The organism is Chryseobacterium gregarium DSM 19109 (genome assembly GCF_000430845.1).
In the GTDB taxonomy this organism is placed as follows: domain Bacteria; phylum Bacteroidota; class Bacteroidia; order Flavobacteriales; family Weeksellaceae; genus Chryseobacterium; species Chryseobacterium gregarium.
In genome coordinates this window covers 115,344-173,014 of sequence record NZ_AUMU01000008.1, presented here as the reverse complement: position 1 = coordinate 173,014, position 57,671 = coordinate 115,344, and the positions used below count along the sequence as shown (strand labels likewise).

Genomic DNA, 57,671 nt, shown 5'->3' with positions numbered 1-57,671 from the left:
AATAGTGTTTCTGAAGATAATCAATGTGAAGCGCATTGAAAAAACTGTCAACCCGCCAATCTTCCAGACCAAGCAAAACCCCCAAACCAATCTTATGAATCTCTGCCTTTCCAACTCTGTCAGGCGTTTCCAGACGAAAATTAAAATTTGACTTCTTTCCCTTTGGATGATATTCTTTATACACTTCCTGATGATACGTTTCCTGATACACCAAAACGGTATTCACACCTGCATTATGAAGCTGCCGATATTCTTCTTCCGACAAAGGCTGAACTTCAATGGAAATGTTGGCGAAATGCGGCTTCAATAAACGGACGACATTCAGAAAATAATCAATTCCAACCGTTTTATTCGCTTCCCCGCTTACCAGCAAAACATGATTCACTCCCATTGATTTTAAAACGGTGGCTTCGATCATCAATTCTGTATCGGAAAGCGTCTTTCTTTTAATGGAATTATCCAAACTGAAACCGCAGTAGGTACAGATATTCTGGCATTCGTTACTCAGATACAGCGGTGCATACAGCTGTATTGTTTTCCCGAAACGTTTTTGAGTGGCCTGCTGTGCCATTTTCGCCATGACTTCCAATTTCTGGGCAGCAACTGGTGAGATAAAATTCAGAAAATCTTCTATCGTCTTATTTTTTTTCTGAAGGCTGTTTTCTACATCAGATAATGTTACTTTTTCAAGTTTATATTGTATTTCATCCCATTGGTATTTTTCAAAAAAATCTTTAAAATCCTTCATACCGTTAAGTTTAATCAAACAGAAAAGAAGTCAGCGGACTTGATGCTTCTGCATGCTGTGCAATGGCTCCCAAACCGGATTCAAAGGCTCTCCTTCCGGCAATAACCCCTTCTTTAAAAGCCAGCGCCATCAATACAGGATTTCTTGCCACCGCGATTGCCGTATTTACCAAAACCGCGTCAGCACCCATCTCCATGGCTTTTGAAGCGTCAGAAGGTGCCCCGATACCCGCATCCACTACCACGGGAACATTACTCTGGCTGATAATGATTTCTAAAAAGTCCAAAGTTCTCAAGCCTTTATTGGTTCCAATCGGTGCGCCCAGCGGCATAACAACTGCCGTTCCGGCATCTTCCAGACGTTTACACAGTACCGGATCGGCATGAATATACGGCATCACAATAAATCCCAGTTTGGCCAGTTCTTCCGTCGCATATAATGTTTCAATAGGATCGGGTAATAAATATTTGGGGTCCGGATGGATTTCCAGCTTTACCCAGTTGGTTTCCAAAGCTTCTCTTGCCAACTGTGCTGCCAAAACTGCCTCCTTCGCTGTTCTTGCTCCTGAAGTATTGGGTAAAAGATAAGTTTTTGCCGGTTTTAAGGCACTCAGCAAATCATCATCCGAAGATCGGGAATCAATGCGTTTTAATGCCATGGTCACCATTTCGCTTCCTGAAGCGATGATGGAATCGGTCATTTCCGAAAGGTTCCCGAATTTCCCTGTTCCTAAGAACAATCTCGATTCAAATATTCTGTCTGCGATGGTTAATGTCTGATTATTCATTGTACTGCTGTTTTAAATTTTTTAATGACAGAAGGCTGCCTGGTAATCTGCCCCGAAACGGCAACGCCGTATATCCCGATCTGCTGCAGGAGTTCCACGTCCTCCAGGACTATCCCGCCGATGGCAAATATTTTAGGGATTTCCAATGATCCCGACTGTAATTCTTCAATAATTTTCTGATAGCCTTTAAATCCTAAAACCGGACTCAGCTGTTCTTTGGTTGAAGTAAACCTCAACGGCCCCAAACCGATATAATCACACGGTTCATTCATTCTCTGACAAACATCAGACATGGTATTTGCCGTTCCTCCAATGATTTTATTTTCGCCTAAAATATGTCTTGCAATCTCTGTGGAAGTATCTTTTAATCCTAAATGAACACCGTCTGCATCAACATCTTTTGTTGCCTGAACATGATCGTTGATTATACAAACCGCTTCATACGCCGAACAAAGCTTTTTTGAAACTTCACAGAGCCGGATGAATTCACTTTCAGGCGCATTTTTCCAGCGTACCTGTACCCATTGTATACCGTGATCAAGAGCTTTCTGAATGTTGAGCTCCTGTTCTTCCCTTGTCAGGCCTTGTGATATATACTGTATTTTTTCCATGATTGATTTTGAATGAACTCCTGTAAAGTAGAGCTGATGACTAAAATTCTGATTTATATCTTATCCCTTGCGGAAGGAAGTTGATAAGTTTTCCTTTTGCCGGACCGCCTGCCTGCATTGCCTGAAACCATTTAAAGGATTATCAATTTCCCAGATGGCTCCCAGCAAAGCCACTCCGTCTGCTCCACTTTCAAAAACTTCATGAATATGATATTCATTAATTCCTCCCAAAGCAACCAGTTTCACGTCAGCATTACTGCGTTTTCGGATATCATTTAAAATCGTTGCGTTTTTGCCATATCCCTTTTTAGAAATACTTGGAAAAACAGGACTGACCAATGAATATTCCCAATTTTTATCCAGTTCATTAAAACTTTCAATATCGTGGACAGACGTTGACATGATTTTATCTGGAAAAGAAGTATGCAAATGATGATTTCTGTCCGTTTCACTAAAATGAAGCCTTGAAATCTCAAATTGTTCCACCAGTTCATAATGGCTGCACAAAGCCAACTGATGGTGGAATTCTGAATTTATATTCCAGATAAAATCCTTCATTTCATCCAGGGACATGAAAGGTTTTCTAATATGAAGTAATTCGAGCCCTTCCTGAAACAATTCATTAATGATTGCCGTTTCCTTCTTTACATTCTTTTCAGGAGTGATAATGATGATCATATATAAATTTCCTTGCCTTTTTCAATGAATTCCTGCGATTTGTCGAACATTCCTTTTTCTGCGGATTCCCTGATTTCCTGTGTGATCTTCATAGAGCAGAATTTAGGTCCGCACATTGAGCAGAAATGCGCAATCTTCGCTCCGTCTGCCGGAAGTGTTTCATCATGGTAAGACCTTGCGGTTTCTGGATCCAGAGAAAGATTGAATTGGTCTTCCCATCTGAATTCAAATCTGGCTTTACTTAAAGCATTGTCCCTGTATTGAGCACCGGGGTGGCCTTTCGCCAAATCTGCCGCATGGGCAGCCAATTTATAGGTAATAACCCCAACTTTCACATCCTCTTTATTTGGAAGCCCCAAATGTTCTTTCGGGGTTACGTAACAAAGCATCGCGCAACCGAACCAGCCGATCATCGCGGCACCAATTCCTGATGTGATATGATCGTAACCCGGCGCAATATCCGTTGTCAATGGACCCAATGTATAAAAAGGTGCTTCGGCACATACTTCCAGCTGCCTGTCCATATTTTCTTTAATCATATGCATCGGAACGTGCCCCGGACCTTCAATCATTACCTGAACATTATGCTTCCATGCAATTTTTGTAAGTTCCCCCAATGTTTCCAATTCTGCAAACTGCGCTTCATCATTGGCATCGGCAATTGAGCCCGGGCGAAGACCGTCTCCCAAAGAAAAAGCAACATCATATTTTTTCATGATTTCACAGATTTCTTCGAAATGGGTGTACAGAAAGTTTTCTTTATGATGAAACAGACACCATTTTGCCATGATAGAACCGCCTCTCGAAACAATTCCGGTCACCCGCTTTGCCGTCAGATGAATGTATCTCAGTAAAACTCCGGCATGAATGGTGAAATAAGAAACTCCCTGTTCGGCCTGTTCGATCAACGTATCTCTAAAAATTTCCCAGGTCAGATCTTCTGCAACACCTTTTACTTTTTCCAGTGCCTGGTAGATCGGAACGGTGCCGATAGGAACCGGACTGTTTCTGATGATCCATTCTCTGGTCTCGTGGATATTTTTTCCGGTTGACAGATCCATGATCGTATCAGCTCCCCATCTGCAGGCCCAGACGGCTTTTTCAACCTCTTCCTCAATACTTGATGAAACGGCACTGTTCCCGATATTGGCATTAATTTTAACTAAAAAATTTCGCCCGATAATCATCGGTTCACTTTCCGGGTGATTGATGTTGTTAGGAATAATTGCTCTTCCGGCGGCAATTTCGTCTCTTACAAACTCAGGCGTAATTTTATTTTTCGGCGTTCTTGCTCCAAAACTGTTTCCCGGATGCTGGAAAGCCATGTCTTTTGAAACAGAATCCAGTTGCTCAATCCGCTGGTTTTCCCTAATGGCAATGTATTCCATTTCAGGAGTGATGATGCCCTGTTTTGCATAATACAGCTGGGTCACTTCTTTTCCGTCTTTGGCAACTTTTGGTTTGTGGTTGTAAGAGAAACGCAGATCATCCAGTCTGGAATCAGCAAGACGTGCTTTTCCGTATTCTGAAGTGATTCCGTCTAGAACTTCCACATCCTGCCTGTCCAGAATCCATGGTTCCCTGATTCTCGGGAGGCCATTTTCAATATTGATTTCTGAACTTTCATCGGTGTAAGGTCCGGATGTGTCATAAATGGTGACCGGCGCATTTTCTTCAGTTTTTCCGTTGGTCAGTTTTGTCGGACTTAAATGTATTTCGCGCATTGCTACCTGAATGGGATGAATTTTCCCTTCAACATAGATTTTCTTTGAGTTCGGAAACGGCGAACGTGTGATGTTATGAGACATAAAGTGATGTATTTTTATAAGAATTAGCCTCCTTGGGTGGCCGTGATAATTAGAATTGAATCTTTATCGTTGAGAATGGTTTCCGCCCAGAACGGCTGCGGAATGATACGGTTGTTGAGTGCTATGGCAATACCCTTTTTCTTTCCGGGTAATTCCATAGCAATAAGTGCTTCCAGATTTTCGGGAAGTGTATCAAAAGTTTTTTGAGTGTGGTTGATCGTGAGCTCCATTCCTAAATTTTTCCAATACTTTAGGAATGCCCGCCATTGTACAATAGAATGTACAGCAAAAGTCATTTCACTTTTCCCTACGCTGGTATAATCCAGATCAGGTTCAAAGGGTAAAATCTCAGTCTGCTCATCACAGACACCCCTAAAGTCCGGACGAAGTTAGTTATTTTTTTGGAACAGGCAAAATTTTTCAGACAGAACCGGAAGCCGGGTAAATGAGGCTGGAAGTTTTGAACCGTGAATGAACACTGCCTGAGATTAATAAATGAGCTGCATAAAAAAATGGAAGCCGAATATCATTCCGGCTTTCATTTTATAACTTATTTCTGTAAATTATTCTTCACAGGCTCTCCAGATCACATCATTCTGCGGAACGGGAGCTTTAATTTCTATATTTTCCTTGGTAACAGGATGGATAAACTCCAGTTTCCTGGCGTGAAGATTAATTCCGCCGTCCGGATTGGAACGGGGTGCACCGTATTTTAGATCTCCTTTAATCGGAATTCCTGTTTTTGACAACTGGGCTCTGATCTGATGATGCCTGCCGGTTTCCAGATCGATTTCCAGCAATAGATAATTGTCCAAGCTTTTAATGACATGATACGTAAGAACAGCCTCTTTTGCGCCATCCGTTACTTTTGTAAAAATAATAGCCTTATTGTTTTTTTCATTTTTCTGCAGATAATGAACCAGCCTTTGGCTTTGGGGAATCATTTCCTTAGCCACGACTGCCCAATAAGTTTTTTTGATCTCCCGGTTTTTCACCATCTGCGTCAGACGCGACAGTGCTTTGGATGTCTTGGCATAAATCACTAAACCGGAAGTCGGCCTGTCAATACGGTGAACCAGGCCCAGAAATACATTTCCGGGCTTCTCATCTCTTTTTTTTATAAAATTCTTAATGGTATCCAGTAAAGATTCATCGCCGGTTTTGTCGCCCTGCACAAGCTGCCCGACTCTTTTATTGATCACCAGAAGGTGATTATCTTCATATACAATCTGTTCCTCCATACACTACTGACGATAACCGGGCCTGTTGGTGAATGATATAATAATCCCTGCGAGAAGACCCACTGTTTTTATTCCTGAAATTTTCCATTCTGCAGGAAAAAATGCGCCAATGATGCATAATCCCGCCGCACCGTACATGGCATACATCAAGTTTTTATTGGTCAGGAAAGGAGCCTGTAAAAGAAAGCTGATTCCAATTAAGACATAGAATACTTTCCGGGAAAGCAGATTATTGATTTCCGGGGAAAAAAGGTTAAACCATCCTGCCGCAAGACAAAGTAAGGCAACAACGGATAAAATCCCCTGGATAGACTGTTGGTTTTTCATAGATTAATAACTTTCTTTTTCATTCGGGAAACTCACATCCTTCACATCTTTCACATATTGAGCAACCGCCCCTGTGATTTCCGTATAAAGATCAAGATACCTTCTGAGGAATTTCGGACTGAAGCCCTGATTCATGCCTACCATGTCATGATATACCAGAACCTGGCCGTCACAATCAGCACCTGCTCCGATTCCGATGGTAGGTATGGTAATAGTTTCGGTTACTTTCTTTGCTAAATCAGCCGGGATTTTTTCTAGAACTACGGCAAAGCATCCCAGTTCTTCCAGAAGCTGTGCATCAGCAATCAGCTTTTCAGCTTCCGCTTCTTCTTTAGCCCTTACTTTATAGGTCCCGAATTTATAGATCGATTGAGGGGTTAATCCTAAATGTCCCATCACCGGAATTCCGGCATTGATGATTTTTTTAATGGATTTCGAAATCTCTTTTCCTCCTTCGATTTTTACCGCATGTGCTCCTCCTTCTTTCATCATCCGTACTGCAGATTCCAATGCTTTTTCAGGATTGCTCTGGTAGGTCCCGAAAGGCAGATCCGCTACGATTAGTGCCCGTTCTGTTCCGCGGACAACACTTTGTGCGTGGTAGATCATCTGATCCAGGGTGATAGGCAGTGTAGTTTCAAAACCTGCCATGACATTAGCCGCGGAATCACCGATTAGAACAGCATCTATTCCTCCTGCATCCACCATTTTGGCCGTGGTATAATCATAAGCCGTAAGCATGGTTATTTTATCCTTGTCGAATTTCATTTTACGCAAGGTTTCAGTGGTAACTTTTTTAATTTCAGAATGAACAGACATAAGTATCTATTTTAAAAGTTAAAAAGTCGGCGCTGAGCCGACTTAAAGTTTGTGTATGATTTTTATAAAACTACGTGACCCAGTTTCATTAATTTGTCGTGGTTGAGAATTTTAATATTTCTTCCGTCTACTTCAATAAGCTGGTCTCCTTTAAATTCGGAAATCAGGCGAATGGCACTTTCTGTAGCCGTTCCGATAATATTGGCAATTTCTTCCCTTGTTAAAGAAATTTTAATAAACCCTTCAGGATCAACACCTAATTTCTGCTCTAACAGCAATAAAATTTCCGCTAACCTTTCTCTTACCGTTTTCTGCGCAAGAAAAGTAATGGTGTTGGATGATTCTCCTAATTCGTAAGATATTTTCTGAAGCATTACAAAAGAAAGCTGCGGATCTACTTCCAGCAGGTACATAAACACGTCAGCAGGTAAAAATGTAGCTTCAATATCCGTCATGGCTTCTGCTTTTGCCTGAAAGTTTTCCCCGCAAAGCAAAGAACGGTAGCCAATGATATCGCCTTCCTTGATAAATCTTAAAATCTGATCTTTACCAAAAGCTCCTGACTTTGATAATTTAGCCGCTCCCTTTTCTAAAAAGTATACGCCTTTCGGGATTTCCCCGTCTTCAAAAATGGTATCGTGTTTCTGAAAACTCAGTCTTTTTTTAGCATTTATATATCTCTCAAAATCAGCATTGGAAAGTCTTTCCTTAAATGATTTATCATTAAAAACTCTGGCGAACCTATCTTCGATGGCAATCTGTTGTCCCTGCGACATTTTACATGATATTTATCACAAAAATAGAACTTTTTAACTCGATAAACAAAAAAAATTGTTATAATTTTGTGGTTCAATAATTTATGAATGTGAGCGAAAACTGTTTTCATTGTGGTCAAGATATCGAAAAGGAAAGGATTTTATTTGATGAAAAAATTTTTTGCTGCAACGGTTGCAAATCGGTCTATGAGATCCTGAATACCAATAATTTAGCTAACTTTTACGAACTCAACAAAAGGGCAGGAATTCGTCCCGGCGATGCCAACTCTACCCAGTATGATTTTCTGGATACGCCGGAAATTTTTGAAAAGGTCACGGATTTCTCAGAAGGCACTACCAGTTTAGTTACATTCAGGATCCCTGTAATCCACTGTTCTTCATGCATCTGGCTACTGGAAAGCCTTCATACCATCAACAAAAACATCAAATATTCTCAGGTTAATTTCACCAGAAAAACCTTACAGATTTCATTCAACCATAATGATTTAAAATTAAGCGAATTAGCTAATTTTTTAACCAATTTGGGATACAAGCCTGTCATCAGCCTTGAAACAGCCGATAAAAATGTAGAGCATCTTGACAAATCCCTGCTTATAAAGTTTGTTATTGCGGCTTTTGCTTTCGGCAACGGAATGTTCCTTGCTTTCCCTGAATATATCGGCGGCGAGGATTACTGGATGGATCACTACAAAGGGCTTTTCAGGGCTTTGATGTGCATGCTGGCCATTCCTGTTGTGGTGTACTCCGCTTCAGATTATTATAAATCTGCATGGTACGGCTTGAAAAACAAAATCGTCAACATTGACGTCCCTATCGTACTGGGAATTATTGTTCTTTTCGGGCGGAGCCTGTATGAAGTAGCTACTGATTACGGCCCGGGCTATTTTGATACTTTATGCGGGTTACTGTTTTTTATGCTGTTAGGGAAAATTTTTCAGAAGAGAACATACAACGCCCTATCATACGACAGGGATTATAAATCCTTCTACCCGATTGCAGTAACCAAGGTTGATTTTAACGGAAAGCAGGACAACATCCTGTTGTCGGAAATTAAAATCGGAGACCGGATCCTGGTCAGAAATCAGGAAATCATTCCCGTTGATGCTATTTTAATCAACGGCGAGGGGAATATTGACAACGGCTTCATTACAGGTGAAAGTGCCACCATCGGCAAACAGCCTGGAGATAAAATTTTCGCCGGAGGTAAGCAAATCGGTTCTTCGCTGGAGCTGGAAGTGATTAAAAACGTAGACCAAAGTTACCTGACCCAGCTTTGGAACAAAGAAGCTTTTAAAAAGCATGAAACCGGACTGGATACACTGACGAATAATGTAAGTAAATATTTCACATTTATTATTTTAGGAATTGCTTTAATCTCAGGAATCTACTGGTATTTTATTGATCTGAATAAGATGTTCCAGGTGGTATCCGCCATCCTGATCATCGCCTGCCCGTGTGCACTTGCGCTATCAGCCCCGTTCACTTTCGGACATATCATGAGGATTCTGGGACGGAATAAATTCTACGTGAAAGACACAATTACCATTGAAAAAATTGCTAAACTTGACACGATTGTCTTTGATAAGACGGGTACTATTACCCACAGAAAAAAATCGAATATAAAATATGACGGTTCTGGGATCAAAGAATTTGATTTACTGAACATCAAGACTTTATTAAAAAATTCAAACCATCCGCTTTCCAAATCGCTGTATGAATTTCTTGACGTGACGGATGAATATTTTCCTGTTGGAAATTTTAAGGAGATTTCAGGAAAAGGCTATGAAGCAGAAATAAGAGGAAACACCTATAAAATCGGTTCTGCGGCTTACAACAACCAAAAATCAAAGAATCTTGAAACGGCAGTCTACATCAGCAGAAACGATGAGTTCTTAGGCAAATTTATTTTCAAGAACGAATACCGTGAAAACCTCAAAAATTTATTTAAGAAGCTGGGAAGCTATCAGGTTTTCATCCTGAGCGGAGACAATTCGTCCGAAGAAAACCAATTAAAGCAGCTGATTCCGAATTATAAAGCAATGGCTTTCAACCAAAGCCCTGAAGACAAACTGAATTATATCCAGAACCTCCAGAGCCAGAATATGAAAGTTGCCATGATCGGAGACGGACTCAATGATGCCGGAGCTTTAAAACAAAGCAATGTAGGGATTGCTGTTGCAGACGATACCAATAGTTTTACCCCTTCCTCTGATGTCATCATGAACGGCGAAAAAGTGGTAACCCTGGACCGCTACCTGAATGTATGCAAGGGCTCAATCAAAATTGTGAAAATGACATTTATAATCAGTTTTCTTTACAATATTGTCGGTTTGAGCTATGCAGTAACAGGCCATATGCATCCGCTTTTCGCAGCATTGATTATGCCGGCAAGTTCCATTACCGTTGTTTCTTTTACTACTTTCTCCACCTGGATCCTAGGAAGAAAATATTTTAAAAACCAGGCCTAAAACCCGCTTATTTAGACTGATTTTAAATTAGCTGAAAACCGTATTTCGTGATGAAAGTCATTATTTTTCCTTAAATTTGAGACCCGAAAATAGGTTAATTTTGTTGTCTAATGGATATTCTTTATTTAATGATCCTTTGCAGTGTTTCTTTAGCTGCAGTGTTCTTGGTGGTATTTATCATATACGCCAGGAAAGGACAGTTTGAAGATGATGAATCTCCTGCTGTAAGAATCCTCTTTGACTCCGGTGAAATCAAGGAAAAAGACGAAACTGATAACAACAAAACCAAGGATGAAATAGGAGAAAATAATAAAATTGAAGAAAAAAGTGAATAGTTGATATGGAAACACAGAAGTTTAGTTATGACAACAGTATTGTCCGGGCATTCCTTTATGCGACCGTAGTTTTCGGGATCATAGGGTTTTTGTTTGGGCTTACAGCTGCATTAATGCTTTTCTACCCTGAACTCCCGGAATTTTTGTTCGGAACGGATGACACCACCATTAACAGTATGGGTGGCAGTATTCAGGGATTAATAAACACACATGGTGCATTTGGATTCGGAAGAATCAGAATGCTGCATACGACCACTGTTATTTTTGCATTCGTAATGAACGTTGTATATGTCGGAGTATATTACTCTTTACAGCGGTTATTAAAAACGAGAATGTACAGTGATACCTTGTCATGGATCCATTTCTGGACCTGGCAGATCATGATCATCGTGACGTACATTACGTTCTTTATGGGAATCAATACTTCCAAAGAATATGCAGAGCACGAATGGCCGATTGATATTTTAATTACATTCTCATGGGTAATTTTCGGAGCGAATATGTTCCTGACGATTGCAAAGAGAAGAGTAAGACACTTATACGTAGCGATATGGTTCTACATCGGAACCTGGATTGCAGTAGCGATGCTTCACATCTTTAACAATCTCGAAGTTCCTTTATCTTTCACAGGCTGGAAATCTTATTCAGCATATGCAGGGGTAAAAGATGCGATTGTACAGTGGTGGTACGGTCACAATGCAGTAGCATTTGTACTGACGACTCCGGTTTTAGGTTTGATGTATTACTTCCTGCCGAAAGCGGCAGACCGTCCGGTATTCTCCTATAAGCTGTCTATTATTCACTTCTGGTCATTAATTTTCGTATACATCTGGGCGGGTCCTCACCACCTTCAGTATACGGCTTTACCGGCCTGGGCTCAGGCGGTAGGGACAGGGTTCTCCATCATGCTTATCGCTCCGTCATGGGGAGGTATGCTGAACGGTCTTCTTACTTTAAGAGGAGCATGGGACAAGGTAAGGGAAAACCCGATCCTGAAGTTCTTTGTAGTCGCTGTTACCTGCTATGGAATGGCGACATTTGAAGGTCCTCTATTGGCCACTAAAAATATTAATAAAATCGGTCACTTTACAGACTGGGTAATCGGACACGTACATTTAGGTGCACTGGGGTGGAATGGTTTCATGGCATTCGGTGTTATTTACTATCTGATCCCGATCTTATGGAGAACAAAATTATATTCGGTAAAACTGGCTAACTGGCATTTCTGGCTGGGAACGTTAGGAATTATCTTCTATGCAGTTCCGATGTATATCTCAGGATTTACGCAGGGATTAATGTGGAAGCAGTTCAACCCGGACGGAACATTGGTTTGGAAAAACTGGCTTGATACGGTTACGGCAATTATCCCTTATTTTAAAATGAGATTCTTCGGAGGTTTTCTATATCTTTCAGGAGGGATTTTAATGGTGGTTAACCTGATTGCTACGGTAAGAAAAGGATCATTCCAGAAAGATGTACCTGCGGAAGCGCCTGCATTGGCAAACATCAGCGGGAAGCGTAAAGAAGGAGAAGGTACCCACCTTTGGCTGGAAAGAACTCCAGTACTGTTAGGCATTCTTTCTTTATTTGCAATTTCAATCGGTAGTATGGTAGAAATTATCCCTACTCTATCCCTTAAGAAAAGTGTACCGACAATTTCTGCAGTAAAACCCTATTCTCCACTTGAACTGGAAGGCAGAGACCTTTATATTAGAGAAGGATGTAATGCCTGCCACTCACAGATGGTAAGACCGTTCAGAGATGAGATCGTAAGGTTTAACGGTAAGAACGGACAATACTCTAAAGCCGGGGAATTTATATATGACAGACCGTTCCTTTGGGGATCTAAAAGAACAGGACCTGATTTACACAGAGAGGGAGGTAAAAACCCAAGCTCTTGGCATTATAAGCATATGTACAACCCAAGATCTACTTCTGCAGGTTCTATCATGCCTCGTTACCCTTGGCTGATTGCCACCAACTTAGACCGGTCTAAAATGGTAGATAAAATGAAGCTGATGAAGAGTGCATTTGATGTGCCTTATACAAAAGCTGAAATCGATTCCGCTAATTCATGGGCAGATAACCAGGCAACGAAAATCGTAAGAGATATCTTCTCTGAAGCGGCAGACCTGAAAGATGCTTATGCAAAAAGGCCGAAAGGAGAACTGGAGAAGAAAGAAATCATAGCCCTGATTTCTTATCTGCAAAGATTAGGAACAGATATTAAGACAACTGAAATAAAAACAGCAAGTAATAACTAATATTAAAAGGATCACATCATGATACCGCAGAACTTTAAAGACATATTATCCAATACAGATAACGCTGGTTTTTACCAGACCTTGGCTCTGATTTTCTTTATGCTTTTCTTTGTCGCTTTGGTGATATATGTTTTCAGCAAGCCTAAAAAATACTACAAAGAAGAAGAAGAGGCACCTCTGCAGGACGATGAAGGTGATGATTTTAATCTAAAAAATTAACTTTTTATTATGAAACAAAGAACACCGGTTGTTGTCAACATTTTAATAATAATTGGACTTTTAATAGTTTTTTATTATCTGTTTGTACAAAGTTATGAGTTCCTGCGCTCACCTTATTTCTGGGGGACTGTAGTGATTGCTGGTATTTTAGCCTATATCCACAGTGCCATCGGAGACCTTATTGAAAATAATAAATTCAAAAGATTATCTCCTGAAGAAAAGGCATCGTATTTAGCAGAGAAAAAAGTGCCTTATCTGGTAAGGTTATACAGTGCAGCATTTAAAAAGCAGTCAGCAGACGAAGAAAAAGATATTCTTATTGATCATGGTTTCGACGGAATTATGGAACTGGACAACCAGTTGCCGAAATGGTGGTTAGGGTTGTTTTATTTTGGGACTGTTTTTTGTATAGTATATGTTGCCGCTTATTCCTTTACAGATTTTGCCCACCCGTTAAACGAATATGAGCAGGAATATAAGGAGCAGATTGCAGCGATTGATTTATATAATAAGACGCAGCCGCCTGTAACGATTGAGACCGCTAAATATTCTGCTGACAATATTGCAGAAGGTAAAGAATTATTTAAAACAAACTGTTCATCTTGTCACAAAGAAGACGGTAGTGGCGGTATAGGACCCAACCTTACGGATAACTACTGGATCAATCAGCCTGAGAAGACTTTATTTAAAACAGTTTTCCATATGGACTGGAATGGTTCTCCTACGAATCCTGCCATGAGAGCGTTTGGTAAAAACGGAGAAGTTTCAGGAGCTGAAATTGAAAAGATTGCAGCCTATGTGTACCATATCAACCAGGAATTACCTCCTGTAGGAAAGGATAAAGGTGGTGCCGCTCCTCAGGGAACCGAGGCGCATTGGGAAAAAGAATAATTTTAATTAAAATTAAACATATGAAAAAACATAATTTGTTATTAGATTAAAAATAGTAACGAATTATGTTTTTTCTTTTTTAAATACTTACAAACATGTCAGACCTAGAAGAAATAGAAGTACGCGGCGGACAGGGACAGGTTTTGGACCCTGAGACTTACAGAGATTCTATAGGAACTATGGATCAGTCCGGTAAAAGAAAATGGGTATATCCCAGAAAACCGAGAGGCCGATACACCAACTACAGATACCTGGTAAGCTGGATATTATTAATCATCTATTTTACGTTGCCTTTTATCAAGATTAATGGTAACCCACTCATTTTATTTAATGTAATTGATAGAGAGTTTTTCATTTTCGGACAACCTTTCTATCCTCAGGATTTTTTCATTCTTACACTGGGAGCCATCGCTTCTTTAATTTTCATTATTGTATTTACTATAGCTTTCGGCAGAATTTTCTGCGGGTGGATTTGCCCTCAGACAATTTTCCTTGAAATGATTTTCCGTAAAATAGAATATGCGATTGAAGGAGACAGGAATACGCAGATGAAGCTTGACAGACAGGAATGGAACAGCGAAAAAATCTGGAAACGAGGCTTGAAATGGACAATATACGTAATCATTTCATTAATTATTACCCACTTTATGCTGATGTATATCGTCGGTTATAAAGAGATCTTGAAAATTATATCGGAAGGGCCTTTTGCACACCCGACTAATTTTATCGTAATGGTTCTGTTTACCTCGGCCTTTTATTTTGTATTTGCATGGTTCAGAGAGCAGGTATGTACGCTAGTATGCCCTTACGGAAGATTACAGGGGGTCTTAATAGATAAGGATACAATCAATGTATTCTATGATTTTAACAGAGGAGAAAATAGGGCCAAATGGAGAAAAGGAGAAGACCGGAAAGCAGCCGGAAAAGGAGATTGTATAGACTGCCATCAGTGTGTGGTTGTCTGTCCTACAGGAATTGACATTAGAGACGGCCAGCAGCTGGAATGTGTCAACTGTACGGCATGTATCGATGCCTGTGATGAAGTTATGGAAAAAGTCGGCCTTCCGAAAGGACTGATCCGGTATGCCTCCGAAAATGAAATCGAAAAACAGACCGAGTTCAAGTTTACCGGAAGAATGAAAGGCTTTGCAGTAATTCTTGCGCTGCTGGTAGGATTTTTAGGCTATCTTCTTTATAACCGTGGTGAAATGGAAGCTAAGTTCATTAAACCTGCAGGAAGCACATTCTTTGTCAGAGACGGAAATATTACCAATACTTATAATTATACGTTCCTGAACAAAACCAATGATAAAAAGATCGTTACCGTTAAAGTCATAGAACCTAAACACGGAGAGGTCATTTACAGCGGATCAAGCAAAATTACGGTAGACAGGGATAAAATAACCAAAGGCACCATCAATATCAGCTTCCCGGAAAGCGAGATGAATCTTTCCAAGCAGAACATCACCATCGGTGTGTATGATATGAAAGGAAAATTGGTAGATTCTTACCAGACCTATTTTGAGGGGCCATTTAAATTACAATTTTAATTTTTAAAGATGAAGAACTTTAATTGGGGACACGGTATGGTAATCGCATTACTGGCGTTCATCATTTTTATACTGTCCATGCTGTTTCTTTTTCCTAACGGGCAGAAGAATTCGGAAATGGTAACAGACAATTACTATGAAGAAGAACTGAAATACCAAGATGTCATTGATGCTAAGGAAAGAGGAGATCAGTTACAGGAAAAACCGGTATACAGTCAGGATAAAAACGGGATCAGGATCACATTCCCGAAAGATTATAATAACTCGAATGCAACAGTAAAATTTGTATTGAACAGAACCGACGACCAGAATCTTGATATCTATAAATCTGTACAGCTTGATGCAAATAAATCATTTTTAATTCCGGCACAGGTCCTGACAGTAGGAAATTACACTTTAAGATTAAGCTGGGCAAAAGATAAAAAAGACTACCGACTGGATTATGATGTCATATGGAAATAGCACTTGTCATATCGGCCATTGCATTGGGCTTTGCTTCCGGATTTCACTGTATCGGCATGTGCGGACCGATTGCCTTATCAATGGGGCTGACTAAAAAGCAGGCTACGAACTTTTATCTCCAAAATCTTACTTACCAGTTCGGAAGAATATTTACATATTCTCTTTTGGGAGCTGTGCTGGGAATTATAGGCGAAGGTTTTGAAATGGCCGGCTTTCAGAAATACCTTACCATTGCTGTTGGTATTTTATTGATAGTGATGGCCGTATTTTCTTTCGGAGGTAAAGATTTTGCTTCAAAAATTCCCTTCTTTTCTAAATTTTTATTTAAAGTGAAATCAAATTTAGGGAGACTGCTTCAAAAGGCGGATTACCGTTCAAGATTTACCACCGGATTACTAAATGGGTTCTTACCTTGCGGAATGGTTTATATGGCTTTAACAGCCAGCCTGGCAAGCGGAGGGATATGGCAGGGAGCCTCATATATGGCTTTATTCGGCTTAGGCACCCTTCCCTTCATGTTTACCGTAGTTTTAGTCGGAAATTTAATGAATCAGGCCTTCAGGGTGAAAGTTTTAAAGGCAGTCCCTGTCGTGATGATTATCTTGGGAAGCTTATTTATTGTAAGAGGCCTTGAATTAGGCATTCCTTATATTTCTCCAAGGGCGGAAGCGATGACCATCTCAAAAGACAATCAGGGCGACTGTCATTTACCGGGAGATCACAGCACACATGATCATAATAAGGCTAATTGCCATTAATATAAAGATGTATATACAAAACGGATCAGTTATTAATCTGATCCGTTTTGTATTTTGCATAATTACTTCTTTAGAGAAGGGTATTTATTATTAATTGATCAGATCAAATCTCGCATATTCGGCAACCTTTTTAGGAAGCTTAATCCCTTCTTCAGTCTGGTTATTTTCAAGCAGGGCCGCCATAATCCTTGGCAATGCCATCGCAGAACCGTTTAGTGTGTGGACCAATTGGGACTTTCCATCTGCCTTATAACGGCATTTCAATCTGTTGGCCTGGAATGTTTCAAAATTGGAAACAGAGCTTACTTCCAGCCACATTTCCTGGGCCGCGCTCCATACTTCAAAATCATAAGTCATGGCAGAAGCAAAACCAGTATCTCCGCCACAAAGCCTCAACACCCGATAAGGAAGTTCAAGGTCTGATAATATTTCTTTAATATGCTCTACCATTTCTTCCAGGACAGCATAAGAATTCTCAGGCTTTTCAATTCTTACAATTTCTACTTTTTCAAACTGGTGAAGACGGTTCAGGCCTCTTACGTGAGCCCCGTAGCTTCCCGCTTCTCTCCTGTAACATTGTGAGAAAGCCGTATTTTTGATCGGAAGGTCCTTTTCTTCCAGTAAAACATCACGATACAGATTAGTTACCGGAACTTCTGCGGTCGGGATTAAGTATAAATCATCCGCCTGAATATAATACATCTGGCCTTCTTTATCAGGTAATTGCCCTGTTCCATACCCGGAAGCTTCGTTAACTACATGAGGCGGATTTACTTCCATATACCCTTTCTCCACATTTTTGTCCAGGAAATACTGGACTAATGCTCTCTGCAATCTCGCTCCTTTTCCAAGATAAACAGGGAAACCGGCACCGGCAATTTTTACGCCCAGTTCAAAATCGATTAGGTTGTATTTTTTAGCCAGTTCCCAGTGAGGAATTGCGCCTTCTCCAAGTCCTTCCACATCATGAGACTGATAAATGATCTCATTGTCATCCGCAGAGGCTCCGCTTTTTACCAGTTCATTCGGAATATTCGGGAGCTGGTATAAAATACTGAGCAGATCTTTCTCTTTTACATCTAACTGAGATTTCAATTGTGATGTCGACTCTTTAAGTTGTGCTGTTTTAGATTTTGCAGATTCAACTTCTTCCTTTTTTCCTTCTTTCATTAAAAGCCCGATCTCCTTGGAGATTTTATTGCTTTCGGAAAGCTGGGAATCCAATTCAAACTGAATTTTTTTTCTTTCATCGTCAGTAGCAATAGCCTCGTCTACCAACTCAAGATTCCTGAATTGTCTTTTCTTAAGACCTTCTAAAACGCGCTCTTTGTTGTCGCGCAAAAAATTGACTTGTAACATTTTATTTAGATGTTAGTGATTAGAATATTGTGCATTGAAATGCCAACAGTTTTACAAATGTATAAAATTATTTTACGATCGTCACTACATTGGGTGCTCCGTCTTGTTTGGTAAATCTAAGCGTATCATTGTAATAAACTCTCGAGACTTCAAAAACGGTTGGGGTCATGCGGTACTGAATTTCCAGTCTGTCATTGATGGTATCCAGAATGGTGTTGTTTAACCTCTTGATAAGTGAAACTGTAATGACTGAATGATAGATTTTATTATCAGGATTGAGGCTGTCCACCCCTATCCTTCTGGCTCCTGCAATGTATTCTATAAAAAGCGTAGAATCTGCCGTCGCCTTCAGTGAGCTGTTAATCGGAGCAAGATCTTTTATCCCGTTGACATCATTCATGGAATAGGTGAAATAAGTGGAATCCTTCTTATTATGGAGCAGATCACGCCCTGCACCGTTTTTCATATAAATATTCAAAATCTGATCAATTCTCTGTACATCATCGTCATCCGTCTTGCAACCCAGAAAGGCACAAAAAATTACAAGGAATCCAAAAATAATATTTCTCATTTCCAACAAAGATAAAAACTTATTTTAATTTTATTGCTGATTTACATGAGCTTTAGAATTATTTGCTTTGAGAACTTGTCCGGCACAGGCTTCCACCTTATCAAAGTTTAAAACTTTGACTGGATTTACCGGATGTCCGGCATTAAATTTAAATTATCTTCTCAAAAGCTTTCTTAATAAAAGATTCATTTCAGTTCTGGAAAGGATGAAATCATGAATGTGAAATTCCGTAATCTGATAAAACCTCCAGAATAACAATGCAGATGAAAGGCAATACGATATTGAGGTAATGATGCACGCTCCGCGGATTCCCCATCTCGGAATAATAAAAAATGAAGAAATAACCGTGAATACAAGCCCGATCAAAGCTTTAACATTTAAAATCCTAAGTTTATTGATTCCGGCAAAATAATAGCCGATAATATTACTCACCGCAATCGCTAAAATTCCGGGAGAAAGAAATAACACGATCTCTTTGGTCTGACTGAAATCTTTTCCGAAAACGATAGCATACAGCCTGGCGGGAATCATCAGCATCAAAATGATAAACAGTAAGGTAATTAAAAAACTGACTCTTAATGAAACTTTTGTTTTTTCAATCGCTTCATTGGAATTCTTATTATTGAGGACATCGGCATAAAGCACAATGGAAAGGCTTCGGCTTACGGCCCAGATCGCTTCAGAAAATGCGATACCAACAGAAAAAATACCGACACTGATCATTCCCTTAAAATACTCCAGAAAATAAAATGACAGCCTGTTATTCAAAAACTGTAAAAAGGCACTCAGCTGGGTTTTCCAGCCGTAATCAAATAATCTGCCTGCCGTTTTTTTAGAAAATGAAATTTGTTTTACATTACAATGCTTAAGTACCTGAAAAGTGCTCATAAGAAATAAAATCCCGAAGCAGCTGATCTGAGCCAAGAAGTATGCATCTACAGAAGTTATCTTAATAACATAAACGATAAACACAATAAATACAATATGTATAATCTGCTGTAAAACCGTGTACAGATTAAACATTTTCATATTCTGCTGCCCTACAAATAAATTGATATTTGCAGCGAGAAGCGAAGATAAAACCGAAAGCACCATCAGGTACCCGGAATATTCTAAAGCATGATTGAAGCTGAAAATCAAGGGTACTGAAATCCCTACTGCAACAGACCACAGATACGCGAAAGGCAGGATTTCTTCAGTTCTGTATTTAGAAGCAAAATAACTCATGCTGCTTCCCACAAAAATATTGGCGAAGAAACTGATGATGGTAAGGTCTGCAATAACTATTGAAATGACGCCTTTCCCCTCACTTCCCCACCTATTGGTAGAGTAAATAACCAGTCCGAAATTTAATATTAAAATCAAAAACCGGGAAAAAAGCGTTTTCAAAATCGTTTTTTGCTTCATCTCGGAGATATTGAATTTCTGACGAAGTTTATAAATGATTGCTTAATACCATTCCAGTTATATTTTTCCTCATATTCCGTTCTGGCGTTCTGAGCATGAACTTTATATAAATCAGGGTTATCCACATAATTTAGAACCAGATCCGCGATGGCTTCAGCATCCTCAGGGTCAACAAGGTATCCGAATTTTGAAACATCCACATGCTGTCTGGTAGCTTTCAGATCGGTATAAATAACAGGTTTTCCAGAAGCAGCGTAGTAAAATATTTTAATCGGGAGACAGTGATGATTTTCATAATTCAAAGCTCTTAAATCAAAACAGATATCTGCATCGGCATAGGCCTGCGTAAAAGTTTCAAAAGAAGCCGATTTTCCGATGGTCATGTTTTCAAACTGATATTCTGACACCAATGCATCAAAATATACCCTGTCTTTCTCTTTTCTGGCATCCCCGATTAAAAGAACGGAAATGGCAAGCTCAGGTCTTTTTTCCCTTATCCTGTTAACAGCGGCAAAAAAATTACCGATCCCTTTCTCTTCAGAAAACTGGCCTATATAACATAGGGTGATTTTATTTTCTTCCGGTTTCTTATGATTTCGATGGATATAAATATCATCCGGATAATATGGCAGAACCATCGACTTTTTAAACGGGAAAAAGTAAGCCAGCGGAAATTTTTTCGTGTCCTCACCAAAGATATAATGAGTGCTTAGTAACCCTGCATACAGCTGAATCAAAAAAAACTTAACTGCCTGTATCCCGTTGAAGGGAAATTTAAAAGGTTCTACCATCCTCATGGAAGGATACCATTCTGTTATGTCATAAATCACGCTTACTTTTCTGTCTTTCCGGATTTTCTGTGTAGAAATAATAGCCAGCGGCTCGGAACAGATAATACAGTCAGGCTTAAAATCATTTATTATTTTTTGAAAAACTGATTTTTTCTCTTCTGTATTTTTATCTAAAACAGAATAGGATTCAACCTCAATTCCGTCTACAATACCCTGAAATTCTGATGAAAGGCTGCATATTTTGATCTGATATCCTTGATTTCTCAACGTTTTTGCCTGATGATAGAAAATCCGGTCATCATCATATCGGTGGGCGGTGGTTAAAAATAGAATTTTAGGCATTTCAGGATCAAAACTATGCAAATATACTTAAAGCAAAAAAAAGCGGAATGCTCCACTTTTTATTTTATTCATATCTTATTGATTACTTGATAGAAGTAGCCCAGCTCCTGTCAAACGGCAAAAGAAAATTACCTATGAATTCCAGATAAGTATTTTTTGAAAAATCGAATACCTGAATATCTTTAGAAATCTCTCCGCTTCTCACTTTATTTTTAAAATCAACAAGCTTTAGTGTTTTCACCTCTCCGTTTTCAATAAAGGATGCTTTCATCCTGTCGAATAAGCCAAGACGATATTCTTCATCAATTTCTCTCATCACTTTACCCAATGCGTCAATACTGCATCCGGAAGCCATCTCTTTCTCCTCATCCACGCAGATAATGATGAACTGATTTCTCTCAATCTTGAAAGATGATGAAAGCGGTTTACCGTGAGCCGCCCAGCCTGCCAGGAAGTCAAAAAGCTTTTCGGTGATTACTTTTGCTTCTTTCGTTTCCAGGGGCCTGGATGCCGGATACATAATTACTCTATAATCGTTGGTCTCTACAATATTTGATTCTTCAATCTTCATTCTGATCAATTTAAAGGATAAAATTACGGAATTTTCCTGAGACTGAAACCATTGTATTTTTTGCCTGCTGCCCAAAGGAATACAATAAAAAGCATCATGATAAACCCGAAGAAGAATCTAAGGTTTGATGAATGCGGAAAAAACACGAATTTAATATAAATATTGGCAAAGATCAGCAATGAACAAATCCTTATCCACGGATCTTTTGAACACCAGAGTGTTAATCCTACCAGTATAGCTGATGACAGTGTCACTTTTTTAAAATAGATAATTTTGATGAAAAGAATTTCAAAATATTCTTTTATACCGAAATCCGGAGGTTGTCCAGAGATAAAATCGCGCCTGTAAATAAAGGTATCATAAAAAAGATGCTTCCAGCCCGGATAATGACAAACTTTAATAATGATGCTATAGAGCACCAAAAGGATAAAACCCTGGATTACTAAACTGAAATTCAGTTTCTTTGTATGGTAATATTCATATAAGCCTTTAACCGCCAAATAACTTAAGGTAAACGGAAGATAATCAGGCCTTGTAAAAATTATACCACATAAAATCAGGAAGACCATCCATTGATTCCATTTCTGAAGCAGACCGATCATAAAGGCCAGTAAAAACTGAAAGATAAACATATCAGGTGTTGATATTCTTGACATGTTGGTTATTGGAGGCAAAATCATAACCCCGACCGTTATTATGCCTGCCAGAAAATAGTTTTCAGGAAAAGTAATTTTCAACAGATAAAAGAACAGCAAACCTGAAATAAAATAAGAAATAACGCTCAATACCAAGACAGATCTGGGAGAGGTAAAACCTAATCCGTATAAGGCTGAAATGGCAAGATTGTATCCTACTTTAATCTGGTAATAAGGCAATTGCTCACTGAATGCTCTGGTATTATCGGCAAAAGCCTGGCGGGCTTTATCAGCAGGCTTAAGAATTCCGAGAATGTCTCTATATTCCGGTTCCGGAGCTTCTGCCCGGATATCAGTATAGGTAAGGGTACGGACTTTGTCAGGATCATCAGGATACTTTAAGGTATATAAACACCCTATATATCCCGGCATATCCCAGTCGAAAATCCTGTTTTTATAATTCCAGAAGCTAAGGGCAGTTATAATGATAAGTACAGTAAAAAAGGAAAGCCTCCACTTTGTTTTCATGGGGTATGAGTAAGTTAAAGCTTTATTATTGGACTATAAACTATAAATCTTCAGCTTCCGCTAAAAGCTCTACGATATCTTTTACAGCAACCTCGGTATTTTTATTAAAATGCTTTACCCCGTCTGTTAACATGGTATTACAGAACGGACAGCCTGTAGCAATAACTTTAGGCTCAAAAGACAGGGCTTCCTCTGTTCTTTCGATATTCACATCTTTATTCCCTTTTTCAGGTTCTTTAAACATCTGTGCACCACCGGCACCACAGCAGAGGCCGTTCGTTTTACAACGTTTCATTTCCACCAGTTCGGCATCAAGCTTTTCAAGCAGCATCCTCGGGGCTTCATATTCATTGTTTGCCCTTCCGAGATAGCAGGGATCATGAAAAGTGATCTTTTTGCCTTTAAATGCACCTCCTTCAATCTTCAGGCGGCCTTCTTCCATTAAATTCTTCAGAAACTGGGTATGGTGGAGCACTTCGTAATTTCCTCCGAGGCTTGGATATTCGTTTTTCAGGGTATTGAAACAGTGCGGACAGGCTGTAACGATCTTTTTAACGTCGTAAGCATTCAGCACTTCAATATTCGTCAAGGCCATCATCTGAAAAACGAATTCATTTCCGGCACGTTTGGCAGGATCTCCCGTACAGCTTTCTTCCTGTCCTAAAACAGCAAATTCGACCCCTATTTTATTAAGTATTTTGCAGAAAGCTTTCGTAATTTTTTTAGCACGGTCATCAAAGCTTCCGGCACAGCCCACCCAAAACAAGACTTCCGGTGCTTTTCCTTCGGCAGCGTATTCTGCCATTGTTTTTATATTGAAATCCATTATATTTAATTTAACAATATATCAATACCAATATAACAATTGGTAAACAGCTACATTGATAGGTTGGTAAATCTATTAATCGTTCGCCCATTTCAGACGGTCTGCCTGGTTATACTGCCACGGAGCCGCATTATTTTCCACATTGGTCATCATCAGGTTTAATTCCTGAGGCGCGGCAGACTGTTCCATCACGAGGAATCTTCTCATATCGAAAATAATAGAAAGCGGATCTAACAATACCGGACAGGCTTCTGTACAGGCATTACAGGTGGTACACGCCCAAAGCTCTTCTTTTGTGATGTAATCGTTCAGAAGCTTCTTGCCGTCATCTTCAAATTTACCATTCTTATCGATATTTCTTCCAACTTCTTCAAGACGGTCTCTGGTTTTCATCAGAATTAATCTCGGAGAAAGTTTTTTCCCTGTAATATTGGCCGGACAAACAGCGGTACAGCGACCGCACTCCGTGCATGAATAAGCATTCAGCAACTGAACTTGGTTAAGATCAAATACATCTTCCGCCCCAAATTTTGAAGGTGCTTCGGCATCCCCTTCGGCAGGAACTGCGTATGGATCAGCATTCGGATCCATCATCAGTTTAATTTCTTTGGTAACCGATTCTAAATTGTTGAATTTCCCTTTTCTCTCAAGGTTTGCAAACCATGTGCTTGGGAAGGCTAGGATAATATGTAAATGTTTGGAATAATACAGATAATTCATAAAGAACAGAATTCCCACAAAGTGAAACCACCATGCAGCCCGTTCAGTGAATATTAAAAATCCGTTATCAAAACTGAAAATTTCCAAAAACGGAACAAAGATCATCTGACTGATGGGAAAAGATCCTGCCTGATGAAAACCTTCTGCCCCTCTCATCTGCAAAACAGAATCTGAAGCATTCATCGTAAAGAAGGCCATCATTAAGGCAAACTCTATAATTAAAATCCAGTTGGCATCCTGTTTCGGCCATCCGAAAAGTTCTTTCATAGTCAATCTTTTGACTCCGTAAAAATTTCTCCGGATAAAAAACATCACTACTCCGATGATTACCAGCAATGCCAGAACCTCTAAAGTAGCTGTAAAGAAACTGTAAAAACCGCTTCCGAATATAGAAAACAGGAATCTGTGGGTTCCAAAGATTCCGTCTACCATAATTTCAATAAGTTCTATATTGATGATGATAAAACCAACATATACGAAAAGGTGCAGGATACCGGCAATAGGACGTTTAACCATTTTACTCTGCCCCATAGCCACCCGGGCCATGGTTTCCCAGCGCTCTGCCTTTTTATCAGTCCGGTTGATTTCCCTTCCTAATCTGATGTTTCTGTAGATCTTCTGCAGACTTTTTGCAAACAGCCCAAAACCTGCAATTGATAAAATCAAAAAAATAATAGTATCGATATACTGCATGGTCTAGGGATTAATCTTTACTGTTCTTTCCAAATACTGAGAAGTTAACATATTTCTTCGGATTCGCTTTCACGTCTTCAAGTAATGAATTCAGGTTGGTAGAAGCAGAATTCAGATTGTTGTACAATTCTTCATCTTTCATTATTTTACCTAAACTTCCCTGTCCGCTATTAACTCCATCTACCACAGTATTAAGCTTACTGACGGTGGCATCAAGATTTGCAATGGTAGCATTCAGCTTTTTAGTATCAATGCTTTCCGCTAAATTCCCATATTTATCCAGTGTAACTTTACCGCTCTGCATGGTAAGGCTGGCATCATCCAAAACTTTTTGAAGCTTAGGATCATTATGGCCTACAAGTGAATTGACATTTCCTGCAGTAGTCTGTAATGCAGATACCGTCTTGTTAAGGTTGCTTAATAATAACCTTATCTCCTCCCTGTTCTGTGCATTCACCACCTGGTTGGCACTTGACATTAAAGAATCAACGCGGTACAACACCGTTTGCAGCTGATCTTTCACAGGGCCTACCTGTGAAGAAAGGCTGCCTAAAGTTCCTAATTTAAAAGCTCCTTTTAAAGTATCACCATTTTTTGCAGTCGTCCCTCCGTACATCAAATTGATCCTCATCTCTTTCCCGGACATTAATCCCGGTTCAAAAATCTCCAGTGTTGAATTTTTTGAAAACTCAAAATTATCGTCCACTGTTATTTTCACAAGAAAATCGATTTTGCCGTCTTTGGAGGTATGGGGAATGATCTTGTCAACCTGCCCGACCTTTAATCCGTTAATGGAAACAGGAGAAGACTGCGCCAGACCTTCGACATTTTCGTATTGTGCGTAAAATATATTATCGGTAGTAAAAAGGCTTCTGCCTTTCATAAACTGAAACAGCACTACGAAGCCTACAATGGCTAAAAGTGCGATGACACCAGCTTTTAATTCTTTACTGAACTTCACTTGCTAAATTTTTCTAATGAGCAAATATACTACATTTAAATTAATGTTTTTTTCTAATGCTCTGCGTTAAACACAAAAAAAGCGGCAAAAACTTTGCCGCTTTTTATCTTTATGAAAAATAATCTTTTATTGTTGCTGAGTACCCAGTTTGTTCCAGATCTCAATTCTGTAGTCATCAATATCAGCATTGTCCTGTAAGCTCTTTAACCAGGCCTGTCCGAACATCCCTCCGTTTCTCTGCGTAACAGATTCTGTAAACTGTTTAACATCTCCAGGCTGCTTGTTAATTGTCTCATTCTTTTTGACTAAAACATACACACCAGTTCCGCCTTCAACAGGATTAGAAAGCTTACCTTTCTGAACTCCGAATGCAGCCCCTGCAACTTTTGGTTCCATGGAACCCGCTACTGACGGATTTAACAGATTAACCTGTGCTGACTGTTTTGTCGTTCCGAATTGCTTGGCAATCTGATCCAGACCACCCGCTTTACCAATTTTCTCAGTGATCTGTTTTGCTGCAAGTTTATTTTTAACCACAATCTCAATCTGATCTCTTACCGATTCAGGATCTGCACTTCCTTTCTCCTGTTTGCCGTTTAAATAAACCACAACCTTATCTCCCGTTCCTTCTACGGTAAAGAATTCAGTATCTCCTTTCTCTCTTTTCTTATCAAAAGCCCATGCTAGGATTTCACCGTCTTTCTCTGTTCCCAGTCCCTGAAGCTGACCGTCGAATCTCTTCGCCTGTTTAGGATTAGAGAACTGATAATTTCCTTTTTTGGCAATATTCACAAAATCATTAAACGATTTTCCCTGAACCTGCTGGATAAACCGTCTTGCTTTTTTATCCGTTTCGGCCTCCGTGGCATCAGATGGCTTCACCGCTTTTACCAGATTGGCTACTTTATAGCTCATAGCTCCTGGTTTTTTATCTTCAATATTGATGATATGGTAACCAAACTGAGTTTCTACTACCCCTGTTGCTCCTTTAGGATTATTTGCCAGATATGTTAAAAATTCAGGAACGAATGGCGTTTCCGGAGTTGTCCACCCTAAGCTTCCGCCCTGCGCAGCAGAACTCGGGTCATTTGACAGCTTAAGGAATTCCGTAAATTTACCAGGATTGGTTTTTACAATAGCTCCGATGGAGTCCGCAAGTTTTTTAGCGGCTTCTTTAGATCTTGTAACCCCTTCCCCTGCAGGGCTTCCTTTAAAAGCAATCAGAATATGTCTTGATAAAGTGGAGTCTGAAGTCTTTTTATCTAAAAGTTTAGAAACCACATAGAAGTTTTGTTCTTTGTAGGGGCCGAAAACCTGTCCGATAGCCGCCATAGGGATCTGCGCCTGAATAGTCTGAGGCAACTGGTTCGGCTTCATATACTGAGGATTGTAAGGCATATCAGAATTGGCCATCACAAACATCGAGTCGTTTTTGGTATTCTGGAAGTTTTCCGCACCTCCGCTGGCATCCGTTCCCCCTGAAAACAGCTTATTGATTTCTTTCTGAGCCGCTGCGTCATCTGCCGCACTTGGCTGAGAAGGGAAGTAAACAACCCCTAAATTCCTGCTCGCTTCCGCTTTGAACATAAGAGGATGCTCCTTGATATAATTTGCCAGATCTTCAGTGGTTACTTTAATGTTGTTTTTCTGAAGGTAAGCTGCATAATCGATTTTAACAAAGTCGATATCCGCTAGCTGATCCCTCTGCTTCATTAATTCTTCAGCTTCTTTTTTACCGGTAGTGATCCCTGTAGAAATGTTAGCAAACACCTGTCTTGCCATCAATCTGTATTCAACGGATTTCCGGGTCTTCAACCATTGGTTATAACCTTCCGGTGAAGCGGCCTTCATCTCCTCTATCTGTTTTTTAAGCTCCTGGGTTTTGAAATTACCTTTCTCATCGAAAAACTGTTTCTGCTGGGCAAACATCTGATCATACTGAATTTGATTCCAGAAATAATCTTCCGTCATTTCAAAGCCCATTTTTTCAAATTGCTGCTTGATCAGTTTTGACTGCACCAGTAACTGCCAGGCCTGTTCTTCAAGACCTGTTTTCGGCTGACCCTGCTGATCTGCCTGTTGCTGTAATACGAAAAGCTGGTCATTAAACTCCTCACGGGTAATTTTCTCACCATTTACTTTTCCTAAAACATCAGGATTCTTACCAAAAACCTTATCGATACTTTCGGGGTTTACAAGGAACGCCAAAAGCGCCAGTGCAATTACTCCCATCAAAAGCCAGGGCCTACTCCTAATTTGTCCTAAAATTGCCATTATATAAATTATAGTTTTTTATCAGTGTGCGAAAATACACATTTTTAAGAAATTACGGAAATCGAAGTCCTTTTTTTAATTTTTTAAAATTTAAAATTTAAAAAAAAGGAAATTTTGACCATATTTTTTGCAGAAAAGCAAATGGCATAAGTCTTGTGCAACTTTAGCCCCCATGATATGTCTTCCTTATTGTAAAACATATTATGAAATTTCACGTTAACGAATTAAAACGATAATGACAATTTGTCATTCGATTAACTATGACAGAATTTGAAGATATAAGTTTAGAAGAGATGATAAGCGACGGATTTGATATTGTAGCGGAAGAGATCAGTCTTTCTGACCTTTCTGAAACAGAGAAGAACTCCGGACAAAAAATATTTCCGATTCTTCCCGTAAGAAATATGGTGATGTTCCCCAATGTGGTCATGCCTATTACCGCAGGAAGAAAAACATCCATCCAGCTTTTGGAAGAAGCTCAGAAAAACGGCGATTTAATAGGAATTATCAGCCAGAAGAGCTCAGACCTTGAGCAGCCGGCGGAAAAAGACATGTATCAAATCGGCACCCTGGCAAAAATCATAAAAATCATCAAGCTTCCCGAAGGCAATATTACAGCCATTACAAAAGGGTTCCACCGGTTTAAGGTTAAAAAAATTATTGAAACGCAACCGTATTTTAAAGCTGAAATTTCAAAATTAAAAGATGGAAAGCCAAAAAACCAAGAAGAATATGAAGCTTTGCTGGAAAATGTAAAAGATCTGGCTTTAAAAATCATTGAGCTTGATCCCAACATTCCGAATGCAGCCAATTTTGCGATAAAAAATATCAATAATAATGACGATCTGCTGAATTTCATCTGTACGAATGCCAATTTCCCCTCCTCTGAAAAGCAAAAACTGCTGGAAGAGAAAAATTTAATGGAAAGGGCCAACAAGTGTTATGAAATGATGCATGAAGATTTCAGAAAGCTTGAGCTGAGAAATCAGATTCATCAGAAAACCTCCAAGGATCTTGACAAGCAGCAGAGAGAATATTTTCTGAACCAGCAGATCAGGACCATTCAGGAAGAATTGGGCGGCGGGCCAGAAAACGATGTAGAAGAACTGATTGTCAAGGCAAGAAAGAAAAAGTGGAACGAGGAAGTAGAGGAACATTTCCAAAAGGAAATCAACAGATTACAGCGCCAGAACCCTAATTCTCCGGATTATAATGTCCAGAGGAACTATCTTGATTTCTTCACCGATTTACCCTGGGACACCTTTACCAAAGATACTTTTGATATTGAAAAAGCACAGAAGATCCTGGATAAGGCTCATTTTGGATTAGAAGACATCAAGAAAAGGATTCTGGAACACATGGCGGTTCTGAAACTTAAAAACAACATGAAATCCCCAATTCTATTACTGGTAGGTCCTCCGGGGGTAGGAAAAACCTCATTGGGAAAATCCATTGCCGATGCCCTTGGAAGAAAATACGTCCGGGTTTCTTTAGGCGGCCTTCATGACGAAAGTGAAATACGCGGCCATAGAAAAACCTACATCGGCGCCATGGCGGGAAGGATCCTTCAGACCATTAAGAAATCAGGAACATCCAATCCTGTCATTGTTCTGGACGAAATCGATAAAGTAGGAAAAGGAATGCACGGAGATCCGAGCTCTGCTCTTTTGGAAGTGCTTGATCCTGAACAGAACAAATCGTTTTACGATAATTTCCTGGAAATGGGCTATGACCTGTCTAAAGTGATGTTTATCGCAACCGCGAATTCATTATCAACCATCCAGACTCCGTTACTGGACAGGATGGAGATTATCCAGATTTCAGGATATACCCTTGAGGAGAAAAGCGAGATTGCGAAAAGGCATCTTATAAAAAAGCAGCAGGAAGAAAACGGTCTGGATGCGAAATCATTTAAGCTTGGAAATGCCGAATTAAAACATATTATAGAAGCGCATACTTCAGAAAGCGGAGTAAGAACATTAGAGAAGAGAATTGCTGCAGTGGCCCGGTGGGTTGCCTTACAGACAGCCTTGGTGAAAGAATATGACCCAAAGATATCAATCGGAAAAATTGATGAAATCCTTGGTGTCCCAAGACCGAAAAGCCTGTCTGAACTTACAGATGTTCCGGGAGTGGTAACAGGACTTGCCTGGACAAGTGTCGGCGGAGATATCCTATTCATTGAAAGCATCATCAGTAACGGAAAAGGCGCATTGACGATGACTGGTAATCTGGGAACGGTAATGAAAGAGTCCGCCACCATTGCTTTAGAATATATTAAAGCGAAACATGATGAACTAGGTCTTACACAGGATGATATTGAAAAGAAAAACATCCATGTCCACGTTCCTGAAGGAGCGACACCGAAAGACGGACCGTCCGCCGGTATTGCCATGCTGACCTCAATGGTTTCTTCATTTAAGAATAAAAAGGTGAAACCTCATCTTGCCATGACCGGTGAAATCACATTGAGAGGGAAAGTACTTCCTGTAGGCGGGATTAAGGAAAAACTTCTGGCCGCCACAAGAGCTGGGATCAAAGAGGTTATTCTTTGTGAAGCCAACAGAAAAGATGTTGAGGAAATTAAAAAAGATTACCTGAAGGATCTTAATGTTCATTATGTCAGCTGGATGAATGAAGTCCTTGAACTGGCTATTGAAAAATAATTGACCATATCATAATATTGCCAATACGACACGTCTCAGATTTTTTGGGACGTGTTTTTTTATATCCGCCGCCAACTGTGATTTAAAAACGTGGCATAGAATTTTCTAATGTCCTGAAGAATCCAGCTGATTGAATAAATCTTTTTTCGAAGGGTTTGATTATTTTTACAGAATATTGAAATTATGAATCTACTTCGACTCCCTTTTCTTATCAAACTTGCGCTTGTTATTATCTCAATTATAGGAATCGGTTACCTTTTAGCATTAGGACAGAGCATTTTAGCTCCTTTTTTCCTTGCTTTTTTAATGGCCATGCTCTTTTTACCTGCGGCTACTTTTATGGAAAAAAGACTTCGGTTTTCGAGATCGGTATCCACCATCGCATCGGTTCTTATTATGCTGATGATTTTAACGGGCCTGATTTATTTCTTCGGATCTCAATTATCTGATTTCAGCAAAGACTTTCCCCATCTCAGGGTACAGTTCACCTCGGTTTTTAATGATCTTCAGCACTGGGTTTCAAAAACCTTCCATGTAAAAATAAATGAACAGCTGACTTACCTGGATCAGGGGCTGAGTAAACTCCTTTCTTCTTCAGGCGTGATTTTAGGCTTTACTTTCGGCCTTTTCTCAACAGGACTGGGCTTTATCGTCTTCTTTATTCTATTTTTTATTTTTATTTTGAATTACAGAAGGGTTTTAAATAATTTCATCATCACCGTTTTTAACGAAAAACATAAAGCAAGCGTTCAGGAAGTGGTTAGTGAAGTAAGGATCATGACTAAAAAATATATTGTCGGGCTTTGTCTCCAGGTATTAATTGTCTCGGTTCTTACTTCAATTGTTCTGACGGTTTTAGGTGTAAAATATGCCATTCTATTGGGCGTTTTAACAGGCCTGTTGAACGTCATCCCTTATCTGGGAATCTGTATTGCCCTTTTAATCTCATGCTTCATCGCTTTTGCAACATCTACTCCGTCAACATGCATTTATGTTCTCATCGGATACATTGGGGTTCATATTATTGACGGAAACATCATTCTGCCGTTTGTAGTGGGCTCAAAAGTAAAAATCAATGCCTTATTTTCTTTTATCGGGATTATTATCGGAGAGCACCTGTGGGGAATTGCAGGAATGTTTCTATGTATTCCGGCCATCGCCATCCTTAAAATAATTTTCGAACGGGTGGAAGGTTTACAGCCTTGGGGGAAACTGCTTGGTGAAGAAGAGAAGTTTGGCAAAAAGAAGAAAAGCTATAAATTATCAAAAACCATTACCCTGAAAGAAATGGACTGATCATGAACACTATATGATCTTTTAAATAATTATACCCGAAATTTATATAATAAGAGCCTTCAATAATGAAGGCTCTTTATATTACAATGCACAAGGGCTCATTCCGCTTGGACATGTTTATGTATAAATATTATACTATACAATAATTTAATAATGAGAGCATGATCATTAATAAAATAAATTAATTTGTGATTATTATTTTAATACCTACTATACAAAGGCGCTAAAGCCCGTAATCGATCTTCCTACAATCAGTGAATTGATTTCTTTCGTTCCTTCATAAGAATAGATAGCTTCGGCATCGGCCACAAATCTTGCCACATCGTATTCCAGCAGAATGCCGTTGCCTCCCAGGACTTCCCGGGCCCTGGAAACAATGTCCCGCGTTCTCAATGTACAGAATACTTTGGCCAAGGAAGCATGTTCATCTTTCAGAATGCCTTCATCCTGCATTTCAGACAGCCTGAAAACCATCGTCTGCATAGCGGTCAGATTGGATAACATCTCTACCAGATGCCCCTGAATCATCTGAAAAGAAGCAATCGGCTTTCCGAACTGTTCCCTTTTTCTTGTATAATCCAAGGCACTTTCATAGGCTCCTCTCGCACAGCCGGTGGCCATCCAGGCTACTCCTGCCCTGGTCATTCTCAAAATTTTCCCTGTATCCTTGAATGAATTGGCATTCTGCAATCTGTTGTCTTCAGTCACCAGGCAATCTTTCAGGGTAATCAAACCGTTCTGAACGATTCTCAGTGCCATTTTACCTTTGATTTTCTCAACGGAATAGCCGGGATTATCTTTTTCAACAATAAATCCTTTCACTTCGCCGTCGTCTAAATCTCTTGCCCAGATAATCACCAGATCAGCAAATGTTGCATTCCCGATCCATTTTTTCTGCCCGTTTAAAATCCATCCTTCAGGCGTTTTCTTACAGGTTACTGTTAAACCTCCTGCAGCTCCGGAACCTACTTCAGGTTCTGTCAAACCAAATGCTCCGATTTTTTCAAACTTCTGCATCTGGGGAAGCCATTTCTGTTTTTGCTCTTCCGAACCGCAGATGTAAATGGAACCCATTGCCAACCCTGACTGCACTCCGAAGAATGTAGCGATGGAAGCATCAATTCTTGCCATTTCCATGGCGATAACCCCTTCCATCAGAAAAGGCATACCCGGACAGCCGTACCCTTCATAGGTGACCCCGCAGATATTCAGTTTCTGAAATTTCGGTATTAATTCATGTGGAAATTCATCTCTGAGCCAGTAGTGGTTTACCAGAGGCTTTACTTCTTTTTCCATGAAATTTCTTACTTTGAGCTGAATTTCCCGCTGTTCCGGTGATAACGTATGGTAGATATCATAGAAATCGCCATCAATCGGCGGAAGCTCTTTCTTCCTTCGGTCCGGATCCAGCATTTTCATCATATCTTTTAACTGCTTATCATCCAGTTTGGAAAAATTTTCCATCAATTTCGGGAGATTTACTTTTTGGGAGATTTCACCCAGCTGATCAAAATCAATTGACCTGAACAATTCTACTGCATTTCTGATTTTGGAAAAAGTATCTGACATAGTAATGTATTGTGTTTGACTGGTAAAAGTTAGTAAAAATTAATCTAAAAACAGGTATTCCCTATTTAATTTGTTTTACAAAATATTGATTCTAAAACCTTTAAAACAGAATTCCTGTTTACAAAACTTTATCTGTGATTTTCAAACATTACAAGCAATTCCGGCTGAACTTTGGATCAGCGAAACATCAGGAATCAAAAAATATTAAAAGAAGCCATCGGCTAAATAGAAACCAATAAATATCCAGATATGAAAACCCCATACAGATTATCAATTGCAACAGCCCTTTTACTTGGACTCTATTCATGTAAGAAAGGAGAGATTTCATCAAAAGAATCTCAGGCTTATGCCATCACAGATTCAGCAATATCTACTGCTCCAGACAGCATTTCCTCCGTTGCTACCATGAAAGTAAAAGATAAACAATTCATAAAGACAGCGGATATTAACATGGAGGTGAAGGATGTTTATGAGGCGACTGTCTCTATTGAAAAATCGACACAGGATCTGGGTGGATTTGTTACCCACAGCAACCTGAAGAGTACGGTCGTTTCCGAAGATACCTATAACACTTCGGATAAAGAGGCGGTACTGGTGAAAAAATATCAGACGGAAAATACCATGCAGCTGCGTATTCCCACCGATAAGCTGGGGCAGCTCCTAACCCTGATTAATGATAAGAAACTTTTCCTGAACGCCAGGATCATCAATGCAGAAGATGTGACAGCAGATATACAATATGCCGAACTCGAAACCCAGAGAAATAAAAAAACCGGTGATCAGATTGCTCAGATGAACATCCATAAAGACAAAGTAAACATGAGCAACGATAACATAAAAGAAGGTAATCAGCAGCAACTGGAAAGCATGAATATCGCAGATCGCATGAAATACAGCACAGTAGATCTTTACATCAAAGAACCGAAAATCCGTACTGCGGAAATTGCTGTTGCCAATGCACAAAGCATTGATGATAAATATAAATTTAATTTTATTTACAGTGCGAAATCGGCTTTTGTAGGAGGATTCTATTTGATTCAGAGAATGTTTGTGGGATTGTTAGCGATCTGGCCGATTTTAATTATTGCCGCTGTTGCATTTTACTTTTACCGAAAAAATAAATCCAATAAGAAATCAGGTCAAATTAACAAAGAGTAAACCCGGCATCCTAACCTTTGGGTTATTTATATACCTATTCCCGAACCTCTACCTGTTGTAGAGGTTTTTATTTTCCTTTCATCTATTCAATTAAATTGCCTTAAAAATAGTTATCAATCAAAATAAAACAATGACTGGAATTTTTACTGCAATATTTCTGATCGGAAGTTTGTTTATTTTTTTCTCAAAACCGAACCACAGTTTTAGACGCAGAAAATCACAGCCGACTCCTTATACTAAGCACATTTTATCAAAGAATAACCTGCGTTGGCCAACATTCTTAATCTAAAGCAAGTAAGCCATCCATACTACAGTTTTTGCTCGAATAACAACTTACAGATTGATTTTTAATTCTCAATTAACATCGTTGTATGAAAATTCCGTAAATTTGCAGATTGAATTTTAACAATTAAATTTTTAGTGAATTTTACTCAAAAAAATTCCTGCATCTTAATAATCACTTCTATCATATGTTATCAAAAATAAATCCTACGCACACAAATAGCTGGAAAGCCCTCAACGAACATTTTGGAAATCATGATTTTGAACTGAGAAGCCTTTTTCATTATAACCCAAACCGTTTTGAAGAATTTTCAATTAAGAAGGACAATTTTCTATTCGATTATTCTAAAAATTTAATCGATTCGGGAACTAAAGAACTTCTATTGAATCTTGCAGAAGAATGTCAGTTGAAAGATGCTATTTCTAAAATGTTTTCAGGAGGTAAAATCAACGAAACAGAAGGAAGAGCGGTTTTGCATACTGCCTTGAGGGATTTTTCAGGTAAGGAAACTCTGGTTGAAGGCGAAAATATTAAGCCTCAGATCAAAAGGGTTTTAGAGCATATGAAATCTTTCTCTGAAAGAATCATTTCAGGTGAACACAAAGGTTTCAGCGGAAAAGAAATCACGGATGTTGTAAATATCGGGATCGGAGGTTCAGATCTGGGACCCGTGATGGTGGTTTCGGCTTTGAAGCATTTTAAAACAAGACTGGAGGTTCATTTTGTTTCAAATGTAGACGGAAATCATATTACTGAAGTGGTAAAGAATTTAAACCCTGAAACCACTTTATTTATTATTGCTTCGAAAACGTTCACAACACAGGAAACCATGACCAATGCAAACTCTGCAAAAGATTGGTTTTTAAAGGCAGGAAAGCAGGAAGATGTAGCCAAACATTTCGTAGCTTTATCTACCAACGTTCAGGCGGTTAAAGACTTTGGAATTGCAGAAGAGAATATTTTCGAATTCTGGGACTGGGTTGGCGGAAGATATTCGCTTTGGAGCGCAATCGGCTTAAGCATCGTTCTTGCCGTAGGTTATGAAAATTTTGAGCAGTTATTACAAGGGGCTTACGATACAGACCAGCATTTTCAGACCGCAGATTTTTCTGAAAACATTCCTGTCCTGATGGGACTCTTAGGAATCTGGTACCGTAATTTTTATGCGGCTACCAGCTACGCCATCCTTCCGTACTCTCAGTACCTGGACCGGTTTGCAGCCTACCTTCAGCAGGGAGATATGGAAAGTAACGGAAAATGTGTGGACCGAAACGGTGAATTCGTAGAATATGAAACCGGACCGATTATCTGGGGAGAGCCCGGAACCAACGGGCAGCACGCCTTCTATCAGCTGATCCACCAGGGAACGGAACTGATTCCGGCCGATTTTATTGCCTACGCAAAAAGCCCGAACAAAGTTTCTGACCATCAGGATAAATTACTGGCCAATTTCTTTGCCCAGACAGAAGCCCTTGCCTTCGGAAAGACAGAAGAGGAAGTGGAAGAAGAATTAAAAAATTCGGGAAAATCTGAAGAAGAAATTGACTTTTTGTTAAACTATAAAGTCTTTCACGGAAACACTCCGACGAACTCCATTATGTTCAACGAATTAACTCCGTTTTCATTAGGACAGCTGATTGCCCTGTATGAACATAAGATTTTTGTACAAGGTGTAATCTGGAATATTTTCAGCTTTGACCAGTTCGGGGTTGAATTAGGAAAGGTTTTAGCAACTCATATTTTGCCTGAACTGGAAAATAATGAAATAATAAGTTCTCATGACAGTTCTACAAACGGGTTGATCAATTATTACAAAGGAAATAAATAAGAAAGTAAATAATCTAATAACGTAAAAATGGCAGAAATTCTTGACGGACTAAAAGTATCCAAAGAAATAAAAGCGGAAATCAAGGTTGAGGTTGATAAAATCATCGCCAGCAAAAGAAGAGCACCGCATCTGGTAGCCATTCTTGTGGGGAACAACGGGGCAAGCAAGGCTTATGTCAATGCCAAAGTGAAAGACTGCGAAGAAGTTGGTTTCCAATCGAGTCTGGTAAAATTCCCAAGCACGGTTTCTGAATCTGAATTATTGGAAAAAATTGATGAACTGAACAAATCCAAGTCTGTTGACGGGTTTATTGTTCAGCTGCCTTTACCGGATCAGGTCGATCAGGAAAAAATCATTAATGCCATCGATCCCAGAAAAGATGTTGATGGCTTCCATCCTGAAAATTTCGGGAAAATGGCGCTGGAAATGGATACATTCTTACCGGCAACCCCATTCGGGATCTTAACTTTACTGGAAAGATACAATATTGAAACAAAAGGTAAAGACTGTGTGATCATCGGAAGGAGTAAAATCGTAGGCAGGCCTATGAGCATTTTGATGGGAAGAAAAGATTTTCCCGGAAATTCTACAGTAACCCTTACCCATTCTTATACCAAAGATATTGAAGAATATACTAAGAAAGCAGACATCGTAATTACTGCCTTGGGAGATCCGCATTTCCTGAAAGGAGATATGATCAAAGACGGAGCGGTGATTGTGGATGTAGGCATCACAAGAGTTGATAATGATTCTCCAAAAGGATATTATCTGGCAGGCGATGTTGATTTTGACAGCTGTGCCGCCAAAGCAAGCTGGATCACCCCTGTTCCGGGAGGAGTCGGACCCATGACAAGAGCCATGCTGATGAAAAACACCATCATCGCTTATAAAACTTCAGTCTATAATGACTAATTGATAATGAAAATAGAAGAAGATATTTTATTAAAAGAAGGTAAAATGCTCCCTGTCATGGAGCATTTTTACACTCTTCAGGGGGAAGGAGCCCATACCGGAAAAGCAGCTTATTTCATCAGGCTCGGCGGCTGCGACGTCGGGTGTCACTGGTGTGATGTAAAAGAGAGCTGGGACCCGAATTTACACCCGTTGATGAATGCAGGGGAAATTGCAGAAACCGCTGCACAGCACTGCAAGACCGTTGTTTTAACAGGCGGTGAACCTTTAATGTGGAATCTTGATATTTTAACGTCCAGATTAAAAGAATTGGGATGTACTGTTCATATTGAAACTTCAGGAGCCTACCCATTGAGCGGACAGATTGACTGGATTACCCTTTCGCCGAAGAAAACCGGCCTTCCTAAAGAAGAGATCTATCAGAAAGCTCACGAACTGAAAATGATAGTTTTCAATAATAATGATTTTAAATTTGCTCAGGAGCAGGCTGCGAAAGTTTCTGAAAGCTGTACATTGTACCTGCAGAGCGAATGGAGCAAGCGCGATGAAATGTATCCTAAAATAACAGACTTTATCCTGGCACATCCGAAATGGAGAGCCTCAGTACAGACCCATAAGTACCTGAATATCCCGTAAAAAATATGTAACTTGGCCTTTCGGATCCGTTACTCCCGATAGATGCAGAGAATTCGATACTCCAGATACCTGAAATTGATCATCGTTTTGCTTGACCTCCTGGTTATTGCATTTATTTTCATATTCTTTTTTTTGACCCGAAACCAGGATTTACGATACAACCAGGAAACCTGGTATCAGAATACGTTCTCTCTGGCTTTATTATTTTTGTTCTGGATGCTGCTGAGCGGCAGGACAAAAATTTATAATATCCCGAGACATCTGACCTATACTCTTTTTCTGGAACGGCTTCTGATTCATTTCCTATTATTTATTTTGGGAATTCTGCTGATCGGGAAAGTAAGCTATAATGTATTTTTTAATTCTGATATCTACTGGCTCTCATTTTACCTTTTCTTCTTTATTTTTCTGGTAAAATCACTGATATTTTTCGGAATTAAATATTTCCGGAGCTTGGGGATCAATCACAGGAATATTATGTTCCTGAACGAAAACAGTTCTACGGAAGTCCTGAAAAATATTTTAAAGACAAGAAAAGATTACGGGTATAAAATTTTTGAGTATAAAAATTCCCAGATTAATGCTGAAGAATTAATAGAATTCTGGAAAAAAAACGGTATCCATACGCTGTTTATCCCGATAGAAAATGCATACAACGAAAATACGGAAAAAGAAATTTTCAGGTTAGCTGAAAGCAATAAGGTTCACATTTCACTGATCCCCAGCATTACGCAAAGTGATTTTTTCTTATATGATATGGGATATATTCAGACACAGCCCGTATTGAATCAGACAAAGTATCCACTGGACTATTATTCTAATTTCTTATTAAAAAGAACATTCGATGTTGTCTTTTCCGCCATTGTTTTGATCGGAATCTGCTCATGGTTATTTCCGCTCATTGCTTTTTTAATTAAAACGTCATCAAAAGGCCCTGTTTTTTTTATTCAGAAAAGATATGGTTTCCATGAAGAGGTTTTTCACTGCATTAAATTCAGGACGATGGTTGTTAATGATGAATCTTCAACAAGAACAACCGCAGAAAATGATGTCAGAATTACTAATTTGGGTAAATTTTTAAGAAAGACGAGCTTGGATGAAATGCCTCAGTTCTTCAATGTTTTGAAAGGAGAGATGTCAATTGTAGGCCCAAGACCGCATATGTTGGCCGTAGACAATTACTATAAACCGAAAATCGGGAGATACAGCCTGCGAAGTATGGTAAATCCGGGAATTACAGGACTGGCACAGGTAAACGGACTCCGCGGTGATGCCGGCAATGTAGAACTTGAAATGAATAAAAGAGTCCTGGCAGATTCTTTCTATGTAAGGAACTGGAGTTTTGTACTTGATCTGGTTATTATTCTTAAAACCATACTATTGGTCATCATCGGAGATAAAAATGCGAAATAATGTTATTCTAATAAAATCTTGTTACTGGATAAATTAGATTAAATTAATTCTTTATTTCTCAATTAAATAATGAATTTCAATCATCGGAACCAACGTTTACCTTTAATTTTATGGCAGCAAATCCTTTTCGGCACTCTTGTTGTTCTGTCATTTAAATTAATAAAAAAAGTCTAATTTAGCAGAATGTTAAAAAAGTTTTTTACAGCAATCGGAGAATATATTATCCTTCTGGGTAAAACTATTCAAAAGCCTCAGAAAATGAGGGTATTCTGGAAGCTGTTCATGCGGGAAATCAATGATCTGGGAGTCAACTCATTCGGGTTGGTTATCTTCACATCCACATTCGTAGGGGCAGTAGTTGCAATTCAGATGTTTAATAACTTTGATTCATCTTCTTTTCCTATACCGCCGTCTTTCGTAGGATATGCTACCAAAGCCGTTTTGGTCCTTGAATTTTCCCCTACTATCATCAGCCTTATTCTTGCCGGAAAAGTAGGATCCTATATCGCATCCAGCATCGGGACTATGAGAGTTTCCGAACAGATCGACGCGTTGGACATCATGGGCGTGAACTCCCCTAACTTTCTTATTCTTCCGAAGATTTCTGCCTGTATGCTGTTTAATCCTTTGCTGATTGCGATCAGTATCGTATTCGGTATCGGCGGTGGTTATCTTGCAGGAATGCTCACGGGAAACTGGACGACCAATGATTATATCGTGGGAATCCAGATGTATATGCCTAATCTTTTTATTTATTATGCCTTTACAAAAACGATAGTCTTTGCATTCATCATTGCTACCGTTCCGTCTTATTTCGGATATAATGTAAAAGGCGGTTCCCTGGAGGTAGGGAGGGCCAGTACACAGGCAGTGGTCTGGACGATGGTATTCATTATCCTTTCCGAGTTGTTATTAACCCAATTAATATTAAGCTGATGATTGAGGTAAAAGATCTTAAAAAAAGTTTTGATGAAGTTGAAGTGCTTAAAGGGATTTCAACCACTTTTGAAAAAGGAAAAGTCAACCTGATCATCGGGCAGAGTGGCTCAGGAAAAACCGTTTTTCTTAAAAGTTTACTCAATGTGTACCAGCCTTCATCCGGAGAAATTCTTTTTGACGGCAGGGATATTAATGTGATGAACAGAGAAGAAAAGCAGCAGCTCCGGTCTGAAATAGGAACCTTATTCCAGGGAAGTGCACTGTTTGATTCTTTAACGGTAGAAGAAAACATCATGTTCCCCTTGGATATGTTTACGAACCTTAGCTTCAGAGAGAAGAAAAGAAGGGTTTTTGAAGTGATCGGGAGAGTCCATTTAGATAAAGCCAACAGAAAGTTTCCATCGGAAATTTCCGGAGGGATGCAGAAACGGGTTGCCATTGCCAGAGCGATTGTCAATCATCCCAAATATCTTTTCTGTGACGAACCGAATTCCGGACTTGATCCTTATACATCCAATGTTATTGATGACCTTCTGCTGGAAATCACAAAAGAATACAATACAACAACCATCATCAACACGCATGACATGAACTCTGTGATGACGATTGGTGAGAAGATTGTTTATCTGCGATTAGGGATTAAGGAATGGGAAGGCAATAAAGATATTCTGATTACGGCAGGCAATAAAAATCTGATTGATTTCGTTTATTCATCAGAGTTATTTAAAGAACTAAGAGAATACATGCTTGAGAATAATAAAACTATTGAAAATACAATCACTAAATTAGAAGATCATGAAAAAGATTCTTAGTATAGCATTAATAGGATGTTCCATGTTTGCCTACGCCCAGATTTCCCTGGCAGGAAAGGCAAATATACTATTTCCGACAGGATCACCGTCGTGGAAAAACACAGCCAGCACAGCTTCTGCCGCCATAGAAAACAGAGGCGACAATAATGTAGGTTTCAATTTGGGGCTTTCCCTTAAAGTTAATCTTCCTATGGCATTTTTCTTAATGCCTGAGGTTTATTATACAACGTTTAAAAACGAATTTACAGATTCCGTACACAACACGACATTCGATATCAAAAACAACCGTATTGATGTGCCTGTATTAGTGGGACACAAGGTATTGGGAGATCTGTTGGGCGTATTTATCGGACCTGTGGCAAGTTACAATTTAAGCAAAGAAGATACATTTAATGATTTCAGAGAAAATGCAAGAGATAACTTCACCGTAGGATACCAGTTCGGAGCACAGCTTGAAATCAAGAAATTCCTTGTTAATGCAAAATACGAAGGCGCATTCAGCAAGGATCAAAGAAGTTTTATCAATACAGTATCCGGCGAAAGCGTATTGTACGACAACAGACCAAATTTATTTATGGTAGGGGTCGGCTATAAATTCTAAATATCGGCGAAAAATATAAGCTGTAAAACTATAAAATCCTCAAATCTCAGACTTGAGGATTATTATTTTGATGAACCCTAAGCTCGGCTTCACGTCTTGCTATTTCTGCTGCCTGCACTTCAAGCTCCTGCTTTTCTTTCTGAAGTTGCGCAAATTCCTTTCTTCTCTCTTCTTCTTTAATCGCACTTCCTTTACTTACATAGCCAACCATTCCGCCGATAATCAAACCGATGCCAATGCCGCCCAGAATTCCCATAATGTGAGGCATCCCCAAATCATTGACTGTAAAATTATTCGCTGTTAAATAAAATAACAGTATTGACAGTGCTAAAAGAACAAGCCCTATAATTGTTAAATTTTTCATAGTGTTGCGTTTGTTTGGTGTTAATGAAAAAAACCTTACCAAATTTAACACAATTCAATAAGGTTTTACTCAAGATTAATTTTTTATATCATTATATTTTTCCACCTGCAGCTTTATAGTATTCAAGAGCTTTAGGCAAATCTTTATTAATATCGGAAATCCTTGTTTCAGGATTAGGGTGCGTGGATAAGAACTCAGGCTGCCTTGCTCCTTTGGATGCTGCTTCCATCCTGCTCCAGAAAGGAATCGCTTCTCTCGGGTCATATCCTGCCATACCCATCAGGTATAATCCCATTTCGTCAGCTTCAGATTCCTGACCTCTTCCGTATTTTAACAGGGCTACCTGTGATCCGATAGGATATACCTGCTGGAAAACGTTCGCCCACTGTGCATTTGAAATTGTTCCGCCAAGAATGGCTCCGCCGTATTGGGCTACCATAGCCTGAGAAATTCTTTCATTTCCATGCCCAGCCAGAGCATGGGAAACCTCATGTCCCATAACTACTGCCAAACCGTTTTCATTTTTAGTGATGGGAAGGATCCCTGTATATACTGCTACCTTTCCGCCCGGCATACACCATGCGTTCAGTTCACTGCTTTGTATAAGATTAAACTCCCATTTATAATTGGTAAGATCCGCAGAACGTCCGATAGACTGGTAATACCTTTCTGCAGCAGATTTTATTCTTGACCCGACACTCACTACTCTTTTTGCATCTGCCGTTCCGGTAACTACTTTAGATTTCCCCAGTGTTGATTTGTATTCCTGAGCAGACATTGTCAGAATTTCCGAATTGTTTGCCAACTGCAGAGAAGACCTTCCCGTAATGGGATTTGTAGTACAAGCAGAAACCGTTAGAGCCATTGCTCCGATCCCTAAAAGATGTGTAATTTTCATATTCGAGTGTTAATAGTTCAACCTTAACAATTTTTATTCCAAAATAATTTCGCGGCTGTATATTTGCATATAATTTGATGTTTAAACCAATAATACTGTATATCATGAAAAAGTATATCCCGATCATATTTATTTTCAGCTTTCTGATTATTTTTCAGAGCTGTTCTTCTCAGAATACCATTCCTTCCCAGGCCGTTAATATGATGGTGAATTCACCGGATTTTTCATTCCGTGCAGAAAGAGCCAACCCTACCAACTATGACGTGATTAATGTAATGACTTCTTTACCCAATGCGCCCGCAACAAGAATACTGGACCTTTCAGGCAGCAATTATTCCATTGATCTGAAAAATGACAAGCTGGATGTGGCATTGCCTTATTTCGGGAGGGTTTTTAATCCGAGTTATGGAAATACTTCCCAAAGCGGGTACCGGTTTTCATCAAAGGACTTTACGGTAAACAAATCACAGAATAGGAAAGGAAACTGGATCGTAAAAATCAAAGTGAATGACCAATCTACGGTAGACGAAATTACCATTGAAGTTTTTAAAACCGGAAAAGCTTTTACATCGATCAGAAGCAATGACAGGCAGCCGATTTCTTACGACGGTTATATTACAAAAAATGAAGAGCTGAAAGCTCAGCCTTAGTTACTTTTATTTAAAAATTGTTCTACAAATAATTTTGCTTCCGTACTGGGATTTGAAACCATTGCGGAAGCATTTTTTTTATGATGAATATAGGCTTCTTCCAAAGAATTATCCCTTTTCACCATCGACAATATATATTCCTGTACCCAATATTCAAACCGTTTCTCAGCCTGTTGGGTTCTTACCGTTTCAAAGCGGTTATCGTTCTTTTTCAGACTGATAAAATCATTAATTTTTTCAAAGGTCTCTTCCAGGCCTTGGTTATGTAAGGCAGAGCCCAATAAAACAGGAACTTTCCAGCTTTTTTCTTTCGGAGGGATAAAATCTAAAGCACGTTTCAGTTCAAGCCTGGTATTTTTTGCTTTCTGCAGATTATCCTGATCTACTTTATTAATGAAAATCACATCGACCATTTCCATAATGCCGCGCTTAATCCCCTGAAGCTCATCTCCGCCGCCGATAATCTTTAAAAACAGGAAAACATCGGTAATATCCGCAACCAAAACTTCAGACTGCCCCACTCCCACCGTTTCAATCAAAATATAATCGTATCCTGCCGCTTCACAGATCATCATCGTCTCGAACGTTGTATTGGCAACACCACCTAAGAACCCGGAACTCGGTGAGGGACGGATAAAGGCATTCTCCTCCCTGGCAAGTTCTTCCATTCTGGTTTTATCACCCAAAATACTTCCTTTATTGATTGCAGAACTCGGGTCTATGGCCAGGACAGCCACTTTTTTACCATTCGAAATGGCCAGCCTTCCGAAATTTTCTATAAAAGTAGATTTTCCGGCACCAGGAACCCCTGTTATTCCTACCCGCACTGAGCTTCCCGTAAAAGGCATAATCCGTTTCAACAGTTCTTCAGCCTGTTGCCTATGCTCGGTTTTCTTGCTTTCCACCAATGTAATCGCTTTTGCGATCAGGCGCTTGTTTCCCGATCGTATTCCTTCAATAAGCTCTTCTGTAGAAAATTTCATTGATTCAAAAATAATAATTAAATATGAGAAAGTGAAAGGGTCTGTTTTAAACTTCATAATGAATAATCTACCGTTGATTATTCATCATTACCGATCTGCTTAATTTTTATTTCTTCTAAATTAAAAATACAGTTGATATCACGCAGCACAAAGGGAATTCATTACATTTGTTTTATTCAAATAGTTAAACATGAAAAAAATTATCGCTGTAGCCTCATTTACTGCTGTTTTGTTGGCATCCTGTACTCCAAAAGCCTCTACAGCCACGGCTCCTGCAGGGCCTGCAGTTTCTACAGATGAGCAGATGGCCCAGGGAAAAACCATCTTTGAAAATTCCTGCGGCAGATGCCATAAATTACCCGATCCGGCATCCCATACTTCGGTACAGTGGGTAGGAATCATGAATTCTATGGCGCCGAAAGCAAAACTGACAGACGAGCAGCATCAATGGGTTTACGACTATATCGTTTCCGTAAAAAAATAATCACTTTAAAAAATATCAGTATGAAAAAATTGATTTTAGGCATGCTCTTAGGCTCTGCATCCTTAGCCATATCATGCGGACCGAAAAGCACAGCCGTAACCGGACCGAAATATACTTCCTCAGAGCAATTGGCTCAGGGAAAAACAATTTTTGAAAATTCATGCAACAGGTGCCACAAACTGCCTGACCCTGAAAAACATGATGATCAGGCATGGATAAACACGCTGAGCAGAATGGCTCCGAAAGCCAAATTAAGTGAAGATCAGCATCAAATGGTTTATGATTACCTTATTTCTGCCAATAAAAAGTAAGATGACAGTATAAAAGGAGACCTATTGGGTCTCCTTTTTCTTTTTAAGTTTATTTTTTTGCATTTTAGACTTTATGAACTTCTTCCGTTCTTTTACCAAATCTAAGCTGCACGCAGTAAAACAATGTTTTTCCGCTTCTTTTAAAAACTTCAGCGCATTTACCAAACTTCCTCTTTTCTCAGAAAGCAGAGACCGGTGCATCCAGATGGCTGACCTGTCGATGCCTTTGATTTTTAAAGAATATCTGATGAGTTTTTCTGCTTCCTGCAAATCTTCATTGTTAAGGAGGCATTTGATATAATACTGCGGAACATTCAGATTGGCAATATCACACTGCATCGCTTCTTCGAAATAAAGCTTGGCCTTATTATAATCCGTGAGCATTTCGCTGTAGATTCTTCCCATCAGGCACAGGCTGTCTGCATCTTCAGGATCGTAAGACAAAGCATAATTCAACGCTTCCAGACAATCTGGCAGGCTGTAAGGGTAATTATCTAAAGCCTCGAAATAGTATTTACTTTTAGTTAAGGTCATTTCTGTAATTTTTTAATTCGTTTTTCAGGATATTCCTTTGTTTTTTAAAAGATTTTTCCTGACGGTTCTTTTTAAAATCGGTCCCGGAAAATATACGGACTGGGTTTCCTCTTTGTACCTGCAAGTGATTGTTCCAGGTTTCCTGCATTCTTTTTTCCAGTTGCTGAATATGGATTGCCATTACTTTTCCTTTTAATCTGGCAATCGATAATTTTTTATTCTCCAATTGTGATCGTGAATCCTGAACGAAAACGCTCTGTCCCGTAGGCAAATGAGTTGCACGAACGGCGGTGTTGACTTTATTTACATTTTGTCCGCCACTTCCCTGGCTCCGGGTGGTCTGGAATTGAATATCTTTTTCATTGAAATTAATTTCCTCCAAACTACCCAGTTCAAAAACACCGATGAACCAGTTGCTTCTTTTGTGGAGTTTCCGTAATGTACTTTTCCCTGTCCAGCAAATGCTTCCTAACCATGTTTTTAAAAATTCATTTAAATTTTTTGCTTTTACAAGGATGGTTACGGATTTCAATGTCAGGTTTTCATCGCCGTTTTCACGGTGTATGATTTCGTAATCTATTGTATTATCTTTTGCTTCCTCAAGGAAAACCTTCAGCACTTTGGCAACCACCCATTGGCATTCCAAGGGCCCTCTTCCTGAGGTGAGCTGTATTAATTTTTCCATTGTTATTTTGGCATTTCACTTAATCCGGGATGACTGACAGGATCAATTCCTTTTTCCAATAAATCTTTTGCAGCCATGACTGCCCAACATTTATCACTGGAATGAATATTCCTGTAAAATGAAAGTAAAACGTCAGGCTTCACTACTGTAAATCCATTGATTTCTACGGTTTCCAAATCGTTTCTTTCAAAGAAATCAATTGTTATCCTGTGGAATTTTCCATTTTCCGTTTCGATTGTTTTCTCATACCTGCGGAAGTTTTCTTCACCGAGTAAATGATCATAACGGGTCCATACTTTCTGAAAACCTTCCTGCTGAAGAATCATAACGGCTTCAGCTACATTTTCTTTCTCTACAAAAATATCAATATCCTTATGGTCATGGGCGTGTTTATATTCCGTGTGCCCGGTTTCAGACATAAAATGCCACGCCCAGCCTCCTGATAAAATGACTTTATTTTTTAATTTTTCTAAAATCTCGAGTCCGTATTGAATTCTGAATTCCGGCCAGACTTCACCGTACCGTTTTATATTATGTGGTGCTCCCATTTTTTGTTTTTTAATTGTTTTCTGCTTTGTCATTCTGGCGGAGAAAGAATCCCTTTTTAATCCGAGATTCTTCACTTTGCTTTGTTCCGTTCAGAATAACATACCTTGATTTACTTATCCATCCTCACAATCCTGGGCTGGAAAGTTCCGAGAATATCCACCAGCTCACTTTGGGCATTCATGACGTCATTGATGTCTTTGTATGCCATCGGTGCTTCTTCCGTATTTCCGCCCATCAGAGTGACATTTTTGAGTTTTAATTCTTTTCTGATGTCATTTTGAGTGAAAAGATTGCGGCATTCCCCTCTTGAAAAAGCTCTTCCGGCACCGTGTGAAGCTGAGTTCAGCGAATCCGGATTTCCTTTTCCGCGGACGATAAAACCTTTTGCCGTCATTGATCCCGGAATTATTCCCAACTCATTTTCGTTGGCCGGAGTGGCACCTTTCCTGTGAACGATCACTTCTTTGCCGTTATGGATTTCTTTCCATGCGAAGTTGTGGTGGTTTTCAATTCTGGCTTTTATCCGTCCGCCGACTGCTTTCACCAATCTTCTGTGAATATCATTATGGCAGGCTGAAGCATAATCTCCCGCAAGGTTCATTCCCGTCCAGTATTCTAACCCGAGATGCGTATTCAGATCCAGCCAGGCGAAGTTCTGCGCTTCTTTTGGTAGCGGGCATTGTTCTGTTGCCACTCTTGAATAATACTGGGCGATTTCCGCTCCCAGACCACGCGAACCGCTGTGGGAAAGAATGCCGAGGTATTTTCCTTTTGGAAGCCCGATCTGACCGTCATCTTCCGTAATTTCAACTTCCCCGAATTCCACAAAGTGGTTTCCGCCGCCGGAACTTCCCATTTGTCTGATGGCTTTTCCTTTTAATCTTTTTAAAACCGGGATCATATCGAACGTATCCCTGTCGAAAATTTCATGATCGACATGGGATTTATGTGTTTCGTACATCCCGAACTTGGTATGTTCAGCCAGCGCTTTTTCATATTTATCTTTTGCACCGTCCAGATATGAAACCGGTGTATCCAGAATACTGAGGCTCATCCTACAGCCGATATCCATCCCGACCCCGTAAGGTATCACAGCATTTTCGACCGCAAGAACGCCGCCGATTGGAAGCCCGTAACCGCTGTGGGCATCGGGCATTAATGCTCCCTGCACCGCAATCGGAAGCTTCAGTCCTGTGTATAACTGGTTTTTGGCTTCATCTGAAATTTGGTTTCCAAAAATCTGAAACGAGGTCCGGCTGGCATTCAGCATCCTTTTTTCTGTTTTTCTGGATGAAAGTAGGGCTTCCGCGATTTGCCCGAAGGTGAGATCTTTTTCATAGCTCTCAGGATTAATCAGGATTTCCTTCAAAAGAGATTTCACATGATGGATATTTTTCGTTGCAAAATTCCTTTTCATTACCTCCAGAGCGATGTTGACACTCTGATTGTTCGGATAGCCCAGTTTTAATATATCTTTTCCTTTTAGTTTTAAATTTCCCATTGTTATATTTTTAGATTTAAGATGTAAGACACTAGATTTTAGAAATCTAAAATCAGACTTACACCAATCATTACCAACTAAAATTTTAGTTGATTTTTATTTAGACCTCACAATTTTTAAAAACTGTGAAATTTAGGCTGAGCATTATCATTAGCCCCGATGGAAACGGCATCCTTTTTTTGCATTGGCCTGAATAGCAATGGCAAAAAAAGATACAGTGGACAGCGGGATTAAGCTCCTGATTAAAAATGATTTCGGGGAAACTTGTTTGAGTTTGAAATATTGCGCAACAAAAACCCGAAATCTTATGACTCCTGGTTCTGATATTTCATTATACTGTTATTCTAAGAATGTACCCAACCACGAAGCCTTACCACCATAAGTGGCAAACCGAAAGGAGAATGATGATCTAATCTGAACATTGCTTCGTTGTTTTTAAAAGGGTTAAACTTTATTTCTGGTGCAAATATATAATTTTTTTTTAAAACCAAACTTTAATTTTGGGTTTTTGTTATTTATATTTAAATGGGTTTCGTTCAATACAAAACGTTATATTTGTTTCATATACTTGATAATTATGAAAAACACTTTAATGAAATCGTTATTTTACGTATTTGCATTTGCAGTCCTGTTTTCCTGCAATTCCAACAAGAATAATGAAATTTTAGCGTATACCACAGACACGACTTTGGGACTGTCAAGGGTTAATTTAAACACCATTTCAGAAAAAATTCCTGTTGATAAAATCCTGAAGGAAAAGAAAGACCTCAAAGCTGACGAAAAATTCTTTTTGCAGCTGGTAAGCAAGCCAAAGGAATCCGGTATTGATACGGATAAGCCGCTTTATTTTATTGTTGACCAGGGAAAATCCACGTATAATCCTGATGCAAAAGCATTTTTCTGGATCAGCGACAAAGCAAAATTTCAGAAAAGCATGTCTGACCTTACAAAAAGCAAGGTCAGCATTGACAAAAAGGACTATATTTATGTTGACGGCAAACTGGCAGGCAGCATCAAAGGCGATATGGCCATTATTTCCAGCGAAAAGTCCTATAACCCATATGCGGGTTATGATCCTTATACCGGTTATAATCCGATGAACAGATCAGACACTGCCCCGAAACTCAATGAAAAATATTTCACAGATTTCTGGGGAAGAAAGGGAACTTCAAGCACGGTTATTAAGGATCAGGTAAATCAATCTTTAGCAGATAACAAAGACATCAGCGGCTGGGTAAACCTGTCTGCGGTAGCCAGCTACTTTTCAAAGGGATATATTGAAACCCTTTCCATAAATAAACTGATTAAAGATTCGGGGATCGGTTTTGATTTCAACTTTGATAAGGGAAAAGCTGAAATGGATACCAAAACATTCTTCAATAATGATATGAAGAAAGTCGTGGAAAAGTATTATAATAAAAACACGGTCAACTATGATCTGGTAAAGAATGTTGAACTTGATCATGCAAAATCTTTTACCATAGGATTCTTCAGTTTAGATTTTATGAAATACCTGATAAAAGAAGCCGGTTTTGAAGCTACCGTAAATCATTATCTGGCATCCACCAACAAGACCCTGGAAGATATTACCTCAACCTTTACAGGAGATTATGCTTTTGTTGACTTTAAAACCAAACCGACGGACAGCACGGATTATCTCTACAGGTCCAATAATGCACTGGTATTAGGTTTTAATCCTGATAAAAAAGAAAATCTTGCCTCATTGTTACAGGGGCCTCTCGGGGCGAGCAAAAAATACATGATCGGCAAGAATGAAGTGATCTTCTCTGATGACAATACGGTGATTTATCAGTTCCAGAATAAGAAAGCAGGTAAAAACGCGAAGCTTGATAAAAAGTCAGGGGTTACCGCTTATTCATGGTCTGACGGAAATGATTATAACCAGAAACAGAATGCTGCCGTAAAAGTAACCAATATGGTTAATGAATCTAAAGAAGACGATGGAAACCTGGTTTCTAAAACAGTCTTTACACTGGATAAAAAGGATGAAAATGCATTGTATTATTTGATTATGAATGGATAATATTGTTTTAGAAAGTATTTCGCCAAAGTATTTCACGCCCAGAAATATCGAACAATCTGAAATCTGGAACCGCCATATTGCTTTTCAGAAAGGAAAGAAATTCCTGATCGTTGCGCCTTCCGGAAGCGGGAAGTCTACACTAGCCACCGCTATGCTGGGGACCCATTTTCAGTATGAGGGAAATATAAAGTATGATCAGCAGGCGGTAAAAAACCTTCATCTCGAAAAAATTGTAGAACACAGGAAAGAGGGAATAAGCCTGCTTTTCCAGGATGTGAGATTAATCAAGAACCTTACGATTTCGGAAAATGTCTTACTGCGCGTTTTTGACAAGGACCGGAAAAAATTCATCCCTAAAATGGAAATGTATGCAGAGAGATTAGGAATCAAAAGCCTGCTCAATAAAAAAGCGGAAAACTGTTCATATGGTGAACGGCAAAGGAGTGCTATTGTAAGAAGCCTGATTAATCCGACCGATTTTCTGATCTATGATGAGTGTTTCAGCCACCTGGACTCAGATAATAAAAAAATTGCCTTCTCCCTGATCCATGAAGCATCTCAGGAAAGCGGAAGCTCAGTAATCTTTTTTGAATTGAACGAGTTTCCTTTTGAACACGAATATCAAATTCTTCATTTATAAAGCGTATGAAGAAAATTTTTAACTCAGTGATCCTGTATGCAGGATTATTTATCGCCTTTATTTTAGTGCTGTCCTGCCTGCAGCTGTATGAAAATGCCAACCGGCTTTTTGGGAATAAGAGTAGCGACAGCAATTACTGGCTGACTTTCAGCAAGAAAATCACACCTGATAATATCGGACGGAGAGCACTTCTCGGTTTCAATGAAAACGATATTGCCAAGCTCAAACAGTGGCCGGAGGTAAAAAGCGTGTATCCGTTTTCGGCTAATGAATTCAAAGCTTCTGCAAACGGCGGTGATTTCATCCCTTTTTATACCGATCTGTATTTTGAAGGCGTTGATATAAAAGCAATTGATGTTCCGTTGAACGAAGAAGAATTCCAGGTGAAGGGTGACGAAATCCCGATTATTATTTCGAGAGAATACCTGAACCTCTACAATTACGGCTTTGCCTTAAACCAGGGACTGCCGCAGATCTCAGAAGATTTTGCCAAAAAGATTGAGGTTAACATCAACATTGTTGTCAACAAGCAGAATAAAACGTACCGCGGAAAGATGGTGGGATTGTCAGACAGGATCCATTCCGTGCTGATCCCGAAAAAGTTCCTTGACTCCCTGAACCTGGCAGAAAAGCCACAACTGGCGAATCAGCCTAAGATTTTTAACCGGGTTCTGGTACAGGTAAAAGATTCGGGGGATGAAAGCCTAATTTCAAAAATGAAAGAAAACAATTATGAATCCAACCAGGAAAGCCTGCGTTCTGCCAAGATAAAATCAAAGCTTTTTCTTGTGCTCAACCTTATTGCCTTATTGGGGATTTTCATTTTCGCATTATGCCTGTATATTATCGTCAGCTTTATCAAAATTCAGTTTCTGGAAAAACAGGAGGAAGTATCCATTAAAAACAGCTTAGGATATTCACCTAAAAAAATGGTGAGTGATATCAGCAGACGGTTCTGTATTAATTTAATGATTGTCCTTGCGGTCAGTTTAGCAGTGATTGCAGGAGGGCAATACTTTTTAGCAAAATCAAGTGTTTCCAATGGATTGTTATCCATGTATATCAACCCTTTGCTATGGACAGCGATAATCCTGATCCCAGTATTGGTTTATTTCTTAGTAAAAGAACTGATCTACCGCTGGCTGATCAGATCATGGAAAATATAATAAAAGACCGTCAATGCGACGGTCTTTTTATTTCGTATACTGTTATCTCATTAATCTTCAGAACCCAGACTGTCCATTTCATCATTCATCCCTTTGGTATTATTTGAATGATAAGACCTTTCAGACCCTAAGAAATAAATATTATGTCTTGCCTTGGCAATAATCCCATTGTATTCTTCTTCAGTCATTCCTTCCGGCACATCGGTTTGGTTTTCAGATGGTTTTCTATACACTTCAAGAGCACCGTTTTCGTTCAGCACTGATTTTGCGACTTTAGCCTGTTCCAGACTATCTGCGTAAACAACGATATTATTTCTTCCTATACTGTGCCTGCGATAGGTATCCAGCATTTCTGCATCGTGCGCAAAGGTATATTCAAAGAAACCTTTTGTCTGTTCGTCTTCCTGATAATGATCAGCTGATAAACCGCTTTCAACGCTTGACTTGGAAACAATAATATTTGTTTCGTCAAAGCCTCTCTCTTTTAATTCTTTTTTAATGTCCTCTGTATCCACAGTTACCGGAAATACTGAAATTACTGTATAAGCCATAATATTTTTTTTTATATTGTGGTTAACAGTACAAAAGCCATGCAACTTATGAGGTATTTAAGTTAAATTAATCTAAAAACCTTTTCAGAATATCCACTGCGCACTTCGGTAAATTCGTTCCCGGGCCAAAAATAAAATCGGCACCGTTGGCATATAAAAATTCGTAATCCTGCTGCGGGATCACTCCGCCGACAACGATAGTAATATCATCTGCGCCGAGTTTTTTCAATTCTTCCACCACCTGAGGAACCAGGGTTTTATGGCCTGCCGCCAGAGAAGAAACCCCTAGGATATGAATATCATTCTCTACCGCCTGCCTGGCAACTTCTTCAGGAGTCTGGAACAGTGGGGCAACATCTACATCAAATCCCATATCCGCAAATGCCGTGGCTACCACTTTCGCGCCTCTGTCATGACCGTCCTGACCCATTTTGGCAACCATCAGCCTTGGGCGGCGCCCTTCTTCTTCCTCGAACTTCTCTGTAAGCTCCAGTGCTTTTCCAAAATATTCGTTTTTACCTGCATTCATCGCATATACTCCTGAAATGGTTCTTATATTGGCTTTATATCTGCCGAAACTTTCTTCCATCGCGTCGCTCATTTCACCCAGCGTTACCCTTCTCCGCGCTGCTTCAATGCACAAGGCCAGAAGGTTTCCTTTCCCTGATTTTGCAGATTCCCTGATTTCGTTCAGAATCTGTTCAACAGCATCAGCGTTCCTTTCAGCCTTTATCCTGTTCAGTCTTTCAATCTGTTTTCTGCGGACTTCGGTATTATCGATATCTAAAATTTCAATCTGGCCCTGCTTTAAAACCGATCTGAATGAATTGACCCCGATGATAAATTCTTCACCGCTGTCAATTTTCGCCTGTTTTTTAGCGGCCGCCTCTTCAATTCTCATCTTCGGGATTCCGGCTTCAATCGCTTTGGTCATTCCGCCCTCCTGCTCTACCTCATCGATGTATTTCATGGCTTCTTCAATCATCAGCTGGGTAAGGCTTTCCACCAGATTACTTCCGCCCATAGGATCAACGACATCGCAGATCCCGCTTTCCTGCTGAAGGATAATCTGGGTATTCCTCGCAATTTTTGCTGAATAATCTGTCGGAAGCGCAATGGCTTCATCCAAAGCATTGGTATGCAGGGACTGAGTTCCGCCCAACGCCGAAGACAATGCTTCAATGGCTGTTCTGGTAATATTATTAAATGGTTCCTGCTCTGTTAAAGACCAGCCCGAAGTCTGGGAATGAGTCCTTAAAGCTAATGATTTGGGATTCTGAGGATCAAACTGCTTTAAAAGGGTTGCCCAGATGTATCTTGCCGCCCTCATTTTGGCAATTTCCATAAAATGGTTCATTCCAATAGCCCAGAAAAAGGATAATCTCGGTGCAAAATCATCCACTTTCATTCCGGCCTTTATTCCGGTCCGTACATATTCAAGGCCATCTGCGAGCGTATAGGCCATTTCCAGAACTGGTGTAGCACCTGCTTCCTGCATGTGATATCCTGAAATGGAAATGGAATTGAATTTCGGAATATGCCTGGAAGTATATTCAAAAATATCGGCGATGATCTTCATCGAAGGTGCCGGCGGATAAATATAGGTATTCCTTACCATGAATTCTTTGAGAATATCATTCTGGATGGTTCCCGAAAGCAATTCCTGGGAAACGCCCTGCTCTTCTGCCGCTACAATATAGAACGATAAAACAGGCAGAACGGCTCCGTTCATCGTCATGGAAACCGAAATCTGGTCTAACGGAATTTCATTGAATAGAATTTTCATGTCCTCTACAGAATCAATGGCAACTCCTGCTTTCCCGACATCACCAACCACCCTTGCATGATCGGAATCATAGCCTCTGTGCGTTGCCAGGTCGAAAGCTACAGAAAGTCCTTTCTGTCCTGCCGCCAGATTTCTTCTGTAAAAAGCATTGGATTCCTCCGCTGTTGAAAATCCCGCATACTGACGGACGGTCCAGGGTTTCTGAACATACATGGTAGAGTATGGCCCCCGCAGATAAGGTGCTATGCCCGGAGAAGTCTGTGTTAAGGATTCATCTTTAATATCTTCTTTTTTATACGAAGATTTTAATTGCAGTCCGTCTTTCTCAAACTGGTAGATTTCCAATGTTTTCCCGGTTATGTTAAATTGAGGAGTTTTATTCTGAACGTCCCGTCTCATACTGGCAGATTTATTATACGGCTAAAATTACACATTTTTGAGATAATAATTTTACGTTAATTTTCTCAAGAAAAAGGCGGAATTGCACTCGTGCAATTCCGCCCCTATAGATTTCAAGGATTGATCCCAACATTATCATTAAGATCAACGACCGTTCATTATTTTCCCAATTTCTTAATCCCCATTTCAAACAACGCAAAAGAGATAAGATCTGCATTTTCGCTGATTACCTGATCGGTTGCCCTTCCTGCTCCATGGCCTGCATTTTTTTCAATTCTTAATAAAACCGGATTATTGCAGGCCTGTTTTTCCTGCAGTTCTGCACCGAATTTAAAGGAATGCGCCGGAACTACCCTGTCATCATGATCACTTGTGATAATCATGGTTGAAGGATAGCAGGTTCCTGCCTTCACATTATGAACCGGAGAATAAGATTTTAAATATTCAAACATCTCTTTGCTGTCTTCTGCTGTTCCGTAATCATAAGACCAGCCTGCTCCGGCTGTAAATTTGTTGTACCTCAGCATATCCAGAACGCCAACTCCCGGAAAGGCCACTCTTGCCAAATCAGGACGCATGGTCATGGTGGCACCTACCAGCAATCCGCCATTCGACCTTCCGGAAAGTGCCATGTATTCTTTTGAAGTATAGCCCTTAGCCTGCAGATATTCTCCGGCTGCGATGAAATCATTGAAGACGTTTTTCTTATCCATTTTCGTTCCCGCATCATGCCATTTTTTCCCGTATTCACCACCCCCGCGGATGTTGGGAACCGCATAAATTCCTCCGTTTTCCATCCAGATGGCATTGACTACGGAGAAAGCTGGCTGCAGGCTGATATTAAAACCTCCGTAAGAATATAAGATTGTTGGGTTTTTACCGTCAAGTTTCGTCCCTTTTTTATAATTGATCATCATCGGGATTTTTGTCCCGTCTTTTGAAGTGTAGAACACCTGCTCTGAAATATAATTTTCAGGATTAAACTTTACTTTAGGCTTCTGATACACTTCTGAGGTTCCCGTATCTGCATTGAATTTATAGGTGGTTCCCGGTGTGATATAGTTGCTGAAAGAATAATACATCTCTTTTTCTTTTTCCTTGCCGCCGAACCCTGAAACATTCCCTTTTCCGGGAAGGGAGATCTCTCTTATTAATTTCCCTGTTTTATCGTATTGCTTCACCTGATCGATGGCATCGACCATATAAGTTGCGAAGAAATAACCGCCGCCGCCTGAGATAGCCAACACGTTTTCAGTCTGGGGAATGACATCCTTCCAGGTTTCAGGAGACGGATTTTTGATCGTCGTTTTTACCAGACGCATATTCGGGGCATCTTTATCCGTAAAAATGAAAATATCATCTCCCTGGGTATCAACAACACTGGCATTGATATCAAATCCTTTATTGATCTGAATAAAATCACCTCCGTTCTTTAAGTCTTTAATATACAGTTCATTTCCATTGGTGGCATTGGCTGCTGAAATAATTAAATACCGCTGATCTTCGGAAACTCCCGCGCCAAGATATCTTCTGGGCGTTTTGTCTCCTCCGAAAACCAATTGGTCAGCGGATTGTTTTGTCCCTAATTTATGG

At 39.6% G+C, this 57,671-nt stretch carries 55 protein-coding genes and 1 riboswitch (2 of these 56 cut by a window edge); of the genes, 24 read left to right on the top strand and 31 right to left on the bottom strand.

Translation table 11 applies throughout. From position 1 onward, the window contains the following. From thiH to H561_RS0110510, 10 genes are all read right to left on the bottom strand, one after another. Positions 1-748: the 5' portion of a 2-iminoacetate synthase ThiH gene (gene thiH / locus H561_RS0110555; RefSeq protein ID WP_027386970.1), read on the bottom strand. It extends 371 nt beyond the left edge of the window; the window shows 748 of its 1,119 coding nt (coding positions 1-748); the start codon lies at positions 746-748; its stop codon lies off the left edge, out of view. A 10-nt stretch (positions 749-758) separates the two neighbouring features. Next, positions 759-1,535, bottom strand: a complete 777-nt coding sequence (locus tag H561_RS0110550) for a thiazole synthase (RefSeq protein WP_027386969.1) — start codon at positions 1,533-1,535, stop codon at positions 759-761. Next, positions 1,532-2,146 carry a thiamine phosphate synthase gene (locus tag H561_RS0110545; protein ID WP_034761957.1) on the bottom strand — a complete coding sequence of 205 codons (615 nt, stop codon included), beginning with the start codon at positions 2,144-2,146 and terminating at the stop codon, positions 1,532-1,534. The genes H561_RS0110550 and H561_RS0110545 overlap by 4 nt, the downstream gene beginning before the upstream one ends. Before the next feature lie 60 nt (positions 2,147-2,206). Further along, positions 2,207-2,824: a thiamine phosphate synthase gene (locus tag H561_RS22360; RefSeq protein ID WP_051349356.1), complete on the bottom strand. Its 618-nt coding sequence runs from the start codon at positions 2,822-2,824 to the stop codon at positions 2,207-2,209. After that, a complete protein-coding gene (gene thiC, locus H561_RS0110535; protein ID WP_027386967.1) occupies positions 2,821-4,632 on the bottom strand; it encodes a phosphomethylpyrimidine synthase ThiC in 1,812 nt (603 codons plus the stop codon). Before thiC ends, H561_RS22360 begins: the two co-directional genes overlap by 4 nt. 23 nt (positions 4,633-4,655) lie before the next feature. Further along, positions 4,656-4,928, bottom strand: coding sequence for a sulfur carrier protein ThiS (gene thiS, locus H561_RS0110530; protein WP_228372255.1), 273 nt, complete (start codon positions 4,926-4,928; stop codon positions 4,656-4,658). Next, positions 4,920-5,016: riboswitch (TPP riboswitch) on the bottom strand. Its footprint overlaps the gene before it by 9 nt. Before the next feature lie 179 nt (positions 5,017-5,195). Beyond that, the gene (locus H561_RS0110525; protein ID WP_027386965.1) at positions 5,196-5,873 is read right to left on the bottom strand and encodes an RluA family pseudouridine synthase; all 678 of its coding nucleotides are present in this window, start codon (positions 5,871-5,873) and stop codon (positions 5,196-5,198) included. A 3-nt stretch (positions 5,874-5,876) separates the two neighbouring features. Continuing rightward, a complete protein-coding gene (locus H561_RS0110520; RefSeq protein ID WP_027386964.1) occupies positions 5,877-6,200 on the bottom strand; it encodes a hypothetical protein in 324 nt (107 codons plus the stop codon). Between the two features lie 3 nt (positions 6,201-6,203). After that, positions 6,204-7,019 (bottom strand): 3-methyl-2-oxobutanoate hydroxymethyltransferase, encoded by an 816-nt coding sequence (gene panB, locus H561_RS0110515; protein ID WP_027386963.1) that lies wholly within the window; start codon positions 7,017-7,019, stop codon positions 6,204-6,206. Positions 7,020-7,081: 62 nt separating this feature from the next. Then, positions 7,082-7,795: a Crp/Fnr family transcriptional regulator gene (locus H561_RS0110510; RefSeq protein ID WP_027386962.1), complete on the bottom strand. Its 714-nt coding sequence runs from the start codon at positions 7,793-7,795 to the stop codon at positions 7,082-7,084. An 89-nt stretch (positions 7,796-7,884) separates the two neighbouring features. Here H561_RS0110510 and H561_RS0110505 point away from each other — a divergent pair, with 89 nt between their 5' ends. The 8 genes from H561_RS0110505 (at position 7,885) to H561_RS0110470 (ending at position 16,742) form a co-directional block, all read left to right on the top strand. Beyond that, complete coding sequence (locus tag H561_RS0110505) at positions 7,885-10,263, top strand: heavy metal translocating P-type ATPase (RefSeq protein ID WP_027386961.1); 2,379 nt, start codon at positions 7,885-7,887, stop codon at positions 10,261-10,263. A gap of 110 nt (positions 10,264-10,373) precedes the next feature. Continuing rightward, positions 10,374-10,598, top strand: a complete 225-nt coding sequence (gene ccoS / locus H561_RS0110500; RefSeq protein ID WP_027386960.1) for a cbb3-type cytochrome oxidase assembly protein CcoS — start codon at positions 10,374-10,376, stop codon at positions 10,596-10,598. Positions 10,599-10,603: 5 nt separating this feature from the next. After that, positions 10,604-12,862, top strand: a complete 2,259-nt coding sequence (gene ccoN / locus H561_RS0110495) for a cytochrome-c oxidase, cbb3-type subunit I (RefSeq protein WP_027386959.1) — start codon at positions 10,604-10,606, stop codon at positions 12,860-12,862. A gap of 18 nt (positions 12,863-12,880) precedes the next feature. Continuing rightward, positions 12,881-13,081: a cbb3-type cytochrome oxidase subunit 3 gene (locus tag H561_RS0110490; protein WP_027386958.1), complete on the top strand. Its 201-nt coding sequence runs from the start codon at positions 12,881-12,883 to the stop codon at positions 13,079-13,081. A 9-nt stretch (positions 13,082-13,090) separates the two neighbouring features. Then, positions 13,091-13,972, top strand: coding sequence for a cbb3-type cytochrome c oxidase N-terminal domain-containing protein (locus H561_RS0110485; RefSeq protein WP_027386957.1), 882 nt, complete (start codon positions 13,091-13,093; stop codon positions 13,970-13,972). 95 nt (positions 13,973-14,067) lie between these two features. Continuing rightward, entirely contained in the window at positions 14,068-15,522 is a 1,455-nt protein-coding gene (gene ccoG, locus H561_RS0110480) for a cytochrome c oxidase accessory protein CcoG (RefSeq protein ID WP_034761954.1), read from the top strand. A 9-nt stretch (positions 15,523-15,531) separates the two neighbouring features. Continuing rightward, positions 15,532-15,984 (top strand): FixH family protein, encoded by a 453-nt coding sequence (locus tag H561_RS0110475; protein WP_027386955.1) that lies wholly within the window; start codon positions 15,532-15,534, stop codon positions 15,982-15,984. Next, positions 15,975-16,742, top strand: a complete 768-nt coding sequence (locus tag H561_RS0110470; protein WP_027386954.1) for a sulfite exporter TauE/SafE family protein — start codon at positions 15,975-15,977, stop codon at positions 16,740-16,742. Before H561_RS0110475 ends, H561_RS0110470 begins: the two co-directional genes overlap by 10 nt. A 90-nt stretch (positions 16,743-16,832) precedes the next feature. On the opposite strand, the gene serS is transcribed toward H561_RS0110470, so the two are convergent. The 10 genes from serS to H561_RS0110420 all read right to left on the bottom strand — a co-directional run bounded on the left by serS (position 16,833) and on the right by H561_RS0110420 (position 28,420). Then, complete coding sequence (serS, locus tag H561_RS0110465; protein ID WP_027386953.1) at positions 16,833-18,101, bottom strand: serine--tRNA ligase; 1,269 nt, start codon at positions 18,099-18,101, stop codon at positions 16,833-16,835. Positions 18,102-18,168: 67 nt separating this feature from the next. Continuing rightward, positions 18,169-18,672: a hypothetical protein gene (locus H561_RS0110460; RefSeq protein ID WP_027386952.1), complete on the bottom strand. Its 504-nt coding sequence runs from the start codon at positions 18,670-18,672 to the stop codon at positions 18,169-18,171. A 153-nt stretch (positions 18,673-18,825) separates the two neighbouring features. Then, entirely contained in the window at positions 18,826-20,079 is a 1,254-nt protein-coding gene (locus H561_RS0110455) for an MATE family efflux transporter (protein WP_228372254.1), read from the bottom strand. Continuing rightward, a complete protein-coding gene (locus tag H561_RS0110450) occupies positions 20,076-21,212 on the bottom strand; it encodes a glycosyltransferase (protein ID WP_027386950.1) in 1,137 nt (378 codons plus the stop codon). The genes H561_RS0110455 and H561_RS0110450 overlap by 4 nt, the downstream gene beginning before the upstream one ends. Before the next feature lie 82 nt (positions 21,213-21,294). Further along, positions 21,295-21,783 (bottom strand): hypothetical protein, encoded by a 489-nt coding sequence (locus H561_RS0110445; protein ID WP_027386949.1) that lies wholly within the window; start codon positions 21,781-21,783, stop codon positions 21,295-21,297. A 23-nt stretch (positions 21,784-21,806) separates the two neighbouring features. Then, positions 21,807-22,946 carry a hypothetical protein gene (locus H561_RS0110440; RefSeq protein WP_027386948.1) on the bottom strand — a complete coding sequence of 380 codons (1,140 nt, stop codon included), beginning with the start codon at positions 22,944-22,946 and terminating at the stop codon, positions 21,807-21,809. Positions 22,947-22,986: 40 nt separating this feature from the next. Next, complete coding sequence (locus tag H561_RS0110435) at positions 22,987-23,772, bottom strand: (Fe-S)-binding protein (protein ID WP_027386947.1); 786 nt, start codon at positions 23,770-23,772, stop codon at positions 22,987-22,989. A 75-nt stretch (positions 23,773-23,847) separates the two neighbouring features. After that, on the bottom strand, positions 23,848-25,185 hold the full coding sequence (locus H561_RS0110430; RefSeq protein ID WP_027386946.1) for a (Fe-S)-binding protein: 1,338 nt from the start codon (positions 25,183-25,185) through the stop codon (positions 23,848-23,850). A gap of 10 nt (positions 25,186-25,195) precedes the next feature. Next, positions 25,196-26,146: an MlaD family protein gene (locus H561_RS0110425; protein WP_027386945.1), complete on the bottom strand. Its 951-nt coding sequence runs from the start codon at positions 26,144-26,146 to the stop codon at positions 25,196-25,198. 126 nt (positions 26,147-26,272) lie between these two features. Then, positions 26,273-28,420, bottom strand: a complete 2,148-nt coding sequence (locus H561_RS0110420; RefSeq protein WP_027386944.1) for a peptidylprolyl isomerase — start codon at positions 28,418-28,420, stop codon at positions 26,273-26,275. A 260-nt stretch (positions 28,421-28,680) separates the two neighbouring features. Between H561_RS0110420 and lon the strand changes: the two genes are divergently transcribed. Both lon and H561_RS0110410 read left to right on the top strand, forming a co-directional pair. Then, positions 28,681-31,086 carry an endopeptidase La gene (lon, locus tag H561_RS0110415; protein WP_027386943.1) on the top strand — a complete coding sequence of 802 codons (2,406 nt, stop codon included), beginning with the start codon at positions 28,681-28,683 and terminating at the stop codon, positions 31,084-31,086. Positions 31,087-31,269: 183 nt separating this feature from the next. After that, complete coding sequence (locus tag H561_RS0110410) at positions 31,270-32,382, top strand: AI-2E family transporter (protein WP_027386942.1); 1,113 nt, start codon at positions 31,270-31,272, stop codon at positions 32,380-32,382. Positions 32,383-32,592: 210 nt separating this feature from the next. On the opposite strand, the gene H561_RS0110405 is transcribed toward H561_RS0110410, so the two are convergent. Next, positions 32,593-33,951 (bottom strand): acyl-CoA dehydrogenase family protein, encoded by a 1,359-nt coding sequence (locus H561_RS0110405; RefSeq protein WP_027386941.1) that lies wholly within the window; start codon positions 33,949-33,951, stop codon positions 32,593-32,595. A gap of 249 nt (positions 33,952-34,200) precedes the next feature. On the opposite strand from H561_RS0110405, the gene H561_RS0110400 reads away from it, so the two are divergent. From H561_RS0110400 to H561_RS0110365, 8 genes are all read left to right on the top strand, one after another. Further along, positions 34,201-35,109 carry a DUF4349 domain-containing protein gene (locus H561_RS0110400; RefSeq protein WP_027386940.1) on the top strand — a complete coding sequence of 303 codons (909 nt, stop codon included), beginning with the start codon at positions 34,201-34,203 and terminating at the stop codon, positions 35,107-35,109. 470 nt (positions 35,110-35,579) lie between these two features. Then, complete coding sequence (gene pgi / locus H561_RS0110395; protein WP_027386939.1) at positions 35,580-37,220, top strand: glucose-6-phosphate isomerase; 1,641 nt, start codon at positions 35,580-35,582, stop codon at positions 37,218-37,220. Between the two features lie 27 nt (positions 37,221-37,247). Next, positions 37,248-38,132, top strand: coding sequence for a bifunctional 5,10-methylenetetrahydrofolate dehydrogenase/5,10-methenyltetrahydrofolate cyclohydrolase (locus H561_RS0110390; RefSeq protein WP_027386938.1), 885 nt, complete (start codon positions 37,248-37,250; stop codon positions 38,130-38,132). Positions 38,133-38,138: 6 nt separating this feature from the next. Then, a complete protein-coding gene (locus H561_RS0110385) occupies positions 38,139-38,768 on the top strand; it encodes a 7-carboxy-7-deazaguanine synthase QueE (RefSeq protein ID WP_027386937.1) in 630 nt (209 codons plus the stop codon). Between the two features lie 42 nt (positions 38,769-38,810). Beyond that, the gene (locus H561_RS0110380; protein WP_027386936.1) at positions 38,811-40,181 is read left to right on the top strand and encodes an exopolysaccharide biosynthesis polyprenyl glycosylphosphotransferase; all 1,371 of its coding nucleotides are present in this window, start codon (positions 38,811-38,813) and stop codon (positions 40,179-40,181) included. 183 nt (positions 40,182-40,364) lie between these two features. Next, on the top strand, positions 40,365-41,117 hold the full coding sequence (locus tag H561_RS0110375; protein WP_027386935.1) for an MlaE family ABC transporter permease: 753 nt from the start codon (positions 40,365-40,367) through the stop codon (positions 41,115-41,117). Beyond that, positions 41,117-41,932, top strand: coding sequence for an ABC transporter ATP-binding protein (locus H561_RS0110370; protein ID WP_027386934.1), 816 nt, complete (start codon positions 41,117-41,119; stop codon positions 41,930-41,932). Before H561_RS0110375 ends, H561_RS0110370 begins: the two co-directional genes overlap by 1 nt. Further along, positions 41,916-42,533 carry an outer membrane beta-barrel protein gene (locus tag H561_RS0110365; protein WP_027386933.1) on the top strand — a complete coding sequence of 206 codons (618 nt, stop codon included), beginning with the start codon at positions 41,916-41,918 and terminating at the stop codon, positions 42,531-42,533. The genes H561_RS0110370 and H561_RS0110365 overlap by 17 nt, the downstream gene beginning before the upstream one ends. A 46-nt stretch (positions 42,534-42,579) precedes the next feature. On the opposite strand, the gene H561_RS0110360 is transcribed toward H561_RS0110365, so the two are convergent. Together H561_RS0110360 and H561_RS0110355 are read right to left on the bottom strand one after the other, a co-directional pair. Continuing rightward, positions 42,580-42,897 carry a hypothetical protein gene (locus H561_RS0110360; protein WP_027386932.1) on the bottom strand — a complete coding sequence of 106 codons (318 nt, stop codon included), beginning with the start codon at positions 42,895-42,897 and terminating at the stop codon, positions 42,580-42,582. A 91-nt stretch (positions 42,898-42,988) separates the two neighbouring features. Continuing rightward, the gene (locus H561_RS0110355; protein ID WP_027386931.1) at positions 42,989-43,795 is read right to left on the bottom strand and encodes a M48 family metallopeptidase; all 807 of its coding nucleotides are present in this window, start codon (positions 43,793-43,795) and stop codon (positions 42,989-42,991) included. 104 nt (positions 43,796-43,899) lie between these two features. Here H561_RS0110355 and H561_RS0110350 point away from each other — a divergent pair, with 104 nt between their 5' ends. Then, complete coding sequence (locus tag H561_RS0110350; protein ID WP_027386930.1) at positions 43,900-44,445, top strand: DUF4251 domain-containing protein; 546 nt, start codon at positions 43,900-43,902, stop codon at positions 44,443-44,445. Here H561_RS0110350 and meaB read toward each other — a convergent pair. Then, positions 44,442-45,428, bottom strand: coding sequence for a methylmalonyl Co-A mutase-associated GTPase MeaB (meaB, locus tag H561_RS0110345; RefSeq protein WP_027386929.1), 987 nt, complete (start codon positions 45,426-45,428; stop codon positions 44,442-44,444). The genes H561_RS0110350 and meaB overlap by 4 nt on opposite strands. Before the next feature lie 190 nt (positions 45,429-45,618). Between meaB and H561_RS0110340 the strand changes: the two genes are divergently transcribed. Both H561_RS0110340 and H561_RS0110335 read left to right on the top strand, forming a co-directional pair. After that, positions 45,619-45,912, top strand: a complete 294-nt coding sequence (locus H561_RS0110340) for a c-type cytochrome (protein WP_027386928.1) — start codon at positions 45,619-45,621, stop codon at positions 45,910-45,912. A gap of 20 nt (positions 45,913-45,932) precedes the next feature. Further along, positions 45,933-46,223 (top strand): cytochrome c, encoded by a 291-nt coding sequence (locus H561_RS0110335; protein WP_027386927.1) that lies wholly within the window; start codon positions 45,933-45,935, stop codon positions 46,221-46,223. A 21-nt stretch (positions 46,224-46,244) separates the two neighbouring features. On the opposite strand, the gene H561_RS0110330 is transcribed toward H561_RS0110335, so the two are convergent. From H561_RS0110330 to H561_RS0110315, 4 genes are all read right to left on the bottom strand, one after another. Beyond that, on the bottom strand, positions 46,245-46,757 hold the full coding sequence (locus tag H561_RS0110330; protein WP_027386926.1) for a tetratricopeptide repeat protein: 513 nt from the start codon (positions 46,755-46,757) through the stop codon (positions 46,245-46,247). Beyond that, positions 46,744-47,442 carry a peptide chain release factor H gene (gene prfH / locus H561_RS0110325; protein ID WP_027386925.1) on the bottom strand — a complete coding sequence of 233 codons (699 nt, stop codon included), beginning with the start codon at positions 47,440-47,442 and terminating at the stop codon, positions 46,744-46,746. Before prfH ends, H561_RS0110330 begins: the two co-directional genes overlap by 14 nt. 2 nt (positions 47,443-47,444) lie before the next feature. Continuing rightward, entirely contained in the window at positions 47,445-47,990 is a 546-nt protein-coding gene (locus tag H561_RS0110320) for a hypothetical protein (protein WP_027386924.1), read from the bottom strand. A 110-nt stretch (positions 47,991-48,100) separates the two neighbouring features. Further along, positions 48,101-49,492 (bottom strand): RtcB family protein, encoded by a 1,392-nt coding sequence (locus H561_RS0110315; RefSeq protein WP_027386923.1) that lies wholly within the window; start codon positions 49,490-49,492, stop codon positions 48,101-48,103. Between the two features lie 592 nt (positions 49,493-50,084). Here H561_RS0110315 and H561_RS0110305 point away from each other — a divergent pair. From H561_RS0110305 to H561_RS0110295, 3 genes are read left to right on the top strand one after another with little or no spacing between them, the layout of a single operon-like run. Further along, on the top strand, positions 50,085-51,536 hold the full coding sequence (locus tag H561_RS0110305; RefSeq protein ID WP_162143027.1) for a DUF4836 family protein: 1,452 nt from the start codon (positions 50,085-50,087) through the stop codon (positions 51,534-51,536). Further along, positions 51,529-52,176 carry an ATP-binding cassette domain-containing protein gene (locus tag H561_RS0110300; RefSeq protein ID WP_027386920.1) on the top strand — a complete coding sequence of 216 codons (648 nt, stop codon included), beginning with the start codon at positions 51,529-51,531 and terminating at the stop codon, positions 52,174-52,176. The genes H561_RS0110305 and H561_RS0110300 overlap by 8 nt, the downstream gene beginning before the upstream one ends. 5 nt (positions 52,177-52,181) lie before the next feature. Next, positions 52,182-53,342: an FtsX-like permease family protein gene (locus H561_RS0110295; RefSeq protein ID WP_027386919.1), complete on the top strand. Its 1,161-nt coding sequence runs from the start codon at positions 52,182-52,184 to the stop codon at positions 53,340-53,342. Between the two features lie 50 nt (positions 53,343-53,392). On the opposite strand, the gene H561_RS0110290 is transcribed toward H561_RS0110295, so the two are convergent. The 3 genes from H561_RS0110290 to H561_RS0110280 form a co-directional block, all read right to left on the bottom strand. After that, a complete protein-coding gene (locus H561_RS0110290; RefSeq protein WP_027386918.1) occupies positions 53,393-53,893 on the bottom strand; it encodes a hypothetical protein in 501 nt (166 codons plus the stop codon). A 67-nt stretch (positions 53,894-53,960) separates the two neighbouring features. Beyond that, positions 53,961-56,078, bottom strand: coding sequence for a methylmalonyl-CoA mutase (gene scpA / locus H561_RS0110285; protein ID WP_027386917.1), 2,118 nt, complete (start codon positions 56,076-56,078; stop codon positions 53,961-53,963). Between the two features lie 158 nt (positions 56,079-56,236). Beyond that, a protein-coding gene (locus tag H561_RS0110280) for a prolyl oligopeptidase family serine peptidase (RefSeq protein ID WP_027386916.1) crosses the window boundary here: on the bottom strand, positions 56,237-57,671 show its 3' portion. The gene runs 677 nt beyond the window's last position; only the last 1,435 of its 2,112 coding nucleotides appear in the window; its start codon lies beyond the right edge, outside the window — the gene reads right to left on this strand; it ends in the stop codon at positions 56,237-56,239.

Coding starts and splice junctions, on each gene's coding strand:
- H561_RS0110315 (WP_027386923.1), bottom strand. CDS start 49,492: ATGGGAAATTTAAAACTAAAAGGAAAAGATATATTAAAACTGGGCTAT.
- H561_RS0110450 (WP_027386950.1), bottom strand. CDS start 21,212: ATGCCTAAAATTCTATTTTTAACCACCGCCCACCGATATGATGATGAC.
- serS (WP_027386953.1), bottom strand. CDS start 18,101: ATGTTACAAGTCAATTTTTTGCGCGACAACAAAGAGCGCGTTTTAGAA.
- H561_RS0110300 (WP_027386920.1), top strand. CDS start 51,529: ATGGATAATATTGTTTTAGAAAGTATTTCGCCAAAGTATTTCACGCCC.
- ccoG (WP_034761954.1), top strand. CDS start 14,068: ATGTCAGACCTAGAAGAAATAGAAGTACGCGGCGGACAGGGACAGGTT.
- prfH (WP_027386925.1), bottom strand. CDS start 47,442: ATGGAAAAATTAATACAGCTCACCTCAGGAAGAGGGCCCTTGGAATGC.
- H561_RS0110550 (WP_027386969.1), bottom strand. CDS start 1,535: ATGAATAATCAGACATTAACCATCGCAGACAGAATATTTGAATCGAGA.
- H561_RS0110420 (WP_027386944.1), bottom strand. CDS start 28,420: ATGGCAATTTTAGGACAAATTAGGAGTAGGCCCTGGCTTTTGATGGGA.
- H561_RS0110470 (WP_027386954.1), top strand. CDS start 15,975: ATGGAAATAGCACTTGTCATATCGGCCATTGCATTGGGCTTTGCTTCC.
- H561_RS0110365 (WP_027386933.1), top strand. CDS start 41,916: ATGAAAAAGATTCTTAGTATAGCATTAATAGGATGTTCCATGTTTGCC.
- thiC (WP_027386967.1), bottom strand. CDS start 4,632: ATGTCTCATAACATCACACGTTCGCCGTTTCCGAACTCAAAGAAAATC.
- H561_RS0110330 (WP_027386926.1), bottom strand. CDS start 46,757: ATGACCTTAACTAAAAGTAAATACTATTTCGAGGCTTTAGATAATTAC.
- H561_RS0110360 (WP_027386932.1), bottom strand. CDS start 42,897: ATGAAAAATTTAACAATTATAGGGCTTGTTCTTTTAGCACTGTCAATA.
- H561_RS0110405 (WP_027386941.1), bottom strand. CDS start 33,951: ATGTCAGATACTTTTTCCAAAATCAGAAATGCAGTAGAATTGTTCAGG.
- H561_RS0110290 (WP_027386918.1), bottom strand. CDS start 53,893: ATGGCTTATACAGTAATTTCAGTATTTCCGGTAACTGTGGATACAGAG.
- H561_RS0110335 (WP_027386927.1), top strand. CDS start 45,933: ATGAAAAAATTGATTTTAGGCATGCTCTTAGGCTCTGCATCCTTAGCC.
- H561_RS22360 (WP_051349356.1), bottom strand. CDS start 2,824: ATGATCATCATTATCACTCCTGAAAAGAATGTAAAGAAGGAAACGGCA.
- H561_RS0110320 (WP_027386924.1), bottom strand. CDS start 47,990: ATGGGAGCACCACATAATATAAAACGGTACGGTGAAGTCTGGCCGGAA.
- H561_RS0110370 (WP_027386934.1), top strand. CDS start 41,117: ATGATTGAGGTAAAAGATCTTAAAAAAAGTTTTGATGAAGTTGAAGTG.
- H561_RS0110485 (WP_027386957.1), top strand. CDS start 13,091: ATGAAACAAAGAACACCGGTTGTTGTCAACATTTTAATAATAATTGGA.
- ccoS (WP_027386960.1), top strand. CDS start 10,374: ATGGATATTCTTTATTTAATGATCCTTTGCAGTGTTTCTTTAGCTGCA.
- H561_RS0110355 (WP_027386931.1), bottom strand. CDS start 43,795: ATGAAAATTACACATCTTTTAGGGATCGGAGCAATGGCTCTAACGGTT.
- H561_RS0110375 (WP_027386935.1), top strand. CDS start 40,365: ATGTTAAAAAAGTTTTTTACAGCAATCGGAGAATATATTATCCTTCTG.
- H561_RS0110440 (WP_027386948.1), bottom strand. CDS start 22,946: ATGAAAACAAAGTGGAGGCTTTCCTTTTTTACTGTACTTATCATTATA.
- H561_RS0110435 (WP_027386947.1), bottom strand. CDS start 23,772: ATGGATTTCAATATAAAAACAATGGCAGAATACGCTGCCGAAGGAAAA.
- meaB (WP_027386929.1), bottom strand. CDS start 45,428: ATGAAATTTTCTACAGAAGAGCTTATTGAAGGAATACGATCGGGAAAC.
- H561_RS0110350 (WP_027386930.1), top strand. CDS start 43,900: ATGAAAAAGTATATCCCGATCATATTTATTTTCAGCTTTCTGATTATT.
- H561_RS0110545 (WP_034761957.1), bottom strand. CDS start 2,146: ATGGAAAAAATACAGTATATATCACAAGGCCTGACAAGGGAAGAACAG.
- H561_RS0110510 (WP_027386962.1), bottom strand. CDS start 7,795: ATGTCGCAGGGACAACAGATTGCCATCGAAGATAGGTTCGCCAGAGTT.
- ccoN (WP_027386959.1), top strand. CDS start 10,604: ATGGAAACACAGAAGTTTAGTTATGACAACAGTATTGTCCGGGCATTC.
- H561_RS0110340 (WP_027386928.1), top strand. CDS start 45,619: ATGAAAAAAATTATCGCTGTAGCCTCATTTACTGCTGTTTTGTTGGCA.
- thiS (WP_228372255.1), bottom strand. CDS start 4,928: ATGACTTTTGCTGTACATTCTATTGTACAATGGCGGGCATTCCTAAAG.
- H561_RS0110430 (WP_027386946.1), bottom strand. CDS start 25,185: ATGCAGTATATCGATACTATTATTTTTTTGATTTTATCAATTGCAGGT.
- H561_RS0110455 (WP_228372254.1), bottom strand. CDS start 20,079: ATGAAGCAAAAAACGATTTTGAAAACGCTTTTTTCCCGGTTTTTGATT.
- H561_RS0110460 (WP_027386952.1), bottom strand. CDS start 18,672: ATGAGAAATATTATTTTTGGATTCCTTGTAATTTTTTGTGCCTTTCTG.
- H561_RS0110490 (WP_027386958.1), top strand. CDS start 12,881: ATGATACCGCAGAACTTTAAAGACATATTATCCAATACAGATAACGCT.
- pgi (WP_027386939.1), top strand. CDS start 35,580: ATGTTATCAAAAATAAATCCTACGCACACAAATAGCTGGAAAGCCCTC.
- H561_RS0110305 (WP_162143027.1), top strand. CDS start 50,085: ATGAAATCGTTATTTTACGTATTTGCATTTGCAGTCCTGTTTTCCTGC.
- H561_RS0110410 (WP_027386942.1), top strand. CDS start 31,270: ATGAATCTACTTCGACTCCCTTTTCTTATCAAACTTGCGCTTGTTATT.
- H561_RS0110390 (WP_027386938.1), top strand. CDS start 37,248: ATGGCAGAAATTCTTGACGGACTAAAAGTATCCAAAGAAATAAAAGCG.
- panB (WP_027386963.1), bottom strand. CDS start 7,019: ATGTCTGTTCATTCTGAAATTAAAAAAGTTACCACTGAAACCTTGCGT.
- H561_RS0110295 (WP_027386919.1), top strand. CDS start 52,182: ATGAAGAAAATTTTTAACTCAGTGATCCTGTATGCAGGATTATTTATC.
- H561_RS0110380 (WP_027386936.1), top strand. CDS start 38,811: ATGCAGAGAATTCGATACTCCAGATACCTGAAATTGATCATCGTTTTG.
- lon (WP_027386943.1), top strand. CDS start 28,681: ATGACAGAATTTGAAGATATAAGTTTAGAAGAGATGATAAGCGACGGA.
- H561_RS0110525 (WP_027386965.1), bottom strand. CDS start 5,873: ATGGAGGAACAGATTGTATATGAAGATAATCACCTTCTGGTGATCAAT.
- H561_RS0110385 (WP_027386937.1), top strand. CDS start 38,139: ATGAAAATAGAAGAAGATATTTTATTAAAAGAAGGTAAAATGCTCCCT.
- scpA (WP_027386917.1), bottom strand. CDS start 56,078: ATGAGACGGGACGTTCAGAATAAAACTCCTCAATTTAACATAACCGGG.
- H561_RS0110475 (WP_027386955.1), top strand. CDS start 15,532: ATGAAGAACTTTAATTGGGGACACGGTATGGTAATCGCATTACTGGCG.
- H561_RS0110445 (WP_027386949.1), bottom strand. CDS start 21,783: ATGAAGATTGAAGAATCAAATATTGTAGAGACCAACGATTATAGAGTA.
- H561_RS0110520 (WP_027386964.1), bottom strand. CDS start 6,200: ATGAAAAACCAACAGTCTATCCAGGGGATTTTATCCGTTGTTGCCTTA.
- H561_RS0110400 (WP_027386940.1), top strand. CDS start 34,201: ATGAAAACCCCATACAGATTATCAATTGCAACAGCCCTTTTACTTGGA.